Below are 55694 nucleotides of genomic sequence, written 5' to 3'. Positions count from 1 at the left end.
GCGCCGGGGACGGGGTGCTGGAGCGGGTGGTCTGCCGGTGGGAGGAGGGGCGGGTCGTGGTGCGTTCCGACGGGGACGCGCCTGCGGCGGGCGGGGAGGTGGGGGTGCGGGTGGCCGTCCGGGGGTTTGGGTGAGGTGGCCTCGAGCGCCGGCCGGGCTCAGCTTGGCTGCTCGGCGCCTGGGGGCGTCACTGATGGCCTCACACGCCGGCCGGGCTGTCGTTGGTTGCTCGCTGCTCCCAGAGCACCGGTCAGAGATGGCCTCACACGCCGGCCGGGCTGGGAGTGGCTGAGCCGCGCGTCGCCCCGACGGGCGCGGACGGCCTCCAACGCCGGCCGGGCTCTTATTGGTCCGGGATGGTCCCCGGCTGTGTGAGGAGGTCGGTGTTGTCGGTCCGTTGGTCGATGCTTCCTGTCAGGGGGAGGGAGCGGAGGGCGGGGTCGGTGAGGGTGGCGGTGAGGGCTCGGGTGAAGCGTTCGGCGTGGAGGACCTGGTAGGGGCGGTCGTGGTAGGTGCGGCGGGTGGGGTCGACCCAGGGGGTGAGGCCGGTGGTGTTGTGGCGGGTGGCGACCTGTTCGTAGGCGTCGCAGAGGTGGCGTTCGCGGTCCGGGTACGTGGTGGCCGCGAGGGCCGCCCGCAGGGGCGGGACCAGGGTGTCGGCGCCGGGCAGGCTCGCGAAGGCGGTGCCCAGCCACTTGCCGTACGGGGCGTAGCGGCGCTCCAGGAGGAGGGTGAGGCGCATCAGGTCGCGTACCAGGCGGGCGGCGACCACGGCCGAGCCCAGGTCGTCGCCGACCTCGGCGCAGCGGCCGACGAAGGCCTCCTCCTGGGAGATGCGCTGCCACTGGCAGGCCAGCAGGTAGCGCCAGACCTGGTCCGGGTACCAGGTGAGCCGGCGGCGCGCCGCGGTGAGGGTGCCCGGGCCGTCGTGGAAGACCGCGCCGCCGGTGACCTCGGCCAGCCTCTGCTGGGGCATCGCCAGCCAGTCGGCGGTGGACGGCTCCTCGGCGGCGGCGCCGGGGCCGAGCTGGTCGGCGAGCCAGCGGTCGGCCTCGTGGAGACCGACCCGGTGGTCGACCGGGCCGTCGGTCGGTGTCATGTGGCCGATCCGGCCGTCCCCGCCGCCCGGGCGGAAGTGGGTGGGCCAGCCGCGTACCTGCTTCGGCAGCCGTTCCCTCAGGAGCTGGTGGAGGGCGGCGCCGTGGCGGGCGGCGTCCTCCGGCGTGAGGAAGAGCTCCAGCCGCGGGCCCCACTCGTGGTCCGCCGACCGCGCGGTGTCGAAGCCGAGCACCTCGGAGCCCGAGCCGATCCGGGCGGCCGCGTACCGCAGGCCGGGGAGGGCTTCCGCGAGCAGCGGGCGGACCGCCTCCTCGTAGAGGATCCGGGACAGTTCGAGGCCGCGGAGGAAGGAGGGGGCGGGGCTCGTCATGGGCTCACTCTCGGCGTCGGGAGCGGCGCGGGCAAGCAAGTAACGGCGAGGGCGCGGGACGGCTCATCCGTACAGCCCGGCGAACCAGGCCGCAGCCGCCCGGGTGTGCAGCGGGAAGCCGAGTTCGGCGGGGGCGCGCAGGAGGCGGCACGCGGTGGTCTCGGCGGTGGGGGTGAAGGCGGGGAGGGACGCGGCGGCCCGTTCGGGGAGGAGGCCGAAGAGGAGGAGGTGGCCGTCGTGGGAGCTCATGGCGTCGGCGAGGGTGACCTCGGCGGGGTCCGCGGGTACGCCGGTCTCCTCGCGGAGTTCGCGGACGACGGCCTGGCGCCAGTCCTCGTCGCCGTCGACGAAACCGCCGGGGAGGGCGGCGGTACCGCGCGCCGGTTCGACGGCGCGGACCACGGTGAGCAGCGCCGGGCCCTCCTCGTCTCGGACGGGCAGGAGTGCCACGGCGACGGGGAGCGGGTTGCGGTAGGCGACCGTGCCGCAGGACGGGCAGACCCGGCGGTCGGCGCCGGGGTCCGGGTAGGGCGTCCCGCAGGCCGAGCAGTGCGAGCCCGGGACGGGGGGCTGGGACGTGGGCACGGGTGTGGGCGTGGGGCTGGGTGTGGTCGCAGGCACGCGGGGACTGTAGCGGAGACGGTGGGCGGGGTGGCGGCGGGCGGGCACCGGCCGGCCGGGAGAGCCGAACAGCTGCGCGCACCCGGCGGGTTGCCCTTCCCTCGCGGTGGGGCGACCTGGTAGATGAAGGGCGCATGACAGGAATCGATACTTCCGCCCGTTCGTCCTCGGGATCCGCGCGGTCCTTTGCCCGTACCGCCCGCGCGCTCGGCGCGGGGCTGGCGGCCGCCGCTCTCGCGCTGACCGCGCTCACCACGGCCTCTCCCGCCACCGCCGCGCCCGTCGCGGACTCCCGCTCCGGCGGGCCGAAGGCACCGCGCGGGTTCGTGGCGCTCTCGGACGTGGCGCCGACGATCCTCCAGGAGATCCGCTACACGACCCCGCACAACTTCGTCGGCGAGCCGATCGACGGGTACCGCGCGCCGATGTGCGTGGTGACCAGGCCGACGGCCGAGGCGCTCCAGCGGGCGCAGCGCGGCCTGCTGCGCAAGGGCTACTCGCTGAAGGTCTACGACTGCTACCGGCCGCAGCGCGCCGTCGACCACTTCGTGCGCTGGGCCGAGGACGTGGCGGACGAGCGGATGAAGGCGGAGTTCTACCCCCGGGTGGAGAAGTCGCGGCTCTTCGAGGACGGGTACATCGCGGAGAAGTCCGGGCACAGCCGCGGTTCGACGGTGGACCTGACGCTGGTGAAGCTGCCCGCGAAGCCGACCCGGCCCTACCTGCCCGGTGAGCGGCTGAAGCCCTGCTTCGCCCCGCGCGACCAGCGGTTCCCGGACAACTCGGTGGACATGGGGACCGGGTTCGACTGCTTCGACACGCTCTCGCACACCGATGACCCACGGGTCACCGGCGCCCAGCGGGCCCACCGCGACCTGCTGCGGTCGGCGCTGGCGGCCGAGGGATTCACCAACCTGCCCGAGGAGTGGTGGCACTTCACGCACCAGCCGGAGCTCTTCCCCGAGACCTACTTCGACTTCCCCGTCGAGCGCCGCTCACTGCCCGGCGGCCACCACCACTGAGGCCGGCCGCTGCCGCCGTCCGGCCGGTCACGGGCCTGGTCCGGGCGGCGGAGCGGCGGCTACGGTGCCCGCATGGAGCAACGGAGCTTTGACTCGTACGAGGAATTCTGGCCCTACTACGTGGCCATGCACTCCCGGGCCGCGACGCGGTGGGTGCACCTGACCGGGACGCTGACCGGGCTGGCGATCAGCGCCTACGGGCTGGCGCGGGGGCGCAAGCGGTATCTGGCGGCGCTGCCGCTGATCGGGTACGGGACGGCGTGGCCCGCGCACTTCCTCATCGAGAAGAACAACCCGGCCACCTTCGGGCACCCCGCCTGGTCGCTGCGCGGGGACGCGCAGATGATCCGGACGATGCTGGCGGGGCGGGACCACGAGCTGGCCGAGACCGCGCGGAAGTGGCTCGCGGAGAACGGCTGAGCCGTACGGTCGAAGCCGCCCGGCGGCGTGGCTTGACGGGTCGGCGGGGCGGGAGAACACTTCCCCGGCACGTGGTTCGCAGCCCGGTCGGCGAGGGTGCGGGCCGCGTGCGGCGGGGCCGGGGCGCGCGGCGTCAGTGCGGGGCGGTCTCCCGGGGCGCGGCGGCGCGGGCCATGGCGTGTTCGACGACCCCGATGAGGACCTCCTTGGCGGAGGCGCGCTCGCGGGCGTCGCAGAGGACCACGGGGATGCCCGGGTCCAGGTCGAGGGCGGTGCGGATGTCCTCGGGCGGGTAGTGGTCGGCGTCGTCGAAGCAGTTGACGCCGACGACGAAAGGGATGCCGCGGCGTTCGAAGTAGTCGACGGCGGCGAAGCAGTCCTCCAGGCGGCGGGTGTCGGCGAGGACGACGGCGCCGAGGGCGCCCTGGGCCAGTTCGTCCCAGAGGAACCAGAACCGGTCCTGGCCGGGCGTGCCGAAGAGGTACAGCGTGAGGTCCTCGCGGAGCGTGATCCGGCCGAAGTCCATGGCGACCGTGGTGGTGTGCTTGGCCTCCACGCCGCCGGTGTCGTCCACCGGGCGGCCCGCCTCGCTCAGGGTCTCCTCGGTCCGGAGCGGCTTGATCTCGCTGACCGCCGCCACCAGGGTGGTCTTGCCGACGCCGAAGCCCCCGGCCACGAGGATCTTCAGAGTGACCGGCTCGACGGGGGCCTTCTCACGCGCTGAACGCCCGAACTTCATGGAGTCTCGTCTCCTGCTTCGCTGTCTCTCGGGGGTGGGTGCCGACGGCGCGCCGGCGTTCGGTGGCGGGACGGCGCCCGCCGCGGTCCCGGCCGGCTGCCTGCGGCCGTACGGCCCGGCCGCGCGGCCGGGCCCCGCCGGCGGGTCGTCAGAGGGCCCGCAGCCCGCTGATCACCTCGCGCAGAATGCTTTCGTCGGGCAGCTCCGCCGGGGGGACCGGACGGTTCACGTGGACGAACTCCTCCTCCACGAGATCCCCCACCAGGACCCGGACCACGCCGACCGGCAGGTCGAGTTCGGCGGCGAGCTCCGCCACCGACTGGGGTGCCTCGCGGCACAGCGTGACGATGTCGACGTGCTCCGGCGACAGCGTGCGGTTCTCCTCCGCACCGTCGGCGCGCGGCTCCGCGACGACGACGGCGATGAGGTCCAGGCGGTGCTGACCCGCGCCGGTGGTACGGCCTCGCGTCATCGCGTACGGGCGGACCACCGGCCCCGCGTCGTCGTCGAACCAGCGGTGCGCCCCGTTCCCGTCTTCGCTCATGCCCGGTTCACTACCCGCCCGCGGGCAGATCCGTGCGCGGCGCGCTGCCCAGATGCACGCCGACCCGCTTGACCAGCAGCGTCATCTCGTACGCCACGAGCCCCACGTCCGCGTCGGAGTCGGCGAGGACCGCGAGGCAGCTGCCGTCGCCCGCGGCGGTGACGAAGAGGAACGCCTCGTCCAACTCGACGACGGTCTGCCGGACGCGGCCCGCGTCGAAGTGACGGCCGACGCCCTTGGCCAGGCTGTGGAAGCCGGAGGCCACGGCCGCCAGGTGCTCGCTGTCCTCGCGGGTGAGGTCCTGGGAGACCCCGGTGGGCAGTCCGTCCCCGGACAGGACCAGGACCTTGCGGATGCCGGCGACCCTGTTGACCAGGTCGTCGAGGAGCCAGTTCAGCTCCCCGGATCCGGTGGTGTGCGCGGCGGTCTTCGATGCGGTCATCGACCGTCTCCCTCGGGTGTCGTTCGTGGTGCTGTGGTGCCCGCGTTCTCGTCGCGGCCGCGCTGCCAGCCCCGCTGGAGCGAGGCCATGCGGCTGCGGACCTCGTCGGCGTCGCGGTCGGTGTCGTGCGCGGTGTCCTTCTCGCGGTCGTCCGGGGCGCTCCTGCGGGCGTCCTTCAACTGGGGGGCCAGGTTGGCCTGCCGGACCCGGCGCGGCAGGGCGGCGGGGCCCGGTGCGGCAGGGGCCTCGGGCGCGGGCCCGCCCTCGCGGCCGCGGTCCTCCTGGTCGTGGCCGGACTCGTCGGGCTTGCTGTGGGCGACCGTGCGGCCGTGCGAGCTGACCAGCTTGGGGGTGCGGCGGCGGGGCAGCGGCACGGGGCCGGCGTCGGCGGGTGACGGGCCGCCGGGCCGGGCTTCGGCCGCTCCGTCGTCGTGGGCCTGCTGGTGCTGGTCGCCGGGGCCGGACGCGGGGGTCAGCGGCCGCCGGGGCCGGAAGACACCGGGCTCGCTGTCCTCGTCGGGCAGGGCGCCGGGGAAGTCGTCGTCGGCGAGGCCGGGGGTGCCCACCGGGGCCTCCAGTTCGACCGGGCCGTCCGGGAGGGGCGGGCCGGTACGCGGGCGGGAGGTCGGGATCCGGGTCAGGGCCGGGCGGCCGGGGCCGCGGGCGCCGCTACCGATGCCGTCGAGGGCGAGGCCGCGGCCGTCGGTGGACCCGGTCGACTCGCCGTCGGTCTCGATGAGCAGGGCGTCGGGGATGAAGACGACCGCCGTGGTGCCCCCGTACGGCGACTTCTGGAGGGAGACGCGGATGTTCTGGCGCTGCGCGAGGCGGCTCACCACGAACAGGCCGAGACGGTCGGTGTCGGAGAGTTCGAAGTCGGGGGTCTCGGCGAGGCGGAGGTTGGCGTCGAGGAGGACGTCGGCAGCCATGCCCAGGCCCCGGTCGTGGATCTCCAGGGTGAAACCGTTGGCGACGGCCTCGCCGTGCACCTGGACGGCGGTGTGCGGGGGCGAGAAGACCGTGGCGTTCTCCAGGAGTTCCGCCGTGAGGTGGGTGAGGTCGGCGACGGCGGGGCCGGTCACCGCGATCCTCGGCAGGCGGCGGACCTCGATCCGCTCGTAGTCCTCGACCTCGGCGACGGAGGCCCGGACGACGTCCATCAGCTGCACCGGGCGGCGCCACTGCCGGGAGGGGGCGGCGCCGGAGAGGATCACCAGGCCCTCGGCGTGGCGGCGCATGCGGGTGGTGAGGTGGTCCAGGCGGAAGAGGTCGGCCAGTTCCTCGGAGTCCTCGGTGCGCCGCTCCATGGTGTCCAGGAGGGTGAGCTGCTTGTGCAGGAGGACCTGGCTGCGGCGGGCGAGGTTGACGAAGACCTCCGAGACCCCGCGCCGCATCTGGGCCTGTTTGACGGCGCCTTCGACGGCGGCCCGCTGCAGGGTGTTGAGGGCCTGGCCGACCTGGCCGATCTCGTTCCTGCCGTACTCCAGCCGGGGCGCCTCGGTGTCGACGTCGACCTGTTCGCCGGCGGCCAGGCGGCGCTGGACGGACGGCAGGCGGACGCCGGACGCCTCGTGGGCCTGGTGGCGCAGCCGGGAGAGGTCGCGGATGAGGCCCCGTCCGATGCGGACCGAGAGGTAGAGCGAGAGCAGGAGCGCGGCGAAGCCGAGGACACCGGTGGCCCCGGCGCGGGCGAGGACGCCGACGGCGACCGGCCGGACGCGTTCCTCGTACCGGTCGGCGGCGGCGTCGCCGCGGTCGGCGAGGCCGTCGAGGACCTTGACCGCGGCGGTGTTCCAGCTCTTGGCGGTGACGCCGTGCGGCGGGCCCGGCGGGGCGGCGGCGACGGAGCTCTCCAGGTCGCGCAGCGGGGCGGTCTCGGGGCCCTGCCAGTACCGCTCGTACCGGGCGCGTTCGTCGTCGGGGAGGAGGGCGAGGTTGGTGTCGTAGAGCAGGGTGCGCTGGGCCAGGAGGTCGGAGACCTGGCGGAGGTCGCCCTTGTCGAGGCGTTCGCCGACGAGCGCTGAGGCGATCAGGGCGTCCTCGCGGGAGAGCAGGTCGCGGGCGCGGGCGATGCCGACCAGGGCGCGGTTCTGCTTGTCGAGTTCGACGTCCTTGAGTGCGTGGAGGTGGGTGAGGAAGACGAAGCAGGGGTCGACCAGGCGGTTGTAGAGGTCGAGGGCGGCGGTGCGGGTGACGGTGTTGTCCTCGACGGAACGGCGCAGGGTGGCGATTCCCTCGAAGGACTCCAGGAGCGCGGTGAGCCGCCGCCGGGAGTCGTCACTGAGCCCTTCGGTGGCGTCGGTGTCCGCGGCGCCGGCCCGGACGCGGGCCAGGGCCCGGTCGGTGACGGTGCGGGAGCGGCGCAGCTCGCCGAGGGCGGCCGAGGCGCGCGGGTCGGCGAGGTGGACGAGGGTTCTGCGCCGTTCGTCCTGGAGGACCCGCGCGGCTTCCTCGACCGGGCGGCCGACGCGGTCGTTGGCCTGCCCGATCTCCAGGAGTTCGGCCGCCTCACGCCCTGTCAGGACAGTGGCGAATCCCCAGATCGCGGTGAGGGAGACCAGCGGCACGAGCAGCAACGCCACGATCTTCCGCCGGATCGTCCTGCCGCGAAAGCGCATGGCCTCCCCCAGTCCGTCCCCCGAAGGTGTCCGGGGTGCACATCCGTGCGTCAATAAACGGCGCGAGCCTACTACCGACACAGGGGTGATCGAAGAGACGTCCGGGAGGTTTTCGGCCCGGAGCGCGCCGCCGACGGCCGGTTCCCGCTGTTCGGCGTCGATCCCGTGCCCGCCTGGCCGGTCTTCGAGAGGACCCCGGACCGTCGGAGCACCGCCCGGACCGGCCGATTCCGGGCATCTCCCCGGCCAGTTCCGACATCTCGCCCGCCCGGGCGGGAATCATCAGGGGGTGTCGCGCGTCCTTCTGTACAAGTCGTGTGCGAGATGTGCGGAGTTGGTACGGGAGGGGTGCGCCGGCGCGAGCCGGTGGCCGCCGGATCTCGGCGGCGACAGCGTGAAGCGGACGAAGGCGGGCAGCCACACAGAAGACGGTGCCGGTTCCACCCGGCCCCGGACGGCTGGCGGCAAGGCGGTGGGGAGTGACGGACTGATGGCGACGGCGGAGCGGCAGAGGACCTCGGCGGACCGGGACGAGCCGGGCGGGCGGGTGCCCGGCCCGCGCCGGGCCGAGCGGAACGGGGAGCCGGGCCGGGAACCACTGTGGGTGGAGGAGCCCGCGATACGCCCCCGGCTGCCCGATCCGGTGCGTACGGCGGCCGTGCGGGCGGTGATGATCGTGGCGCTGACGCTGATACAGGCGATGGTCGCCTTCCTGGCGACGCTGGCGGAGTCCTGGCTGGCTTTCCCGATGGTGCTCAGCAGCGTGGCGAGCACCATCGCGGCGACCTGGGCGGTGCTGGACGTGTGGGTCACCCGTCAGGTGTGGAACCAGCGGCACGGCGTCGTCTCCACCCCCGGCAGCACGGCCCGGGAACGCCGCCGCGAACGCCGCCGCGCGCGGCGCGCCGCCCGGCAGGCGGCCAGGGCCGGGGTCCGGATACCCGACCCGTCGGGCGGCGCGCGGTCCGCGGCCCCCGACGGGGAACGCGAGGCACGGCCGGCCGGTCCCGCACGGGACGGCAAGGGTGCGCCGGTGGCCGGGCCTGGGCGCGGCGGCAAGCCCGGGGGCGGTGCCGCCAGGACCGGGGGCGGCTCCGGCGTGCGAGCCGCAGGACGCGAGGAAGCCGACGCCGGCCCCATTGCGGCGAAGTCCCCGGAGCGGGCACGGCAGTTGACCCACTCGTCCTGACCGCGCGCGGTACGGCGGCTCCGTCAGGTGCGCTGCACCGCGGTCGGCACGACGCGTCTGGACGCGTACGAAGCTGGGGCCTCAGCCCGGAACAACGGCTGTGGACGCCGCTGTTGTGGAATCCCTGGTTCCTGGCCAATGGTCTCGTCCTCGGTCTGGCCGCACGCGGAGCGGGAAGGGCGAGCGGCCGGACCGGCGCCGTCTGACCGGCTCCCGGTGACACGGCGGACGGGCCTTCGAGGATGTCGCCGCCAGGTCGCCGGGCACCTTCCCGCCCTGGGATCTGTCGCGCGAGTGGCGTCGTCAGTCGCCGTCGAAGACGAGGTACCGGTGGGCCATGCGCTCGGCCCCCCGGCAGCGTGCTGGTGGACCCGGCTGCCGACCCGTCCGTACCTGCGGTCGGCCTGGCTTGTCGCCCCGCGGCAGCAGCGGCCCAAGCCGCTCCCCCTCGCCGTTCGTCAGGTCTCCAGGCCGTACGAGACGCGATGGCGAACGAGCAAGGCACGCCCCGGCTGGGCCTGTTCCTGCCCATCGCCATGCCCCGGAGCCCGCAGGCCCTTCCGGCTCACTCCTCGTCCTCCCGTGGCTTGACGTACATCCGGGTGGCCGTGATCTCGCCGTGCACCGTCTCCTCCTGCGGGTCCTGCTGGGGCAGGCCGGGGCGGAGGTGTTCCTCGACGCTGATGTACTTCAGCCCGGCCCGGAGGTCGGCGTCGTTGCGGAGCCGGATGACGAGGGGGAACTCGGCGAGCGCGGTGGTGTCGAAGAGGCCGGTGGTGTAGAGGAGCTGGACGCCGAGGGCGTCCGCGACAGCGCGCTGGAGCTCCAGCAGGTAGGTGGCGTTGGCGCGGCCGATGGGGTTGTCGAGGAAGAGGGTGCCCGCGTGGCGGTGCTTGTCGCGGCCCCGGTCGTTGCTGCGGAGGGCGGCCATCGTGCAGTACAGCGCGATGGCGGCGGTGAGCAGCTGGCCGCCGGAGAAGACGTCGCCCATCTGCCCGACGGGGACGCGTTCGGCGCGCAGCACCGCGTCCGGCTTGAGGATCTCCACCGAGACGCCGCGCGGCTGGAGGGCGGCGTGGACGCCGCGCAGCAGCAGCGACATGCCGTCCCGGCGCAGGTCGGCGTTCTTGCGTACGGCGGTGCTGGTGGCCTCGTCGATGACCTCGCCGAGCCGCTCCACGAGGGTGGTCTGGTCGGGTTCCTCGAAGCGGATGCGCAGGAACTCCTGGCCCGACCACTCCCCCAGTCCTTCGGGCAGCCGGGAGAGCCGCTGGGCCGAGCGGAGGGTGGCGAGGGAGGACTCGACCAGGCCGCGCAGCCGGTCCACGATCGAGTCCCGGTTGCGTTCGAGCTGGTCGAGTTCGTCGGTGAGGACGCGCAGCCTCGGTGCGAACGCCTCCGCCCACTTGGCGGCGTGTTCGGGGAGCGCGGCGGCGGGCAGTTCGCGGATCTGGGCCCGGGCGGGGGTGCGGACCTGCTCGTACCGGCTGGAGTTGGCGTGCCGGACGAGGATGTCGCTGGTCTCGCGGAGCGCGGACTCGGCGGCGGAGAGGTCGGCGGCGCACCCCCGCAGGGAGCGGCGGGCCTCGGCGGCGGCGCGCCGGGCCTCGTCCAGGCCGCCCCGGTACTGCTCGGAGGTCTGGGCGGCTTCGTCCTCGGCGTCGCGGGCGTCCTGCGAGTCGCGGAGCAGGTCGCGCAGGAGGGAGGCGGTCTCCTCGAAACCGGCGGTCGCCTCCTCGGCCGCGCGGTGGGCGTGCAGCAGCTCGCCGTGGGCCTCGCGAGCGGCGGCCAATTCGTCGGTGCGCTCGGCGAGTTCGGCGGTGGCGGCGCGCAGCAGCCGCTGGGCGGCCTCGACGTCGGCCGGCACCTGCTCGGGCGGCAGCTCCGTGTGAGCCTCGCCCTCCTCGGGGGCGTGCCGCTCGGCCTCGCCGCGCAGCCGGCCGAGCTGTTCGCTGGCGGCGGCCGAGCGGGTCTCCAGCATCTGGACGAGGGCCTCGGCGCGGGCGGCGGCGGCCTGCCGGGAGGGGCCGTCGGCGCCGTCGGGGTCCTCCAGGAGCTGAGCGGCGCGGTTGCGGACCTTGTTGCTGAGCCGGTCGAGTTCGGCGCGGGCCGCCGACTCGTCGCTCTCCGCGCGGGCCTGCTCGGCGCGGAGGTCTGCGCCGACGCCGACCTTCTCGTACAGCTGCGAGGCGGCGCGGTACGCCTCGCGCAGGGCGGGCAGCGAGACGCGCGGGGTGTCGGGGGCGGCGGGCAGTTCGGCGTCGTCGGGGACTCCGGCGATCTCGGCGCGCTCGGCGCGCAGGGCTCGGGCGGTGCGGCGGGCGTCGTCGGCGGCGCGCTGGGCGGCGCGGCGGTCCTCGTCGGCGGCCCGGGCCCGGTCCAGGCAGGTCTGGGCGCGTTCCTCGCTGGTGGCGGCGGTCTCGGCCAGTTCGCGCAGGGCGGCCTGCCAGCGGGGGCGCTCGCGCAGGCGGTGGGCGAGACCGGCGAGGGCGTCGGCGGCGCGCCGGGCGCGCTGGGCGCGTTCCTGGCTGTCGTCGCGGACCCGGGCCGCCTCGGCGGCGGTCTCGTCGGCCTCGGCGCGGGCGGTGCGGGCCTGCTGGAGGGTGTGGGCGGCGGTGTCGGCGTGCTGCTGGGCCTGGTCGGCGGTGGTGCGGAGCTGGGCGAGGTGGCCTGCCGGGCAGGCGGAGCGCCAGGAGGTGAGCCGGGCGGCGAGCTCACGGTCCTTGGCGAGGCGGGCGGCGAGCGCGCGGATCTCCTCGTCGCGGGCGGCGGCGCGGGCGCGCAGGGTCTGGCGCTCCTCGTCGGCGGCGTACTCGTCGTGCATGGCCGGGTTGGGCGGGACGAGGAAGACGCCCTGCTCCTCGGCGCCGGAGCCGGCGGTGCGTGGCGCCGGGGCGAGGAGGGCGGCGGAGGTGCCGACGGCGACGGCGGAGCGGGGCAGCAGCGCGGCGTCGGCGAGGACGGCGCGGGCCCGGCTGTGGGTGTCGGGGTCGGTGATGACGACGCCGTCGACCAGTTCGGGCCGGGCGGCGAGGACGGCGGCGTGCTCGGCCGGGTCGACGGCCTGGGCGAGGTAGCGCCAGCCGGGCAGTGCGGGGATGCCCTGCTCACCGAGGTGCTCGACGGTGGCGAGGACGTCGGGGCCGGGCGGCAGGAGCCCGCCGTCGCCGAGGGCGCCGAGGATGCGGGTGTCGTCGGCGGCGGCGGTCCGCAGGTCGAAGAGGTGGCGTTCGGCGGCGGTGACGCCCTCCTCCAGGAGGGCGGTGAGGCGGTCGGCGGAGCGGTCGAGCTCGTCGGCGGTGAGCGGGCCTTCGTCGCTGTCGGGGGCGGGCAGACCGAGGAGTTCGGCGAACCGGGGTTCGGCGGCGAGGGCGGCGGCGGTGCGGTGCTCGGCGTCGTGGGCGCGGACGGCCGCGTCGGCGGCGTCGTGGGCGCGGGCGGCGGCGAGGTCGGCGCGGGCCTCGTCGGCGGCGCACTCCTTGGCGTGGTCGGCGACGCGGTGGGCGCGCTCGCGGGCGCTCTCCCAGGCGGCGACGGCCTCCTGCTCGGCGTCGGTGGCGGCGAGGGCGGCCCGGGCGGGGTCGGCGTCGGCGGCGCTCGCCTCCAACCAGCCGGCCCGGACGGCATCCTCGGTCTCCTGCTCGACCTCGGTGAGGCGCTGGCGCAGGTGGCCGGTCTCGCTGCGGGCGCGCTGGGCCTCGGTGGCGGCGGTGGTGGCGTCGCGGTGGGCGGCCTCGCCCTCGTCCTGGAGGTGGGCGGCGCGCTCCTCCAGTTCGGTGGCGACCCGCTCGCCGTCGCGGGCGGCGGCGTCGAGGGCGCGGACGAGGGCGGTGGCGGCCTGGGAGCGGGCGGCGAGGGCGGGCGCCGCGTCGCGTTCGGCCTCGCGGATGGCGTCGGCGACGCGGGTGGAGCGGTCGGCGGCGACGCGGTGGCGCAGCACCGCCTCGGCCGCCTGCCAGGCGGAGTGGAGGGTGCGGGCGTCGGCGAGTTCGCGGCGCTGGGCCGCGGCGGCCTTCTCGGCGACGGTGAGGGCGAGCGAGGCGTGCCGGTAGGCGAGTTCGGCGGCGATCAGGGCCCGGTGGGAGCGGGCGCCGTCGGCCTCGGTGACGCGGTGGGCGGCGGTGGTGACCTGCTGGGCGAGGTCGCCGGTGCGGGCGCGTTCGTGGCGGGCGCGCAGGGAGAGGCTGCGGGCGAGGGTGCGGGTGCGGCGTTCGGCGGCGGCGTGGATGTCGCGGCTGCGGTCGCGTTCGGCGGTGGTCTCGACGATGCGGCCGAGCAGGTCGACGGAGCCGGCGGTGAAGTCGCGTTCGGCGATGAGTTCGGCGCGGCGGCCGAGTTTGTGGCCGAAGCCGTGGACGAGGTCGGCGAGGCCGTCGGTGTCGCGGGTGTCGGTGACGGCGCGCAGCAGCAGGTCGGTGAAGTCGGAGTCCTTCTTGACCGCGAAGAGGCCGGCGGCCTCGCCCTCGTCGGCGTTCATCTCCCGCTGGTAGCGGAAGAGTTCGGGGTCCAGGCCGAGTTCGCCGAGGTGCTCGGTCCAGCGTTCGTGGGTCTCCTCCCAGTGCACGTCGAGATGGAGGTAGAACTTCCCGGCGTCGGTGAGGGCGTCGCGGAAACCCTTCATGGTGCGGCGCCTGCCGCGCGCCCCGGAGGCCCCTTCGACGGGCGCGGGGACGGTGGTGGACTCGGCGACGGGCAGCGAGTCGAGGCTGAGGCCGGGTCCGGGGCGGAAGGAGTACCAGGCCTCGGCGAACCTGCGGGGGTCGTTGGAGACCTGGCGGCCGCGCCACTCGCTGACCTTGCCCACGACGACGGTCTCGCCGGTGAGGGTGTGCTGCCACTCCAGGGCGACGTGGCCGCAGTCGTCGGCGAGCAGGAACTTGCGGAGCACGCCGGAGCTGGCGCCGCCGAGGGTGTTGCGGTGGCCGGGCAGCATCACCGAGAAGATCAGCTTGAGCAGGACGGACTTGCCGCCGCCGTTCTCCAGGAAGAGGACGCCGGCGGGGGCGGGCCTGCGGGGCGGGCCGACCGGCTCCTCCTCGAAGAACTCCGCCTGGGCGGGAGCCGGCTTGGGCACGGCCTTGCCGACTCCGCGCAGGTCCAGGACGGTGTCGGCGTACCGGGCGCCGGCGGGTCCGATGGAGTAGAGGCGGACCCGGGACAGCTCGTACATGGCGGCGGACTCTCGTTGCGATCGGTACGGTCCGGCGGCGGCCGGAGGCGGGGAATGCGGTGGGGCGGTGGGGTGGCCGGTCAGGAGAAGGGCAGTCCGGCGTCGGCGACCAGGTCGAGGTCGTCGCCGTCGTCGGGCGGCAGCAGGGTGGCGCTGCCGTCGCTGACGGGGACGATGCCGAGGTCGAGGAGTTCGCTCATGGCGGCGCCGCCGGCGAGGTCGCGGACCTGGAGCTGGTAGCGGGCGGTGGTGCGGTACGTCCCGCCCGCCTCGTCGCCGGTGCGCTGGAGGAAGCCGGACTCGGTGAGGAAGGCGGCGGCCTTGCCGACGATGCCGGTGGTGGAACCGGCGAGCCGGCGGGCGTCCTTGGTGGCGCCGGTGGAGCTGCGCCGGGACCAGACGCGCCAGGCGGCCTCCAGGCCGGGGGCGTCGGAGACGGGGTCGGTGTTGTCGCCCTGCTCCTCGGCGCGCTCCTCCAGCTTGCGGCAGGCCTGGCGGACGAAGGCGTCCACGCCGTTGACGCTGACGCGGCCGATGTAGCCGTCGTCGGCGAGGTCCTCGGGGCGGGGGAACGCCATCGCGGCCAGCGCGAGATGGGCCAGTCCGTGCAGGAAGCGGTCGGCGGAGTCGGTGGAGGCGCGCCGGGCGTAGTCGCCCATGCGGACGGCGAAGACGGAGTCCTCGGCGGCGGTCACGGCCATCCCGGCCCGGTCGGAGACCTCCAGGACGATCAGCCCGAGGCCGGTGGCGACGGCGTCGGCGAGGCGGGCGAAGGGCGGGTCCTCGCGGTACCGGCGCAGGAGTTCGCCGTACTCGGCGTCCCGGGCGGGCTGGAGCCGGGGCTGCAGGCCGAAGGAGACGAGCCGGGCGGCGTCGGCCGCGTCGGCGGGGGTGACGGCCGGGGTGCCGACGGGAGCCTGCGGGACCGGGACGCCGGTGTTCTCCCGGACGGGCTCGGTGCTCTGCTCGGTCACGGGTGGTGCTCCTGGTGGTGGGACGTGCCCGGGCGGCGCTGATGGTCCGTGGCCGGGGTGCGGGGAGGTGGGGTGCGGCGGCCGCCGGTCACGCGGACTCCGTACGGTCGGCGGCCATGCCCTCGGCGTCGAGCAGGGCGCTGCCGACGATGAGGTCGGCGCCGCCGAACTCGGGGTCGGCGAGTTCGGTGCCGTCGTCCACGGCGAACAGCAGCCGCCGCTCGCCCTGCCGGTAGGCGGTGCCGACCGGCGGGGAGGCTGCGTGGACGGCGATGAGGGCCACCAGGTACGGGAGTTCGGAGCCTGGGTCGCGGCGGCGGGCCTCGGCCAGCAGGCCGGAGAGGCGACGGGGCGCGTCCCACTCCAGGTCGAGGAGGTCGCGGGCGGCGGCGAGCTGCTCCTCGCTGAACCGGCTGTCGTCGGGGGTGGCGATCAGGTCGGGCTCGGGCATCTCGGCGCCGAGGTGGGCGCGTTCGACGGGCGGGGTGAGCAGCAGGTCGACCAGGTCGCCGACCCGGACCGAGGCGGGGGTGCGCAGGCCGGTGCCGTGGGTGAACCAGGCGTCGGTGGCCCGCAGCGCCTGCTCGACGGGGAGCGGCAGCAGGGGGGCGAGGAGCTGGCCGTAGAGGTCGACGCCGGTGCGGGCGGCGGGGGCGGCGAAGGCCTGGCGGTCCTGTTCGGCGCGGAAGAGCGGGCCCGCTTCGAGGAGTCTGGCCTGGAGCTGGGTGTGGCGGCGGATGCAGTCCTTGACGATGTCGACCAGTTCGGCGGCGCGCCGCTTCTGTTCGGGGTCCTCGGACTCGTCGCGGGCCTTGCGGATGTTGGTGAGGATGGCGTTCTCGTGGCGGTAGCGGTCGGCCACGTGGTCGAGCGCCTCGGCGATCATGTCGGGGACGGCACCGAGCCAGTCGACGGCCCGGACGTTGCGCCGGGTGGCGTCGAGGGCGCGGCGGAGCGTCTCGGAGTACTGGACGGTGCGGTACCGGGCCTGTTCGGCGGCGAGCTGCGCGTCGGCGAGGCGGCCGCGGTTGATGAGCACCTCCAGCTTGACCTCGGCGGCGATCTGGGCGCTGGTGACGTCCGTGTCGAGGGCTCCGACCAGGACGTTGACCGCCTCGTCGGTGGTGCGGAGGTAGACGCTGCCGCCGCGGCCCGGGACCTCCTCGACCAGTTTGAAGTCGTAGTCCCGGCGGACGTAGCTCCCGTCGGGGGCGAAGGTGCCGTAGACGGCGCGGAAGCCCCGGTCGACGCTGCCGACGTTGATGAGGTTCTCCAGGACCCAGCGGGCGACGCGCTCGTGCTCGGCGGCGGGGCGGGCCGGGGCCTGGGCGGCGATGCGGGGCAGCAGCCTGGCCACTATCTGCTCGTGGTCGGCGCCGGTGTCGAAGTCCATGTGGAGCGTGACCAGGTCGATGGCGGCCAGGGCCACCTCGGCCATCGCGTACCGCGCGTACTCGCCCGCCAGGTTGGCCTTGCGGGTGTCCAGGTCGTGCAGCGGGGCGGTGCAGGCGAGGGCGCGCAGCCGCCGCGCCAGGCCCTCGTCGGCGGCCGGGCCCGGCGCCGGGCGCGGCCCCGCGCTGAGCTGGGACGGAGCGGGTTCCGTGGAGGCGGGCGAAGTCACGGGGGACAGCCTAGATCCTTGCTCCGACATCGGGCGAAACGCACCGATGAAGGGGTGGCCGGGGGCGCCGCGCCGACGGGCGGGGGCCGGGTCACGGGCTCGCCGTAAAGGCGGTGTGCCCTGCGGCGGCGAGAGGGAGCGGCAAGGAGACCCGGGGGCTTCTCCGGCCCGTAGCCCCGGCGCGGGCGTAGGCGCCGAGTGGGCCGGACCGCCGGTCCGGAGCGCCCGGCCGTGGGCCGCTTCGGGCCCGCGCGTCCCGGCCGGCCACGTCGAGCGGCCGGCCGGTTCGGCAGGCGGGAGGGGCAAGCACCCGTGCTGTCCGCCTGCTTCCGCGGCTCCCCCGGTGAACGCGCCGCGGCGGGCCCGGAACTGACGACCGGCGGGGCCTCCCCAGCCCGTACGGCTTCCCCAGCCCCGGTGCACGAAGGGGCGGAGCCTGACCGTCCGCCGCGCCCGCACGGTCCCGGTCGGCACTCGCGAGCCATCACCAGGAGCACGGCCGGGCCGCACGCGGCGCCCGCAGGACTCGCGCCCGAGGCCACCGGGTCCCCCGGCCCCGGCGGCCCGGTCAGATCGCCGCCGCGTCCGGGCCTATCCGGCTGCGGACCGCTGTCTGGACCTCGGCCTCCTCGGCCGGGTCGGCGGCGAGGCGGCGGAGGCGGCCGACGACGCGCTGGTCGACGGTGGCGGCGTGGCGGGCACCGACCTCGCGGGTGGTCTCCTCGCAGTCCCACAGGCACTCGACGGCGAAGCCGCTGGCGAACGAGGCGTCGGTGGCGGCGAGCGCCAGGGCGGTGCGGCCGCGCAGATGCGAGGAGGCCGTCTCGCGGTAGAGGTGGCGCAGGACCGGCGCGGCCTGCGCGATGCCCAGGCGCCCGGCGCCGTCGACCAGGCTCCACAGTGCGGGCCCGTCGGGTCCGTCGCCGCGTACGGCCTCGCGGAGGGCGGCGAGGACCAGTGGACCGTCCTCGGCCCCGCCGCGGCAGGCGAGGAGCTGCCCGGCGGCGGAGCCGAGCGGGTCGGGACGGGGTGCCCAGCGGCGGGCGCGGGCGAGGACGGTGGCGCCCTCCATCCGCCCCAGCGACTCGGTGGCGGCCTCGCGGACCACGGGCGAACCGTCGGCGACGGCGGCCTCGATGAGGTCGAGGGCGTCCGGGTCACCGGTGCGGGCGAGGTGGCTCAGGGCGGCGGCGCGGGCCCCGTCGAGTCCGCCGCGGGCGGCGGCGAGCAGCGCCGGCCGGTCGGCGGCGGTGGCGACGGTGGCCAGGCACCGGGCGGCGGGCACATGGCGGTCATTGCCACGGTCGTGGCCCTCCTGGGCCCAGGTCAGGACGCCGTCCACGCTCCACTGGGGACGGTCGGGGGTGGTGAGCTGGCGTTGCCACAGGCCGAAGGAGGCCCGCTCCAGGGCCGCCTTGACGCGCGGGCCGACCGCCGGGTCCGGGTTCTCGGCCCAGAGGTGCCAGGGCCGCGGTTCGTAGCTGTCGGCGGCCGCGGCGGCCAGTTCGGTCTCCCCCTCGGCGGTGGCGGGGAACCGGGCGAGGACGGGGGCGGCCAGCGCGGCGAGCGCGGCTTCGTCGTCGCGTACGGCCAGTTCGTCCAAAGCCCAGGGCCAGTTGGCGCCGTGGGCGGCGTACCGGCGCAACAGGGCGAGGGCGTCGCCGCGCCCGTAGGAGGCGAGGTGGCCGAGGACGCTGACGGCCAGGCCGGTGCGCTCCTCGCCGGGGGCGGCGTGGTCCTCGGGCGCGAAGAGGTGCGCCTCGACGGCGTCGAGCGAGCCGTCCAGGTCGAGGTAGAGCCGGGCGTAGTAGAGGGAGCGGTTCTCCACCTGCCAGTCGTGGCGGGGGTCGCGCAGCACGCACTGGTCGAGGGCGGCGAGCGCCTCGGAACGGGGGGCGGTCAGGGCGTGCAGGGTCCCGTCTCCCCTGCCCCGCTGGAGCAGGCCGAGGAGGGTACCGCTGGGCGCTATGACCGGATCGACGGAATCACACATGGATGAGCCTCACATCAAGCTGTCGACGCAACCGGGGATGGTGCACTACCTGGCCGCGCCGCAACAGGTCTTGACGCTCGTCCGCTGTCGGGTGCTGATGTCCATCGTCTTCTGCCTCTCGTCCGTGGCCCCAAGGGTGTCCCCGGGCCACGGGGCCCGGGGAGGGCCGGTTCACGGTGCGCGCGATGATGCGGCTTCTGCCCAGCTCGCGCTCTCGTGAATCACGACGTCATGATGGCTCAGCGGCTCGCGGCGCCGCGACCAGATTTAACGGGCGTCCCCGGTCGGCGCGGTTCAGACCGCGCCGGGACGGTCCTGGGCCGCGGTGAACCGGGCGAGCAGCTCGTCCTTGCCGAACATGCGGGCCGTGTCCAGCGCGGAGGGGGTCCCGGCGGCCGGGTCGGCGCCGCCGTCGAGGAGGGCGGTGACGACCTCGTCCTCGCCCTTGAAGACGGCTCCGGCGAGCGGGGTCTGACCCCGGTCGTTGGCCCGGTCCGGGTCGGCGCCGCGCTCCAGCAGGGTGCGGACGGCGTCGGCGTGGCCGTGGTAGGCGGCGAGCATGACGAGGGTGTGGCCCTGGTCGTTGGTGAGGTTCACCGGGACTCCGGCGTCGACGTAGGCGGCCAGCCGGGAGCCCTGCCCCTCGCGCGCCAGGTCGAAGATCTTGGTGGCCAGCTCGACGACCTCGGGGTCGGGTGCCTCACTCATCGGCGGTACGCCCTTTGCGTTCTCGTAGGGGGTGTGTGGCTGCGCGGACCGGGCGGGCGCCCGGCCGGCGGGACGGCAGTGGGGCCGTCCGGGTGAATCGCCAGCGTACTGCCCCCGCCGGGGCAGGAGGACGCGCCCCGGGGGCGAGGACCGGGGCGCCCCGGCGCGGGCCGGGCGTACAGGGCCGAGGCTGCCACCGACCTGCGGCGCGGGCCTCCCAGGGCGTACCAGCCGGGTGAAAACACCGCCGCCTACCCCGTTTGCACCTTTTGTCGTACAGATACATGCTGTGAGCCTGGAACAACTGATGGTGACTGTCCCCACCCCCAGGAGAACTCTCATGATCCTGTCCATCTCCGGCGTCGTCCTCCTCGGCATCATCGTCTTCCTGTTCTTCCGCAAGGACGGCCTCAAGGCCTCCCACGCCGTGGTCTGCGCGCTCTTCGGCTTCTACCTGGCGGGCACCGCCATCGCCCCCAGCATCACGGCGGGCGGCGCGAGCCTCGCCGGGCTGCTCGGCGGGATCCAGTTCTGACCGTCCGCTCCCCCGCACCCTGCACCTTCAGGAGAACGACGTGGCCCGGCGACCACTCCCCAGCATTCTGCGCAACGGCACCGTCCCGATCGCCCGGAGCCGGGAGCTGGCCCGGTCAGCGGCGGACAGTGCCACGGACGTCCTCCATCCGCTGATCACGATCACCCGCGGCCTGCGCCGCCTGGCAGCCGCCGGACGGCGCAAGTGGGCCGACACCCCCAAGGACCGGCGCGGCCCCCTGCTCTTCCTGATCGCCGCGGTCCTGCTGGTCCTCTCCCTGGTCCAGTACGGGCTGCCGCTCGCGCTGGCCGTCCTCCTCACGGCGGCCGCCTGGACCGGCCGGGACCGCAAACCGTCCGCGCCCACGGGCACCGACGAGGCGCGGACGCAGCGGCTCACCTCCCTCTACGAGTCGCTCGTCCCCTACTTCTCCGCCCCGGACGACCCGGCCCCCCTCTACACCTACGGCGGTGAGTGGGAGAAGGCCGTCGCCGCGCACAGCTTCGACGACGACGGCCACCCGGACCGCCTCGTGCTGCGCTACCCCGGCTACTTCACCGACGCCGAGCCCGAGCCCCGGCTCCGCGTCGAACAGGTCCTCGCCGCCAAGCTGGGGCGCGGCCGCGAGTACCGCTTCGACTGGAACGAGCAGGGCAACGAGCTGACCGTCACCGCCGTCGACCCGCTCCCCTGCGACCTCACCGCGCAGCCCTTCGTCACCACCCCCGGCGAGCACCTGCTCGGCTTCACCGACGCCGCCGACACCGCCCGCACCCTGCCGGTCACCGGTCCCGACGGCGAGCCGCGCGACGAGCCCCCGGTGCTGTGGCGCACCGGTGCCCGCGCCACCGAGCCGCACCTGCTCGCCGTCGGCCACCCCGGCAGCGGCACCACCTCACTCCTGCGCTCCCTCGCCCTCCAGGCGCTGCGCCACGGCGACGTCCTGGTGGTCGACGGCGGCGGGACCGGCGAGTACGCCTGCCTGACCGGCCGGGAGGGCGTCCTCGCCGTCGAGTGCGACCTGGACGGCGCGCTCACCGGTCTCGAGTGGGCCGCCCACGAGACCGAGCGCCGCCTCATCGCCGCCAACCGGGCCCGGCAGGAGGGCCATCCGCCCCCGCCGGACACCCGGCGCCCGCTGTGGATCCTCCTCGACCGCCCGGCCGCCCTCGCCCACCTCGCCGAGGCCGAGGGCAGGCCCGACCCGCAGAGCCTGCTCCAGGTCCCGCTGCGGCACGGGCGGGCCGCCCAGGTGACCGTGGTGGTGGCCGAGCAGTTCGACTCCACCGAGACACTGACCGACCCGGTACGCCGCCACACCCGGGCCCGCGTCGTCCTGGGCCGCGCCTCCACCGCCCAGGTCGCGCTGGTGCTGGGCGCGCCGCCGCACACCTCGCAGCCGGCCGCGGCCCCGCCCGGCCGGGGCTGGGTGCGGCTCGGCGACGGCCCCGTCCAGCGCATCCAGGTGCCCGCCGCGCCCGACCCGTACGACGAGGGGACGGCCGAGGCCGATCGGCGGGCCGTGCTGGAGCTGCTGCCCCCGCGCCCGCACTCCCTCACGGTCCCCCCGGCGCCGACCGCTCCCCCGGCCGTCCCGGCGGGTGCCGAGAACTGACCGGTCCGGCCCGTGCCCCGCTGAGCCCCGGCCGGGCCCGCGGGGCACGGGCACGTCTCAGGCCACGATGCTCCGCGGCGACTCGGCCCCGCCGCGCACCCCGTCGCGGACCAGCCGGGCGGCGGCCGCCAGCCGTACCGCCGCCTCGTCGGCCACCGCTCCCCCGACGGTGAACGGCAGCCGGACGTACCCCTCGAAGGCGCCGTCGACGCCGAAGCGCGGGCCCGAGGGGACGCGGATGCCGACCTGTTCGCCGAGGGCGGCGATCCGCGAGCCGGAGAGGCCGCCGGTGCGGACCCAGAGGGTGAGGCCGCCGCGCGGCACCTCGAAGCTCCAGTCGGGCAGTTCCCGGCGGACGGCGGCGACCAGGGTGTCGCGGTTCTCGCGTGCCTGGTCGCGGCGGAGCCGTACCGCCTCCTCCCAGCCGCCGCCGGAGAGCAGCCAGTGCACGGCGAGCTGTTCCAGGACCGGGGTCCCGAGGTCGGCGTAGGCGCGGGCGGAGACCAGGCGGCGGATGACGTCGGGGGCGGCGCGGACCCAGCCGATCCGCATCCCGGCCCAGAAGGCCTTGCTGGCGGAGCCGACGGTGATCACGGTGGAGCCCGCCGGATCGAAGGCGCAGACCCGGCGCGGCAGGGCGGAGGTGCCGTCGGGGGCCGGGGCCGGTTCCGGGTCGAGGGCGAGTTCGGTCATGGTCTCGTCGACGACCAGGACGGTCCCCGCCGACCGGGCCGCCTCCACCAGCGCGCGGCGCTGCTCCTCGTCGGCGAGGGCGCCGGTGGGATTGTGGAAGTCGGCGACGACGTAGGCGAGCCGGGGCGCGGCGTCCCGCAGCACCTGCCGCCAGCGGTCCATGTCCCAGCCGCGCAGCTCGTCGGCCATGGCGACGGGAACCAGCCGGGCGCCGGCCTCCCGCATGAGCTGGAGGATGTTGGCGTAGCTGGGCGACTCGACGGCGATGCGCTCGCCCTGCGGGGCGAAGAGGTGGCAGATGGCGTCGATGGCGCCCATGGCGCCGGTGGTGACCATGATCTGCTCGGGCATGGTCGGGATGCCCAGCCGCGTGTACCGCTCGGCGAGCGTGGCCCGCAGGTCGGGCAGTCCGGCGGGGTAGTCGCCGTGCGTCATGGCGTACGGCGGCAGCGACTCCAGGGCGCCGGTGACCGCGCGGGTCAGCCACGGTTCGGGGGCGGGCAGTGAGGCGCAGCCGAGGTCGATGAGGGCGCCCAGCGCCTCCGGCGGCAGCGGTTCGAGGCCGCGCGCGGGCAGCGGGTTGCCCGCCGGGACGGCGGTCCAGCTGCCCGCGCCGCGCCGGGAGGCGAGGAACCCCTCCCCGCGCAGCGCCTCGTAGGCGGCGGCGACGGTGGTGCGGCTGACGGCGAGGGCGAGGGCCAGTTCGCGTTCGGCGGGGAGCCGTGCGGCGACCGGGACGCGCCCCTCCAGGATGAGCAGCCGGACGCCGTCGGCGAGAGCCCGGTAGGCGGGCGGGCGGCGGCCGCCGGGACCGGTACGGGTCTGCCAGGACTGCGAGGCGAGCAGGCGGGCGAGTTGGGCCGCGCCGGTCACCGAGGTCCACTGGGTCATGAAGTCAGTCCACCTTCCCCGAATTGGCCCTGTCCGGCCGTTGTACGCACGCCACAGAGTGACATGCGTCAGTCCACCGTCACCACCCTGGAGGTTGTGGTGTTCCTCGCGCCGCGTCCGCACGACCGCCGGCTCACCCGCCGCCTCTGCCAGTTGTTCACCGGCCTCGTGCTGTACGGGGTGAGCGTCGCCCTGCTCGTGCGGGCCGGGCTGGGGCTGGAGCCGTGGGGGGTGTTCCAGCAGGGGCTGGCGGAGCTGACAGGGCTCTCCATGGGCGCGGTGTCGGTCGTGGTCGGCGCGGCGGTGCTGCTGTTGTGGATCCCGCTGCGGCAGCGGCCGGGCTTCGGCACGGTCTGCAACGTCTTCGTGGTCGGCCTGGCGCTCGACGCGACCCTCGCCCTGCTCCCCGCCACCGGTCACCTGGCGGCCCGGGTGGCGCTCATGGCCGGCGGCGTCGTCCTGAACGGCGCCGCGACCGGTCTGTACATCGCGGCCCGGTTCGGCCCCGGCCCGCGCGACGGCCTGATGACCGGCCTGCACCGGGTCACCGGCCGCTCGCTGCGGCTGGTCCGCACCGGGACAGAGGTGCTGGTGGTGGCGGCCGGCTTCGTCCTCGGCGGCACCGTCGGCATCGGCACGGTGGCGTACGCCCTGTCCATAGGCCCGCTGGCCCAGTGGTTCCTGCGGCTCTTCGCGGTCCCGGCCGCGGCCGACCCGAGCCCGCCGGTCCCGGCCTAGGGCGCCATACTGCGTCCGTGACCGCTTCGACGCCCCCGATACGCCACCCGTACCTGGACCATCCCGGACCGCTCGCCTTCGCCCACCGCGGCGGAGCCGCCGGGGGCCGCGAGAACACGGCGGCCGCCTTCGCCGACGCCCTCGCCGCGGGATACCGGTACCTGGAGACCGATGTCCACCTCACCGCCGACGGGGTGCTGGCCGCCTTCCACGATCCGACGCTGGACCGGGTGACCGACCGCGCGGGCCGCATCGCCGATCTGCCCTGGAGTGAGGTGGCCCGGGCCAGGGTGGCGGGCAGCGAACCGGTGCCGCGCTTCGACGAACTGCTGGAGCGCTTCCCCGAGGCCCGCTGGAACATCGACGTGAAGGCGGAGCCCGCGCTCGGCCCGCTGCTGGAGCTGATCGCCCGCACCGGCACCTGGGACCGGGTCTGCGTCGGCTCCTTCTCGGAGAGCCGCGTCATCCGCGCCCAACGCCTCGGCGGCCCGCGCCTGGCCACCTCGTACGGCGTGCGGGGCGTGCTCGCTCTGCGGCTGCGCTCCTGGGGGCTGCCCGCGCCGGTGCGCGGCTCGGCGGCGTGCGTGCAGGTCCCCGAGGCGCAGTACGGCATCCCGGTGGTGGACCGCCGCTTCGTCCGCGCCGTCCACGCGCGGGGGCTGAAGGTGCACGTCTGGACCGTCAACGACCCCCGGCGGATGGCGGCTCTCCTGGACCTCGGGGTCGATGGCATCATGACCGATCACATCGGCACACTGCGCGATGTGCTGCGCGACCGGGGGCAGTGGGTCTGACCCCGCCGGGGCCCGCGCGAGCGGGCCGGACCGAGGGGGAGACCATGAGCAGCGGCACCGTACCCGCGGAGGAGTCCGGCCGGGCCGAGGCCCGGCGCCGGGAGCAGCGCGGCTGGTACGTCTACGACTGGGCGTGCTCGGTCTACTCCACCAGCGTCCTCACCGTCTTCCTCGGCCCCTACCTCACCCAGGTCGCCAAGGCCGCAGCCGACGCGGAGGGGTACGTCCACCCGCTCGGCATCCCCGTCCGGGCCGGCTCCTTCTTCGCGTACGCGGTCTCCCTGTCGGTGATCGTGGCGATCGTGGTGATGCCGGTCGCGGGCGCCGCCGCCGACCGCACCGGGCGCAAGAAGCCGCTGCTGGCGCTCTCCGCCTACCTGGGGGCGGCGGCCACGGCGGGCATGTTCTTCCTCGACGGCGACCGGTACCTCCTCGGCGGCCTGCTCCTGGTGATCGCCAACGCCTCGCTCGCCGTCTCGATGGTCCTCTACAACTCCTACCTGCCGCAGATCGCCGGGCCCGAGGAGCGCGACGCCGTCTCCTCGCGGGGCTGGGCCTTCGGCTACGCCGCCGGGGCCCTGGTCCTCGTGGGCAACCTGGTGCTGTACACGGCGCACGACTCCTTCGGGCTGAGCGAGGCGATGGCGGTACGGATCTGCCTCGCCTCGGCGGGCGTCTGGTGGGGCGCGTTCACGCTGATCCCGCTGCGCCGGCTGCACGACCGGCGGGTGGCTCCGCAGGCGGTGGCGGCCCGGCGCGGCGGGTGGGGTCAGCTGGTGGCGACCGTGAAGGACATGCGCCGCCATCCGCTGACCCTCGGGTTCCTGCTGGCGTACCTGATGTACAACGACGGCGTGCAGACGGTGATCAGCCAGGCCTCGGTCTTCGGCTCGGAGGAGCTGGGGCTCGGCCAGTCGACACTGATCGTGGCGGTGCTGCTGGTGCAGGTCCTCGCGGTGGCGGGGGCGCTCGGCATGGGACGGCTGGCGGGCCGGTACGGCGCGCAGCACACGATCCTGGGCTCGCTGGTGGTGTGGGCGCTGATCCTGACCGCCGGGTACTTCCTGCCCGCCGGGTCGCCGGTCTGGTTCTTCGTGCTGGCGGCCTTCATCGGCACGGTGCTGGGCGGCACCCAGGCCCTGTCGCGCTCGCTCTTCTCCCACCTGGTGCCCGAGGGGAAGGAGGCCGAGTACTTCTCGGCGTTCGAGATGAGCGACCGGGGCATGAGCTGGCTGGGCCCGCTGCTCTTCGGCCTGACCTACCAGCTCACCGGCAGCTACCGGGACGCGATCATCTCGCTGGTCGCTTTCTTCGTGATCGGTTTCGTGCTGCTGGCCCGGGTACCCGTACGCAGAGCCGTCCTGGACGCGGGCAATCCCGTGCCGGGTCGGATTTAGCGCGGACGGCAAAACGGCGGTAGTGTACGCGTTTGGCTCGCCAGGCGTACCGTTACTGCGCGTGAAAGACGTGCGGTGAGGTCGCGCATCCCCTGTCAGATGTGACAAACCGGGCGATGGTGGGTACAACAAGGGGCGGCTACGACGGCGACGCATGACCCTGAACGGGAATCTTTACCGCCGACCGGACGTTGACCGGATGACGACGACAGCGACACCTGTCCTGTGGGCGACAAGCCCGGGAGGCACGATTCATGAGTGAGCGAGCTCTTCGCGGCACGCGCCTCGTGGTGACGAGCTACGAGACCGACCGCGGCATCGACCTGGCCCCGCGCCAGGCCGTGGAGTACGCATGCCAGAACGGACATCGATTCGAGATGCCGTTCTCGGTTGAGGCCGAGATTCCGCCGGAGTGGGAGTGCAAGGTCTGCGGCGCCCAGGCACTTCTGGTGGACGGCGACGGACCCGAGGAGAAGAAGGGCAAGCCCGCGCGTACGCACTGGGACATGCTGATGGAGCGGCGCACGCGGGAGGAGCTGGAGGAGGTGCTGGCCGAGCGGCTGGCAGTCCTTCGCTCCGGCGCCATGAACATCGCGGTGCACCCGCGGGACAGCCGGAAGTCCGCCTGAGGCGCTTCCGGTGCGCCTGACGCACCCGTCCCCGGCCCGTGGGCCGTGCCACCCCTCACCGGGTGGCACGGCCCACGGGCTTTTCCGTGCCCGGACGGCACCGCGGGCGGAAAGGCGTCCGCCGCCCCTGCCCCCGGCGGACCGGGGCGGGGCGGCGAGCCAAGTCTCAGGGGGTCAGCGGCGGCCGGGGGTCGTCGTCGCGGCCGGGGGGTCGCGGCGGGTCGTCGTCGCGGACCACCTCGCCCTGGACCACCTTGCCGTCGGGGGCGCGCGTCCGGGCCTGCTGGAAGGCGCCGCCGAAGGGGCCGGGACCGGCCGCGGCCATCCGCCGTTCCAGTGAACGTTCGGCGCGGCGGGCCAGCGCGGTGCGGACCGGGGGGAGCAGCAGGACCAGGCCGAAGAGGTCGGAGACGAGCCCGGGCAGGATGAAGAGCAGCCCGCCGACGAGCAGGAAGGCGTTACCGCCGCTGCGTTCGGTCTCGGGGGTGATGCCCTGCTGCTGCTGGGCGACGGTCTCCTGGAACTTCCGCAGGGCGCGGCGGCCGGCCCGCTTGATCAGCAGGGTGCCGGCCACGACGCCGGCCAGGAGCAGCAGGAACACGATGAACCCGCTCGTCGCCGAGGCGACGAGGGTCAGCAGCCAGACCTCCAGGATCAGCCACGCCACCAGGGCGAGCGGCAGGAAGGTTCTCAGGCGGGAGCGCGGAGCGTTTCGGGAGGGAGGCGGTGCGCCAGTCGTCATGGTCCCAGTGTGCCTGCCCGCTGCCCGGGACGGGGAGGCGGGATGATCAAGGCCGCGCGGACCGGCCGCGGCGCACGACCGGGGCGCGGCCCCGCCCGGATCAGTCGGGCGTACGCCCCAGGGCCTTGTTGACGCGCCCGCCGACGCCCCAGGCGGTGACGCGCCAGAGGGCCTCCACGACGATGTCGCGGCTCATCTTGCTGTCGCCGTGTTCGCGCTCGACGAAGGTGATCGGGACCTCCACCACGGAGCATCCGGCCTGGACGGCGCGGCGGGCGAGGTCGACCTGGAAGCAGTACCCCTGGGAGGCGACCTCGGTCAGGCCCAGCTTCTCCAGCGTCTCGCGGCGGAAGGCGCGGTAGCCACCGGTGATGTCGCGCAGCGGCACGTCCAGCAGGAACCGCGAGTAGGTGCTGCCGCCGCGGGAGAGGAGCTGGCGGCTGCGCGGCCAGTTGACGACCCGGCCGCCGGGCACCCAGCGGGAGCCGAGGACGAGGTCGGCGCCCTTGAGGGCGGTGAGCAGGCGGGGCAGTTCCTCGGGCTGGTGGGAGCCGTCGGCGTCCATCTCGACCAGGACGCCGAAGTCACGCTCCAGTCCCCAGCGGAATCCGGCGAGGTAGGCGGCGCCGAGCCCTTCCTTGCCGGCCCGGTGCAGGACGTGCACCTGCTCGTCGTCGGCGGCGAGTTCGTCCGCGATCTTCCCGGTGCCGTCGGGGCTGTTGTCGTCCGCGACGAGTACGTGGGCCTCCGGGACGGCTTCGCGTACCCGGGCGACGATGGGCGCGATGTTGTCGGCCTCGTTGTACGTCGGAATGATCACCAGCGTGGTTCCGAGCGGGCCGTACTCCTCGCGCGGGGCCTCAGAAGCCCTGTCGCCGCCGTCGTTCACCTTTGCCCCTTACCTGTCCGTGCACAGGGGACCACCATAATGCTCGTGGTCCCGGGGACGGAGGCGGATCGGCCGCCGGGAGTGCCGCGCGTGCGGCGGGGGGCTCGCCCCGGTGCCGGGAGCGGCACGGAATGGGGGCCCGGCGTCCTTCGGGCCGGCCCGGGATCCGCTGGCTGCGGGTCGACCGAGAACCGTTGTCTACTGAACCTCCGGGCCCCACCCGGGTCGCACCCGCCGGCCGGCCGGAACCTTCCCTCGTCCCGGTGCGCGGGCGCTGGGCCTGGCTCCCAGTGGCGGTGCGCCTGCTGTGGCGTACCGCCCCTGACCCAGTGGCGTACGGCGACGGTTCGGGGGTCCCCCGGTCGGGCGTCCAGTGGTGGACCCGGCCGAACCTACCCGCCCGCCTCGCGGTTCTGTCAACACCCGTGCGACCTGGGGCGTCTTCGGGAACGGCCAGGTCAGGGGCGGGACGCCCGGAGAGGGACCGGGCGGGGCGGCGGCCCGGCGGGAAGCGCGCCGCGCCGCCAGATCACTCGTGTGGGCGCACGTACACCGTCTCGCCGCCGACCACGGTCCGCAGACAGACCGGCAGGTCGGCGCCGGGGGTGAGGTCGGGCAGGCCGGGGGTGCCCGAGCGGGGGTCGGTCGACCAGCGGGCGACGCGGTCGTCCGGGGCCTGGACCAGGAGTTCCTCGGTACGCCACAGCGCGTAGTCGGCGGGGGCGCCGGGGACCAGGACGCCCGCGTCGTCGCGGCCGATCGCCCGCCAGCCGCCCCGGGTGTGGGCGGTGAAGGCGGCGCGGACGGAGACGCGGTGCTCGGGGGTGTGGTGGAAGGCGGCGGCGCGGACGGCCTCCCAGGGGGCGACCGGGGTGACGGGGCTGTCGGAGCCGAAGGCGAGCGGGATGCCGCTCCGGAGCATCGCGGCGAAGGGATTGAGGGTGCGGGCGCGTCCGGCGCCGAGCCGCTGGGCGTACATGCCGTCCTCGCCGCCCCACAGGGCGTCGAAGGCGGGCTGCACGGAGGCGGTCATGCCGAGCTCGGCGAGGGCGGTGAGGGTGTCCTCGGTGAGCATCTCGGCGTGCTCGACGCGGTGGCGGGCGGCCCGCACCCGGGCGAGGCCGGTCTTCTCGGCGGCGGCCCGCACCCCTTCGACCACGGTGGCGAGCGCGGCGTCCCCGATGGCGTGGAACCCGGCCTGGAACCCTGCCTCGGTGCAGGCGACGACGTGCGCGGTGACGGCGGCGGCGTCGAGGTGGGCGGTGCCGGTGTGGTCGGCGTCCGCGTAGGGGGCGTGCAGGCAGGCGGTGTGGGAGCCGAGGGCGCCGTCGACGAAGAGGTCGCCCGCGGCTCCGTGGGCGCCGAGGTCGCGGATGCGCTCGACGCCCGAGGCGCCGGTGACCAGCTCGCCCCAGTAGCCGGTGACGCGCGGCCCCGGCTCCTCGGCGGCGAGCCGCAGCAGGCCGGTGAGGTCGTCCTCGTCGCTGATCTCGGGCCCGGCGCACTCGTGGAGGGAGCCGACCCCCAGGGAGGCGGCCTCCCGCAGGGCGGCACGCTGCGCCTCGGCCCGCTGGACGGGGGTGACGGCGCCGAGCGCGGCGGCGCGTACGGCGTGGTGGGCGTCGCCGGTGAGCGGGGCGTCGGGGCGGTACCCGGCGCGGTCGCTGATGCCGGGGACCAGGTCGAGGAGGGCGGTGCTGACGACCGCCGAGTGGACGTCGATCCGGGAGAGGTAGAGGGGGCGGCCGCCCGCCGCCTCGTCCAGCTGGGCGCGACCGGGCGGGAACTGGCCGGGCCAGCGGGCGGCGTCCCAGCCGTGGCCGAGCAGCACCCGGTCGTGCGGGCGGGCCTCGGCGTGGGCGCGGACCAGGTCGAGGGCCTGCTCGACGGTGCGGGTGCCGGAGAGGTCGAGGCCGGTGCGGGCCAGGCCGGTGCTGGTGAGGTGGACGTGGGCGTCGGTGAAGGCCGGGGTGACCAGGGCGCCGTCCAGGTGCACGACCTCGTCCACGCCGTCGGCGAACGCGTCGGCGGCCCCCTCCGAGCCGACCCAGGCGACCTGGCCGCGCTCGACCACCATCGCGGTGGCGAACGGGTCGGCGGGGCTGTGCACCTCGCCGCCGCGCAGCAGCACGGTGCGGGTGGCGGCGGGTTCGGTGCGGGGCGCGGCGGTGCTGTCACTCATGGGGAACAGTCTCGCCCCTCGGGACGCGGCCCCGGCGCGCGGGGCACCTTCCCGCGCGCCGGGGGGCGCGGTCAGAGCTGCGGCGGACGCGCCTCGTACGGGGTGGAGAGGACGACGGTGGTGCGGGTGGAGACGCCGGCCAGGGAGCGGACCCGGGAGAGGAGGTCCTCCAGGGCGACGGGGGCGGTGACGCGGACCTTGAGGATGTAGTTCTCGTCGCCGGCGACGCTGTGGCAGGCCTCGATCTCCGGGACGCCCGCGAGGCGTTCGGCGATGTCGTCGGGGGCGCTGGGGTCGAAGGGTTTGACCGAGATGAAGGCGGTCAGCGGCAGCCCCACCGCCTCGGGGTCGACCACGGCGGCGTAGCCGCGGATCACCCCGCGCTGCTCCAGCCTGCGCACCCGCTGGTGCACGGCGGAGGTGGACAGGCCGGTGGCCTTGCCCAGGTCGGTGTAGCTCATCCGCCCGTCAGCGACGAGCAACTGCACGATCTGACGGTCCAGGTCCTCCATGGCGCAAGAACCTACAGGGCGCTCGCGGCGGTGCGCAGCCGAGGACCAGTGGGCGGACGAGGGGGTTCGACGGGTGGCCTACGGCGCGTCACCCGAGTGCGCGCGGGGGCTCGCGCGCCGACGGGGGCGCGAACCGTACGCCGTTCACGCCAGAGCGCGCCGGGCATGTGACCAACGCCACAGTCGCCTGGCCGTGTCCTCGGCGGCGAAGTGATTACCCGTCGATCTCTCAGGGAAGTGCTTGCTGTGGCCGAGGCCTCAGTCGCCTTGTCGGCCCACCCGAGGGGGAGAATCCCATGCAGAGTGCCAAGCGTTCCCATCGCGCTGCCCGCAGCAGGCAGCAGCCCGCCGTCGAGCTGGTGCCCGACCCGGTCGAGGAGTCCGAGGAGGAGCTCGACGCGTACGAGACCTTCGGGATGTTCCGCGTCGTGTGCCCCGACTGCGCGCAGCCCATCGCCCTCCTCGCCGACGAGGAGACGCTCCCCCAGCACGCCCTGTGCGCGACGCCGTGGGACCCGTTCGGGCTCACCGTCTGCTCCGGCACAGGCCGCCCTGCCGAGGAGGCGCTGCCCGCGGGCGAGGAGACGGCCCGTCACACCCAGGACGCCGCCGTGCTGCTGACGCTGGACTGGCGGACCCAGCCGTTCTCCCACGTGGGCGGCCCCGGCTCGCGGCCGATGGGCCTGCCCGGGATGCGCGGCCAGGCCGCCTGAGCCGCCGGAGTCCTCGCGGGCGGCGTCCGGCGCCGCCCGGCGCTCCCGCCCGCCGCCCCGGCCCCGCGGGAGAGGGCGGGCCGTCCCGAACGGCCGCTCACCCGTGACTCCTTGGCAGGGCGCGGCGTTCGCCTGGCATGACCTCTTCGCCCTCCGCGAGCGGACGGCGTCGGCATGCGCTCTCCGTGCCCGCGCCCCCTCCGGAAGAATCGGTTCCTCCTGCGGCCGACCCGCCCATCTACCGGGCGATGGTCCAGCAGTGGGCCCGCCACGGACGGACCCTGCCGGGCCGCCGCGACCCGGAGTGGTCCCGGCTGGCGGCGGCCCCGGTCCTCCGGTTCAGCGGCTCTCCGGCCCGGCCAGGTGACGGGCGATGACCATGCGCTGAATCTGGTTGGTGCCCTCGACGATCTGGAGCACCTTCGCCTCCCGCATCAGCCGCTCGACGGGGAAGTCGGCCGTGTAGCCGTAGCCGCCGAGCACCTGGACGGCGTCGGTGGTGACCTTCATGGCCGCGTCCGTGCAGAACAGCTTGGCCATGGCGGCCTGCCGGGAGAAGGGCAGCCCGGCGTCGCGCAGCCGCGCCGCCGAGAGGTAGAGCGCCCGTCCGGCCTCGACCTGGGTGGCCATGTCGGCGAGGAGGAACCGCAGCCCCTGGAAGTCGGCGATCGGGCGGCCGAACTGCCGCCTGCCGGAGGCGTACTCCAGCGCGGCGTCCAGCGCGGCCTGGGCCACGCCGGTGGCGCAGGCGGCGATGCCGAGGCGGCCGGAGTCGAGCGCGGCCAGCGCGACGGCGAAGCCCTGCCCCTCCTCGCCGAGGCGGCGGTCGTCGCCGATGCGGACCCCGTCCAGGTGTATCTGGGCGGTGGGTGAGCCCTTCATGCCCATCTTGCGCTCGGGGGCGGCCGCGCTCAGCCCGGCGGCGTCGCCCGGGACGAGGAAGGCGGTGATGCCGCGCGGGCCATTCTCGCCGGTTCGGGCCATCACCGTGTAGAAGTCGGCGATCCCGCCGTGGGTGATCCACGCCTTGGTTCCGTCGATCACCCACGCGTCGCCGTCCCGGCGGGCCCGGGTCCTCAGTGAGGCGGCGTCGGAGCCGGCGGCCGGCTCGGAGAGGCCGTAGGCGCCGAGGAGGCCACCTCCGGTCATCGCGGGCAGGTGGGCGGCGCGCTGCTGGTCGGTGCCGAAGGCGGCGAGGGCGTGGCAGGCGAGGGTGTGCACGCTGACCCCGAGGCCGACGGTGAGCCGGGCGGCGGCCAGCTCCTCCAGCACCTGGAGGTAGACCTCGTAGGGCTGGTCCCCCCCGCCGTACTCGACGGAGTAGGGCAGTCCGAGCAGTCCGGCCTCGGAGAGGCGGGTGAAGGTCTCGCGGGGGAAGCGGCCTGCCTCCTCCTCGTCGGCCACGGCCGGTGCGATGTCGCGGCGGACCATCTCGCGGACGAGCGAGATCAGGTCCCGGGCCTCGTCGGTGGGCAGTTGACGGTCCACCGCCTGCGGGGCGCGGTCGTTCATGGCGGGCGCTCTCCTCCGTGTCAGGGCGTGCCGGCGTCCGCGCGCGGGGTGTGGCGCCATCGCCGGTCTCGCTGCCCCAGCCGGCCAGCGGTCCGGGTCGCGGACCGTCGGCCCCTGTGCCGCTCCCCCAAGGGGCGCGCACCGGGCCTGACCAGCGGCTGTGGCGCGTTGAGTATGCCCGATCGGGGGCCTGGCGTCACGGGTCGGCGATCAGGACCATCCGTGGGGGCCATCACCCCGCATTGGCCTGGCGGGGACGTTCTTCTGGGAACTGAGCGGGGACACCGCCGGCGGTGAACTGATCAACGCGATCGACTGACAGCGACGCCCTGGGGGCGCGGCCCGGCGGCCCGCGCCCCCTTCGGTGTGCGGACCGGCGTCAGCGGATGCCGACGGAGGCGAGCGCGGCGCGCTGGGCGGCGCTCGGCTCGGCCGGGAAGTAGAGGTAGCAGACGCCGCCGGTGCCGGAGAGGACCCGGCCGTCGGCCGCGTACCGCTTGGTCCTCAGCCAGATGTTCGACCACTCCGTGCGGTCGTAGACCCGGCGGACCGCCTCGTTGCTCGGGGAGGCGGGGTCGTTGGCGACGATGTCGCCGGAGTCGGTGAAGCCGACGACGGCCATCAGGTGGCCGGAGGTGCCGTACCCCGCGCCCGTCAGCTCCTCGGCGAGGAAGGACTGCGAGGTGATGACCGGGATCCCGGCGGCGACCAGCCGGTGCAGGTCGGCCAGGGAGCCGAGCCGGGTGACGACGGCGCGCAGGTCGTCGTAGGTGGCGGCGTAGGCGGCGTTGAAGGGCCAGTTGCCGCAGCCCTCGTACTGGTAGTCGTAGGTGAAGCGGGCCGCGTGGCAGACCTGGGGGTCGTCGTAGTCGGGGTTGACCCAGGCGAGCTCCTCGGCGGTGGGGCGGCGGCCCCAGTACTCGATGATCATCTGCGAGGAGGTGGGGCTGCACCAGGCCTCGCCGCCGTTGTCGTACTCCGGGTACTGGCCGACGTGGGTGTTCTGCGAGTAGCGCGGCACGTCCAGTTCGTGGCCGCGGCCGGGGCTGGTCGCGGGGACGGTGAAGCGGTCGGGGACGTCGGAGGCCATGGCTCCGGCCCGCCAGACGGTGGGCGTGGCGCCGCTGCCCGGGGTGCGGTAGAGCGTCAGGCGCAGGCGGTACGCGACGATCCGGGTGCCGGAGGCGGCGTCGTCGACCGAGACGGTGTCGGTCCAGACGCTGCTGCGGTCGTCGCCCTGGTCGTCCACCGAGGTCCGCCGGATGTCCTGGTCGCCCGAGGCCCAGCGGCCGAGGACGTACCAGGGGGTGCGGGCGCCGTCCGCGTAGACGCCTTCCGCCTCGACCTGGAGCCAGGTCCCGGCGGGGGTGCGGGCGTTCCAGGAGGCGATCAGCTCGGTGGCGGGGACCATGCTGCGGTGCAGCGGGGAGGTCCAGGTGGCGTACTCCCAGGGGGCCGTGGTCCCGGTGTGCGGGTCGGCGTACTCGGCGACGCCCGCCGGGGCGGCGATGCGGATGCCGGGTCGGGACCCGTCGACGACGCGGATTCCGGAGGCGCGGCCCTGGCGCCACTGAGCGGCGGTGCTCCAGAACTGGTTGTCGACGGTGGCGGGCTCCCGCCGTCCGGCGGCCGAGGGGCGCGGCAGCGGGCCGGAGGCGGCGGCGGGACCGGCGGCCGCGGTGGCGGCCACGGCGGCGGCGGCCGTCAGCAGGGCCCTGCGGGGGAGTTCGGATCGGGTCATGGGAAGGTCCCCCAGTCGACGTCGGATCAGCACGAGAGGCACGGCAGGTGCACGACAAGTGCCCACTATGGCCGGTGCCCCAACCCTTCTGCCAGTGTTCCCGGCTGCCAGGGGTGGACCAATATTGGCCTGAACCACTGGCGCCACGGCCACGCCGCGCGGGCCCGCGACCGCGGCCCACCCGGGCGGCGGGGCGGGGCGGGCTCCGTCCATGGGGCCCGCGCAGGGGCGGGGGCCCCGGGGCCACCGCACCGGGCCGGACCGTCCACCACACCGCACGGGACGCCGGTCCGGGACCGGTGCCGCCCACCGGGCTGCCGCGCGGCAGCCGGACGCCCCGACCACCCGCGACCGGACCAGGACGAAGCCCCGGTCGCCGCCGCGCCGGGTCCGGCCGCGCCTCCCCACCCGGGCCGCCGCCCGGAACCCCGCCCCCGTACCCTGGCGCGGTGCGACAGGATCCCGCCGATCAGCCCGGCCCGACCGGCCCACTCCCCCGTCTCGCCGCGGAAGTACGGGCCGCCCCGCCCTCGCTCGGCCCGGTCCGGCTCGTCGCCGTGGACGGGTACGCCGGGTCGGGCAAGACCACCTTCGCCGGGCGGCTGGCCGAGGCGCTCGACGGGGCGCCCGTCCTGCACCTGGACGACCTCGCCACCCACGAGGAGCCGTTCGCCTGGACGGTCCGGCTGCGCGAGCAGGTCCTCGCACCGCTCGCCAAGGGCGAGGACGCCCACTACCGGCCCTACGACTGGCCCCGCCGCGCCTTCGGCGCACCCCGGCCGCTGCCCGCGGCCCCGGTCGTACTGGTCGAGGGGGTGGGCGCGGGACGGCGCGCGGTGCGGCCGGTGCTGGCCCGGCTGCTGTGGATGGACGTCCCCGCCCGGACCGCCCGCCTGCGCGGCGAGGAGCGGGACGGGCCGGAGCTCGCCGCCTTCTGGCGCGGATGGGTCCGGGCCGAGCGGCTCCACTTCACCTCGGACCCCTCACGGCCCTTCGCCGACACGCTGGTGCGGCACGGCACGACTGAGCCGGCACTTCTTTCCGGACCTGGTCGCGACGGCGCCAACGCCGCTTTGGGTGACGGTAGGTGACGGGCCGTCGGCGCTGTGCCGATCTTGACTGAGGGCCCGTCAGCCCGGCCCCGCAGCCGCTTGACCGGGGCCCCGTACAGGTCATACGTTCTGCGGGAGCGGTCCGAGCGGGACCGCTCCCCTGACACGAAGCCCCCGGTTGTTCCCCCGTGACCGGGGGCTTCGTTCTGCCCGCCCCGCCGGTTCGTGCCGCTTTGCGCACCCGACCGCTCACCCACGGTCACCAGGCGCCCCGCGCATTCCCTCCCGGCACACGTCCGCGGGGCGGCCCTGTCCCCTTCGGCCACCCCCCTCCCACAGGTACGATGCCCCTCGGTGCGACCTCGGACGGCTCGCCGTCCAGCGGGCAACGACCGTGCAAGGCAAGGCGGTTGACTGGAGGAGCGGTCGTCCGCCGGAGGCCCGGCGGGACACCAGGGGGCAGTTTGTGGGGGACGTGATGGACTTCGGCACGCAGGGCTCTCGGGCCCCGGCCGACCTCGCCTGGCTGCGGGGGGTCGACGCCTACACGATGGGCGCGTATCCGCAGGCCGAGGAGGAGTTCCGGGAAGCGGTCCGGCTGGACCCCCGGATGGCCGACGGGTGGCTGGGGCTGCATGCCCTGCGCGTCGACACCACCACCGCGCTGCTGCACATGTACGAGCACCGCGACCGCTTCGGCGAACAGCGCGCGCGGCACCGGCGCACCCTCAACTCCTGGTACTGGCTCGGCTGGTGGGTCCAGCCCGTGCTGGAGAGCAGCCGGGACCTGCTGCTCGCGCACGCCTCGCACTGGCTGGACGGGCGCCACGTGCCGGAGCTGGACCGGGCGCTGGCGGGGCTGCCGCCGGTCGAGACCGACCCCCAGGTGCGCTTCCTGCACGCCTGCCGCGCCTACCTGGTCAAGGACTGGGAGCAGCTGGTCCGGCACACCGACCCGCTGCGCGACGATCCGCTGCTGGGCATCGAGTCGGGCCTCTTCGGCGGCATGGCCCGGGTGCGGCTGGAGATGTTCGGGCACGCCGAACCGCTGCTCTCGGCGGCGCTGATGCGCTGTCGCAGCGAGCAGCCGCAGCGCAAGGAGCTGCGGTACTGGCTGGCCCGCGCCCACGAGGGCACCGGCCGGTCGGCGGCGGCGCTGCCGCTCTACCGGGCGGTGCACCGGGTGGACCCTGCCTTCATGGACACCGCGGCCCGGCTGGCGGCCATCACCGAGGGGGACGGGTTCGCCGACCTGGCCGACGCGGTCGACCTCTCCACGGTGGCCGTGGCGCAGGGCGCGGAGGCGCCCGAGCAGGCGGAGCCGGGGTTCGGCACCGACCCGGGCGGCCGCGAGCTGCGGACGGAGACGGCCCCGGACCAGGTGGCCGTGCCCGTCCCGCCGGACGCCGCGCGCGAGAAGGCGGCCTCCTCCCGGCGGGCGGGCGGTACATGGCTGCCGACCGGCTCGGCCGACCCGGTGGCGCTGGAGCAGGCGCTCGCCGAGCTGGAGCGGATGGTGGGGCTGGAGCCGGTGAAACGCCAGGTCAAGGCCTTGTCGGCGCAGCTCAACATGGCGCGGCTGCGGGCCGGCCAGGGGCTGCCCGTACGGCCGCCCAAGCGCCATTTCGTCTTCTCCGGGCCCTCCGGCACCGGCAAGACCACGGTGGCCCGCATCCTGGGCCGGGTCTTCTACGCGCTGGGGCTGCTCGGCGGCGACCACCTGGTGGAGGCCCAGCGTTCCGACCTGGTCGGCGAGTACCTGGGCCAGACCGCCGTGAAGGCCAACGAGCTGATCGACTCGGCGCTCGGCGGGGTCCTCTTCGTGGACGAGGCGTACAGCCTCTCCAACGGCGCCTACGGCCGCGGCGACGCCTACGGGGACGAGGCGCTCCAGGTGCTGCTGAAGCGGGCCGAGGACAACCGGGACCGCCTCGTGGTGATCCTGGCCGGATACCCGGAGGGCATGGACCAACTACTGACCGCCAACCCGGGGCTGGGGTCGCGCTTCACCACCCGGGTCGACTTCCCCTCGTACCGGCCCGCCGAACTGACCGCGATCGGCGGGGTGCTGGCGGCGGAGAACGGCGACGGCTGGGACGAGGAGGCGCTGGAGGAGCTGCGCTCCATCAGCGGGCACGTGGTCGAGCAGGGCTGGATCGACGAGCTGGGCAACGGCCGCTTCCTGCGCACCCTGTACGAGAAGAGCTGCGCCTACCGGGATCTGCGGCTGACCGCCTTCCCGCACGCGCCCGGCCGTGAGGACCTGGCCACCCTGCGGCTGCCCGACCTGATGCAGGCGTACGGCGAGGTGCTGTCGGGGCGGGGACCGCAGAACCCGCCGCCGCTCTGAGGCGACGGCGGGCTGCGGGGCTGGGGGCGGGCTCAGCCGCCGGGGGGCGGCTCGCCGGCGTGCCGGTCCACCAGGGCCCGCAGGACGCGGGCGTCGCGGACGGCGGCGGCGCGGCCGTTGCCCGGCTGGATGCCGAGGACGGGCAGGCTGGTGCCGTCGCTCAGGTCGAGGAAGACCCAGGCGTCACCGGTGCGGAGGTTGACCCGGACGATCTCCGCCCAGGCCAGCCGCCGGACCCGGGTGATGTTGACGACGGTCAGCCCCTCCTCGTCGGCCCGCACGCGGGGCCTGGCCAGCAGGACGAGGATGCCCGCGAGCAGGACGGCGGTGAAGACGAAGCTGGTCTTCTCGGCGGGGCTGAGGCTGTCCAGGAGCAGCGCGACGGCGCTGACCACGACGAACAGCGCGACGGCGGCGGCGACCAGCACCGCCCGGGTCCGGGCCGGCCGGAAGGCGACCGGCAGGGCGGGGAGTTCTGGGATGCCGTTCTCGGTGCTCATGGGCTGGCTCCGGGGATCCGTGGTGCCGGGGCGCTTCTCAGAGCCGGCAGGCGTGGATGGCGGTGGTGAGGATGGCGCGTGCGCCCAGCTCGTACAGGTCGTCCATGATCCGCTGCGCGTCCTTGGCGGGGACCATGGCGCGGACCGCGACCCAGCCCTCGTTGTGCAGCGGGGAGACGGTGGGCGACTCCAGGCCGGGGGTGAGGGCGACTGCCTGCTCCAGGTGCTCGGCGCGGCAGTCGTAGTCCATCATCACGTAGGCCCGGGCGACCAGGACGCCCTGGAGGCGGCGGAGGAACTGCTGCACCTTGGACTCGGCGGCGTCCTCGGCGCCGGCGCCGGTGCGGCGGATGACGACCGCCTCGGAGTGCATGATCGGCTCGCCGAAGACCTCGAGACCGGCGTTGCGCAGGGAGGTGCCGGTCTCCACCACGTCGGCGATGACCTGGGCCACGCCGAGCTCGATGGCGGTCTCCACGGCGCCGTCGAGGTGGACGACGGAGGCGTCGACCCCGCGCTCCGCCAGGTGGCGCGCGACGATGCCCTCGTAGGAGGTGGCGACGGTGCGCCCCTTGAGGTCGTCGGCGGACTCGGCGGTGCCGGGCCGGGCGGCGAAGCGGAAGGTGGAGCGGGCGAAGCCGAGCGGGAGGATCTCCTCCGCGTCGGCGCCGGAGTCCACCAGCAGGTCGCGGCCGGTGATGCCGATGTCGAGGCGGCCGGCGCTCACGTAGATGGCGATGTCGCGGGGGCGCAGGTAGAAGAACTCGACCTCGTTGACCGGGTCGACCAGGACGAGTTCCTTGGACTCCTTGCGCTGCTGGTAGCCGGCCTCATGGAGGATCGCCGACGCAGGTCCGGAGAGGGAACCCTTGTTGGGGACGGCGATGCGCAGCATGAGGTCGGACCCTTCGTGCAGGAAAGTGCGGTACGGGAGTGGGGGTGGTGCCGGGGGGCGCGGGGTGGGGCGCTCAGAGGTGGGCATACACGTCGTCGAGGGAGATGCCGCGGGCGACCATCATCACCTGTACGTGGTACAGGAGCTGGGAGATCTCCTCGGCGGCGGCTTCCTTGCCCTCGTACTCGGCGGCCATCCACACCTCGGCGGCCTCTTCGACGACCTTCTTGCCGATGGCATGCACGCCCTTGTCCACCAGTTCGGCGGTGCGGGAGGTGCTGGGGTCGCCGTGCGCGGCCTTCTGCTGGAGCTCGGTGAAGAGCTCCTCGAACGTCTTCTTGGACATGGTGTGCCCCACCCTACGCGGTCCCCGGGAGCGGTCAGCGCCAGGGTTCGGCGACGGTCCGCAGCGCGGCGGCGGTGGCCACGGCGGCGGTGACGGCCTCGTGCCCCTTGTCCTCGTGGGAGCCCGCGATGCCCGCCCGGTCCAGCGCCTGCTCCTCGGTGTCGCAGGTGAGCACGCCGAAGCCGACGGGGACGCCGGTGTCGACGGAGACCTGGGTGAGGCCCTGCGTGACCCCCTGGCACACGTACTCGAAGTGGGGCGTGCCGCCGCGGATGACGACACCGAGGGCGACGATCGCGTCGTACCCGCGGGAGGCCAGCACCTTGGCGACGACGGGGAGTTCGAAGCTGCCGGGGACCCTCAGCAGGGTGGGCTCGCTGATGCCCAGCTCGCCCAGGGCGCGCAGGGCGCCGTCGACCAGGCCGTCCATGACCTGCTCGTGCCACTGGGCGGCGATCACCGCGACCCGCAGGTCCTGGCAGTTCTTCACACTCAGTTCAGGGGCGCCCTTGCCGCTCACTCGCTTCTCCTCGCGGTCGCAGTGGATGGATCGTGGTGGGTGTCTGGGGGTACGTGCGCTGGGTGCACGGGGTGCCGTGCGGGCCGCTCCGGGAGGGCCCGCCCGGTCACTGGTTGCCGCAGGAGCCGGTGGGGGCCGGCGGGCGGCCTTCGAGCCACGGCAGGTCGTGGCCCATCCGGTCGCGCTTGGTGCGCAGGTAGCGCAGGTTGTGCTCGCCCGCCTGCACCGGCAGCGGTTCGCGGCCGGTGACCCGCAGGCCGTGCCGGATCAGCGCGGCCGACTTGTCCGGGTTGTTGGTGAGCAGGCGCAGGCTGCGCACGCCGAGGTCGGTGAGGATCTGCGCGCCGGCCGCGTAGTCGCGGGCGTCGGCGGGCAGGCCCAGCTCGGTGTTGGCGTCCAGGGTGTCGCGGCCGAGTTCCTGCAGTTCGTAGGCGCGGAGCTTGGAGAGCAGGCCGATGCCGCGTCCCTCGTGGCCGCGGAGGTAGACGACGACACCCCGGCCGTCCTCGACCACGCGGTCCATGGACTTCTGGAGCTGGGGGCCGCAGTCGCAGCGCAGCGAGTGGAAGATGTCGCCGGTCAGGCACTCGGAGTGGAGCCGGACCAGGATGTCCTCGCCGTCGCCGAGGTCGCCGTGGACGAGGGCGACGTGTTCGACGCCGTCCACCGTCGAGCGGAAACCGTAGGCGGTGAAGTCCCCCGAGGCGGTGGGCAGGCGGACGGTGGCCTCGCGGCGGACGGTCGGCTCGCTGCTGCGCCGGTAGGCGATCAGGTCCTCGATGGAGATGATCGACAGGCCGTGCTTGCGGGCGAAGGGGATCAGCTCGGGCAGGCGCAGCATGGTGCCGTCCTCGCCCGCGATCTCCACGATGGCCCCGGCGGGACGCAGTCCGGCGAGCCGGGCCAGGTCGACGGCGGCCTCGGTGTGGCCGGGCCGGACCAGGACGCCGCCGGGCTTGGCACGCAGCGGGAAGACGTGGCCGGGGCGGACCAGGTCGCCGGGGGCGGTCGCGGTGTGGGCGAGCAGCCGCAAGGTGGTGGCGCGGTCGGCGGCGGAGATGCCGGTGGTGACGCCGTGGGCGGCGCCGCCGTCGACCGAGACGGTGAAGGCGGTCTGCATGGACTCGGTGTTGGCCGCGACCATCTGGGGCAGGTCGAGGCGGTCCAGGTCCGGGCCCTCCAGGGGCGCGCAGATCAGCCCGCGGCACTCGCTCATCATGAAGGCGACGACCTCGGGGGTGGCCTTCTCGGCGGCGATGACCAGGTCGCCCTCGTTCTCGCGATCCTCGTCGTCCACCACGACGACGGGCCGTCCGGCGGCGATGTCGGCGACGGCCTGCTCGACCGGGTCGAGGAGGAGCCGCTTTTCGCCGGTCCCGGCGAGGCCGGCGGGGTTGTGGCTGTCGTGGCCAGCACTCATGCCGGTGCTCCTTCCAGCGCGGCGGCGGTGGCGCGGGAGCGCTGCCACCAGTCGCGCATGCCCCACAGGACGAGGGCGAGGTAGATCACGTAGACCAGGCCGGAGAAGGCCAGGCCGCTGCTGAAGGCGAGGGGGACGCCGACGATGTCGACGAGGAGCCAGGCGAACCAGAACTCGACCAGTCCGCGGGCCTGGGCGACCATCGCGGCGAGGGTGCCGACGAAGATGTACGCGTCCGGCCACGGGTTCCAGGAGAGGGTCGGGACGGCAGTGAAGAGCAGGCCGACCGCGAGGGTCCCGGCGGCCGTCCCGGCGAGCAGCAGGCCGCGCTCGCGCCAGGTGGCGAAGCGGACCGCGATGGAGCCGTCCTGGGCCTGCTGCCTGCCCCGGGTCCACTGCCGCCAGCCCCACAGGGCGACGCCGATGACCAGGAGCTGCTTGCCGACGCCGCCGCTGAGCTGGGCCGAGGCGTAGGCGCCGACGAGGATCAGGCCGGAGAGGAACTGGGCGGGCCAGGTCCATATGGAGCGGCGCCAGCCGAGGGCGAGGGCGGCCAGGCCGACGGTGTTACCGACCATGTCGGACCAGATGACGTGCTGGCCGAAGGCGGTGAACGCCTCGGTGTTGAGCCAGTCGAAGGCGCTCACCGGGCCTCCTCCCCGGACGCGGTGGGGGCGGGGGCGGCGCGGTGGCCGAGCATCCGCTCGACGTACTTGGCGATGACGTCGACCTCCAGGTTGACCGGGTCGCCGGGCTGCTTGTGGCCGAGGGTGGTGAGGGCGAGGGTGGTCGGGATGAGGCTGATGGTGAAGTGCGCCTCGCCCGCCTCGACCACGGTCAGGCTCACGCCGTCCACCGTGATGGAGCCCTTCTCCACGACGTACCGCGCGAGGTGGGCGGGGAGGGAGACGGTGACCAGTTCCCAGTGCTCGGAGGGGTCGCGGGCGGTGAGGGTGCCGACGCCGTCGACGTGGCCCTGGACGAGGTGGCCGCCGAGGCGGCCGCCGACGGCGGTGGGGCGTTCGAGGTTGACGCGGGAGCCGGGGGCCAGCGCGCCGAGGCTGGAGCGGGTGAGGGTCTCGGCCATGACGTCGGCGGTGAAGGAGTCGGTGTCGTGGTCGACCACGGTCAGGCAGACGCCGTTGACGGCGATGGAGTCGCCGTGCCGGGCGCCTTGGGTGACGACCGGACCGCGCAGCCGGAAGCGGGCGGCGTCACCGAGGTGTTCGACGGCGGTGACTTCCCCGAGTTCTTCGACGATTCCGGTGAACACTCAGTGCTCCTTCGTGAGGGGGGTGGCGGGGACGGCGGTGATCCGCAGGTCGGGTCCGATGCGGCGGGCGTCGGTGATGTCGAGTCGCAACGCGTCGGCGATGGTGGTGATTCCGCCGCCGGTCAGCGCCTGCGGCCCGGCGCCGAGGAGCGCGGGCGCCAGGTAGCCGACGACCCGGTCGACGGCCCCGGCGGCGACGAAGGCCCCGGCGAGGCGCGCCCCGCCCTCCAGCAGGACGGAGCGGACGGAGCGGGCGTGCAGGGCGGCGAGGAGCGCGGTGAGGTCGAGCCCGCCGTCGGCGCGCGGCAGGCGCAGGAGTTCGGCGTGGGGATGGCCTTCGAGATGCCGGGTGCCGGCGTCGTCGGCCACCGCGATCAGGGTGGGGGCGGCGCCGTCCAGGACGCGGGCGCCGGGGCGTACGGCGGTGGCGTCGCTGTCCAGGACGATCCGCAGGGGCTGTACGGGGGCGGGGGCGTCCGGTGCCGGGGCGGAGAGCCGGGCGGCGAGATGCGGGTCGTCGGCGCGGGCGGTGCCGGAGCCGACCAGGACCGCGTCGGCCTCGGCGCGCAGCCGGTGGACGTCGGCGCGGGCCTCGGCGGAGGTGATCCAGCGGCTGGTGCCGTCGGCGGCGGCGGTGCGGCCGTCGAGGGTGGCCGCGTACTTCCAGGTGACGTGCGGGCGGCCGCGCCGCACCGAGGTGAGCCAGGCGGCGTTGACCTGCTCGGCCTCCTCGGCGAGGAGCCCCGCGACGGTCTCGACGCCCGCGGCGCGCAGGGTGGCGGCGCCGCCCTCGGCCTGCGGGTCCGGGTCGGCGACGGCGTGGAGGACGCGGCGAACCCCGGCGTCGAGGAGGGCCTGCGCGCAGGGGCCGGTGCGGCCGGTGTGGTTGCAGGGTTCGAGGGTGACGACGGCGGTGCCGCCGCGGGCGCGGTCGCCGGCCTCGCGCAGGGCGTGGATCTCGGCGTGCGGGCCGCCGGCCTGGCGGTGCCAGCCTTCGCCCACCTGCTCGCCGCGGGCGTCGAGGACGACGCAGCCGACGACGGGGTTGGGGCTGGTGGTGCCGAGACCGCGTGCGGCGAGTACGAGGGCACGGCGCATGGCGGCGCGTTCCCGCTCGTTCGCCTGGGGGGTGGCCACCCGGGTCCTCCTGCCTCTTCGGGCACGGACTCCGGGGCCTGTCGATGACGACAGCGACACGGACGACGGCACGCACGACGCCGGAAGGAACCGTCCCGTGGGAGTTCTCCCGCGGAAACGGCCGACGGCGGCACGTCCTCGCCCGCCGCGCACTGCCTCCCATCCGGACTTTCACCGTCGGCCCAGGAATTCCACCTGGTCAACCGCCCACTGGATGCGGACGGGTCGCGGACTGTTACCGCCGGTTCGGAATTACACCGACCCCGGAGTGCGCTGCTTGACTACTCCCATCAGTGTGCCACGCCGGTCAAGGGGCGTCGTCCGCCTGTGGTCCGACTCACAGGAGCGGCGACCGGCGCGCGAGCCGTCCCCGGTGGTGCCAGGCTGGCAACCATGACGACGATTCTGGTCACGGGCGGGACGGGAACCCTGGGGCGCCCCTTGGTGGCGCGGCTGCGCGACCAAGGTCAGGACGTACGGGTGCTGAGCCGGCGCGATCCGCACCATCCGGTCGACCTGCGCAAGGGCGAGGGGCTGGACGCGGCGCTGGCCGGGGTGGGGACCGTGGTGCACTGCGCCTCCTCCCCCATGGGCGGCGACCTGGAGGCGGCCGGGAACCTGCTGGCGGCCGCGCGCCGGGCGGGGGTGGAGCACCTGGTGTACATCTCGATCGTCGGGGTGGACCAGGTCCCGTACCCGTACTACCGCGTGAAGCACCAGGTCGAGCGGTTGGTCGAGGACTCGGGGCTGGGGTGGACGGTGCTGCGGGCCACCCAGTTCCACCACCTGGTGCGGTCGGTGCTGCGGGCGCTGGGGCGGCTGCCGGTGATGCCTCTGCCGAAGGGGCTCCAGGACCAGCCGGTCGCGGTGGAGGAGGTGGCGGGCCGGCTCGCCGAGCTGGCGCTCGGGGCTCCGGCGGGGCGGGTGCCGGACATGGGCGGGCCTGAGGTGCGGGATCTGCCGTCGCTGGCCGAGGCCTGGGCGGCTGCCTCCGGCAAGGGGCGGCGGATGGTGGGGGTGCCCCTGGTCGGGCGGACCTATCGGGCGTTTCGGGGTGGGGGGCATCTGGCTCCCGGTGGGGCTGTGGGGACGGTGACCTTTGAGGAGTTCCTGGCCGAGCAGGGGGCTTGAGGCCGGCGCCTCGGGGTGGGCCTGGCTCGGTGCCGCCCGGGGGTGCGGTCGCTGATTGGCCTCAAGCGCCGGCCGGGCCGTCGTGGGCGTCCTGTCCGTCTTGACCGTGCCGGTCACTGACTGGCCTCAAGCGCCGGCCGGGCTCGGGGTGGGTACGGATCGCCTTGCCGTGGCGGTCGCTGACCGGCAGTGGACGCCGGCCGGGCTCTGGGGTGGGTGCGGTTCGTCTTGAGCGTGCCGGTCCAAGACGGCCTCAAGCGCCGGCCGCGCTTGGGGGTTCGCGGTTCGTCCGCCGGGCGGCGCGGGCCAGGCCGTCACCCAGCATGGTTTCGTTCCATGGGTGTGGCCGGTGGGTGGTCCGTGGCGACAGGGACTGGCGTGGCCTCTATGCCTGGCCTGTCGAGAAGAGGGCGTCTCTTGCGCCTTCCTGGGCGGTGAGCAGGGCTCCGGCGAGGACTGCTCCGCCGCCGAGGTGGCTGGCGCGGACGTCGGTGCGTAGGGGGGAGAGGGCGGCCAGGCGTTTGCCTACACGGGAGGCGAGGGGTTCGCCGCCCGCTTCGCCGGTTTCGCCCGCGAGGACGACGCAACCGGGGTCGAGGACGGCGGCGACGGCGGCGGCGCCCAGGGCGATGCGGTCGGCCAGGGCGTCCAGGAAGGCCTCTCCGGCGGCGCCCGCGTCGAAGGCGGCTCGCACGGCGGTGGCGGAGGCGGGTTCCTCGCGGCCGTCGGCCTCGTCGGCCGGACGGCCGACGGGCAGGCCGTGACGGCGGGCCAGGTCGTGGACGGCGGCGGAGCCGGCCAGGGAGTGGAAGCCGCCGCCGCAGTCGGTGGCGGAGGGGAGTGAGGAGGTCTGCGGGACGGGGAGGAAGCCGAGCTCCCCGGCGCCTCCCCCGGCGCCGCGTCGCAGGACGCCGTCGAGGACCACGGCCGCGCCGACGGCATGGCCGAGCCAGAGCAGCACGAAGGTGTCGTGGTCCTGGGCCGCGCCGTGGCGGCGTTCGGCGACGGCGGCGAGGTTGGTCTCGTTCTCGACCAGAACGCGGGCGGTGCGGTGGCCCTGGAGGGCCCGGACCAGGCGGCGGTGCCAGCCCGGCAGCCCGCTGGAGTCGCGCAGTTCGCCGGTGGCGGGGTCGACCAGGCCGGGCGCGCCGACGCAGAGGCTGTGCAGGTGGTCGACGCCCGCCTCGTCCAGGGTGGCGTCGAGAAGGCTGACGGCGCGTTCCACGGCGGGCACGGTGCCGAGGTCGCCGTCGATGGGCAGCCGTGCCTCGGCGAGCGGGGTGCCGAGCAGGTCGGTGACGACGAGGGCGAGGCCGCTGGTCCGTACGTCGAGGGCGGCGAGGTGGGCCCGCTCGGCGACCAGGCCGTAGAGGCGGGCGTTGGGTCCGCGCCGGTCGGCACCGCTCTCCCCCACGACCCGGATCAGTCCGGCGTCGGTGAGGCGGTCGACCAGGTCCGCGACGGTGGGCCGGGAGAGGCCGGTCAGCTCCTTGAGTCGGGTCGCGGTGAGCGGGCCCTCGCGCAGGAGGTGGTCGAGGGCGAGCCGGTCGTTGATGACCCGGGCGGTGCGCGGTGAGGCGGGCATACCGCGATCCTTCCAGAAAGCAGATATCTATCAGGAAGGGTCCCTGATAGTTTACCGCCCGGCATGGCAACCCGGCCGTCCGGGCGGGCCCGTGCCGCGGTCGGCGCTGCCCGTCTCCCGTACTGCTGCAGGGGGTTGACGGACGGGGCGACGGCCACCGGTATCCAGGGGAGGAACACCGATGACAGCGGACGCGGACGGTCCGGTGAAGGGCGGCGGGGTGCGGCGGGCGCGGTACGCCGTCGCCGCCGTCTTCTGCGCGCACGGCGCGGTGACGGGGAGCTTCGCGACCCGGGTGCCGTGGATCCAGGAGCACGCCGGGATCAGCGCGGGCCAGCTCGGCCTGGCCCTCGCCTTCCCCGCGGTCGGCGCCGCGCTGGCGATGCCGCTGGCCGGGTCGGTGAGCCACCGCTTCGGCTCCCGGGCCGCCCTGCGCGGCCTGGTCGCCCTGTGGACGCTCTCCCTGATCCTGCCCGCCCTCGCCCCCGACCTGCTGACGCTCTGCATGGCGCTCTTCGTCTACGGGGCGAGCGCCGGCATGTCGGACATGACGATGAACGCGCTCGGGGTGGAGGTCGAGAACCGGATGGGCCGGTCGGTGATGTCGGGCCTGCACGGTATGTGGAGCGTGGGCGCGCTGCTCGGCTCGGCGGCCGGGACCGTCGCCGCCCATCTGCACGTCGACGCGCGGCTGCACCACACCGCCGCCGCCCTGGTGCTGACGGTGGTCGCGGTCGCGGTCTGCCAGGGCGCGCCGGACGTGCGCAGCGCGCCCGACGAGACGCCGCCGCCCCGGTTCGCCCTGCCGCCGAGGTCCGCGCTGCTGATCGGCGCGGTGGGCTTCTGCGCGGTCTTCGCGGAGGGCGCGGCGATGGACTGGTCCGGCGTCTACCTGCGCGACGTGCTCGGCGGATCGCCGGGGATCGCGGCTGCCTCCACCACGGCGTTCGCGCTGACCATGGCGGTGGCGCGGCTCAGTGGCGACCGCATCGTGGACCGGTTCGGGGCGGTCGGGACGGTACGCGTGGGCGGCTGCCTGGCCACCGCGGGCGGGCTCCTCGTGGTGGCCTCCACCGGCACGGCGGCGGCGCTGGCCGGTTTCGGGCTGATCGGCCTGGGCGTGGCCGTGGTGGTGCCGCTGGCCTTCGCGGCCGCGGCCCGCAGCGGTCCGCGCCCGGCGCAGGCCATCGCGGGCGTCGCCACCATCACGTACACCTCGGGGCTGATCGCCCCCTCGGCGATCGGCGCGGTGGCCGACGTCTCCTCGCTGGTCATGTCGTTCGGGCTGGTGACGGCGCTCGCCTTCGGCCTGGTGGTGGGCGCGGGGGTGCTGCGGACCCGCGCGCGGGGCCCGGTGCCCGAGGGGGACGCTACGACCGCAGCAGCGGACGCGCCGCGCCCTTGAACTCCTCGCTCCACAGCGCGGGGCGCATCGTGGCCGGGTCCAGCCGGACCAGGACGCGGTGGCCTCGCGCGTGGGTGGCGGTGCCGTCGGCGGAGCAGAGGCGGAAGCCGTAGGTGAGGCCGGTGCGGCCGAGCCGCTCCAGCCAGAGGTGGACGGCGTAGGGCCCGGGGCGGGTGACGGGCGCCTCGTAGGTGATGTGGAACTCCTTCACCGCGTTGCAGGCGTCGCCCGCGGCGTGCCAGTCCCCGGCGTACGTGTGGCCGCGCTCGGCCCAGTGGGCACTCCAGGCCCGTTCGACGAGGAGCGGGTAGCGGGCGTTGTGGAGCAGACCGAGGGCGTCCAGGTCGTCGAAGTGGACCTCGACGGGGACGAGGACACCGGATGCCTCGGGGGCGGTGGGCGCGTCGGCGAGCGGGGCGGCGGTCACAGGCGGTCTCCTGATGAGGGCGGGAGGCGGGGCGGGGAGGCGGGAGAGCCGCGGCGAGTCGGCCGCAGGGCTGGCAAGGCTGCCCGGATGACCGAAAAGTGACTCACTCGCGAGGGTGGCCGATGTCGGACAGTGGTCTTCGCCGAACTCTCCGCCCACCACCCTAAGCAACCGCTCAGCACACGCGTGCGGCCACCCCCGTCCCGGGTGGCACCGTGCTTCCGGCCTGTCCTGGCACGAACCGACCCCCGGGCGGCATTACCATGTGGCTGATATTTTCTCCGGCACCCACGCCGGTGGGCCGGATCGCTGCGACGCAATCCCTCTGTGTTTCAGCCAGGTTTCGGCCACCTCAGCGGACTTCTCGCGCGATCAACAAGGAGCGACCATGGGCCTCGGCGTGCGCTGGACCTTGCACGGCGACGGACGGACACCCGCACCGGGGGCCGTGGTACGCCCCGACGAGCGGCTGAGCTGGCCCCGGACGGCGGGCCTCGGCGCCCAGCACGTCGTGGCCATGTTCGGCGCCTCGTTCGTGGCGCCCGTCCTGATGGGGCTCGACCCCAACCTCGCGATCATGATGTCGGGTGTCGCCACCATGATCTTCCTGCTGGCGACGCGCGGGAAGGTGCCCAGCTATCTGGGCTGCTCCCTGTCCTTCGTCGGCGTGGCGGCGGCGATCCGGGCGAGCGGCGGCGACAGCGCCACCGTCACCGGCGCGGTGCTGGTCGTGGCGGCGGTCCTCTTCCTCTCGGGCCTCGCGGTCCGCAAGTTCGGCGCGCGCGTCATCCACGCGGCGATGCCACCGGTGGTCACCGGTGCGGTCGTCATGCTGATCGGCTTCAACCTCGCCCCGGTGACGGCGACCACCTACTGGCCGCAGGACCAGTGGACGGCGCTGCTGGTGATGCTCTTCACCGGGCTGGCCGTGGTCTGCCTGCGCGGCTTCCTCTCGCGCATCGCGATCTTCCTCGGCCTGGTCTTCGGCTACGTGCTCTCCTGGGTCCTCGACCTCGTCCTCGGCAAGATCCACAGCCCCGACGGCGGCGCCGAGGCGGTCGACCACTGGCGCCTGGACCTGTCGGGCGTCTCCCAGGCCGACTGGATCGGCCTGCCCTCCTTCCACGCGCCGAGCTTCGAGTGGTCGGCGATCCTGGTGGCGCTGCCCGTGGTCATCGCGCTCATCGCGGAGAACGCCGGGCACGTCAAGGCGGTCGGTGAGATGACCGGCGACAACCTCGACGACAAGCTGGGCACCGCCATCTCGGCCGACGGCGCCGCCTCGATGCTCTCCACCGCGGTCGGCGGCCCGCCCAACACCACGTACTCCGAGAACATCGGCGTCATGGCGGCCACCCGCGTCTACTCCACCGCCGCCTACTGGGCCGCCGCCTGCTTCGCCCTGCTCTTCGGCCTCTGCCCGAAGTTCGGCGCGGTCGTCGCCGCGGTCCCCGGCGGCGTCCTCGGCGGCATCACCGTCATCCTGTACGGCATGATCGGCCTGCTCGGCGCGCAGATCTGGACCAACGCCAAGGTCGACCTGCGCAACCCGCTCAACCTGGTCCCGGCCGCCGCGGGCATCATCATCGGCGTCGGCGGCGTCAGCCTGAAGATCACCGACAACTTCGAGCTGGGCGGCATCGCGCTGGGCACCCTGGTGGTCATCACCGGCTACCACGTGCTGCGGGCCTTCGCCCCCGCCCACCTGAAGACCGACGGCCCGCTGCTCGACGCGGGCACCTCGGCGTACGACGAGAAGACCTCCCCCTCCGACGGCCAGGCGGACGGCAAGTAGCGCCCACCCGTACATACGTCCGGGAGCCCGGCGCCCCCCCGTGGGTGCCGGGCTCCGGCGTGTTCCGCGGCGGGCGGCGGCTCGGGGCGCTCCCCCGCCAGGCGGAGCCGGTGAAGCTCTGGGCGATGGCGGTGGCGTTCTGCACCGCCCAGGCGTACGCCTCCCGGGTGCCTCCGTCGGTGCCGTGCGGACGGCCCCGGTCGCGCAGCGGGGCCAGGACGGAGTCGGCCTGGCCGGCGTCGGCCTGCCGCTCGGCCGCGGTTCCGGCGAGGAGTCGGCGCACCATCCAGGGCCCGGCCTCGGCCTCGACGGCGGGCCCGACGCCTCCGAGATCGTCGCGGGCCTGCGCGGCCTCAACGGCGTGATCGCCTAGGACCCTGTCTGGACAAGGGCGTCCGACGCCTTCGGTGGCCGCAGTCGCAGGGGGTCGGTGAGCGGGTGACGGGCGCGTCCCGGCCGGGCCCTGCCCCGGCGACCGCCCGGGAGAGCCGTGAGTGTCAGCCCGTCGTCGCGGCCCGGTCGGAGGCGCTGCGCAGGACGCAGAACTCGTTGCCCTCGGGGTCGGCGAGGACGGCCCAGCCGGAACCGTCGAGGTTGCGGTGATCGCCGACGAAGGTGGCACCGAGGCCGAGCAGCCGCTCCACCTCCGCGTCGCGTGAGGTCTCGGGGCGGAGACAGAGGTGGAGGCGGTTCTTCACCGTCTTGGGCTCGGGGACCTGGTTGAAGTGCAGCACCGGCCCCTCCGTCGGCATCACCCGCACCTCCGGGTCGCCCGGCCCGTCCTCCGGATGGAGCGGACGGCCGGTCACCTCGCTCCAGAACCGCGCCAGTTCGTAGGCGTCCGCACAGTCGATCGCCACGTTCTGCAATACCGAGACCATGCGCCTGAGCTTCCCCGATCTCCGCGCGCACCGCCACCAGGTGGCGCTCGTTCCCTCGCTCGGCCGGGCAGCGCGCCCGGAGGGCCGCGGCTCCTGTGCGCCGCCGTGCCGTGCGGTCCCTCGTTTCGGGGACGCGGCCGGGCGTGCCGCCCGTGGCGCGGGGCGGGGCTGGCACGCTGCCGTCATGGGGCAGACGGGTGGGACGGCGGGAAGCGTGGGCACCGTGGACGCGACGGTGGCGCGGATGCGCGAGGTGGGGGCCGGCTGCCCGCCGACGGACGGGGTCGGGGTCTTCAACACGGTCTACCTGACGGTCACCGAGGAGCTGGCCCGGCGGATCGGCCACGGGCAGTTCCCGGACGTGCGGGCCGCGTCGACCCTCACGACGCTCTTCGCCGGGCGCTATCTGGACGCGGTGGCGGCGGACGCGGCGGGTGAGCGGGTACCGGCGTGCTGGCGGCCGCTCTTCGCCCAGCGGCGCCATCCCGGCGTACGGCCGCTCCAGTTCGCGCTGGCCGGCATCCATGCCCACATCGGGCACGATCTGCCGCTCGCGGTGGTGGACTCCTGCCGTGCGCTCGGCTGCCGTCCGGCGGCGCTGGAGGACGAGTTCGACACGGTGGGCGAGGTGCTGCGGGCGCTGGAGGAGCGGGTCCGGGAGGAGCTGATGCCCGGCCCGGACCTGTTGGAGCTGGCCGACCCGCTGACCCACCTGGTCGGGGCGTGGAGCCTGGACCGGGCCCGGGACGCGGCGTGGGCGGCGGCCCGGACGCTGTGGGCGGTGCGCGGGGTGGAGGAGCTGGGCGAGGAGTTCGTCCGCCGCCTGGACACCTCGGTGGGGCTGGTGGGGCGGATGCTGTTGACGCCGCTGCGGTCCTGACCGCCGGCCCGCGTCCGGGCCCCGACGCCCGGGGCGGGCGGGCCGCACCCCCGCGACGGCCCGCCCGCCCCGGCGGGTCTCAGTCCTCGGGGAGTTCCACCGGGGCGAGTTCGTCGAAGCGGTCGCCGGGGCCGGGGTTGCCCGGGTCGGTGGCGCCGCCGAAGTGGCGCATGACGCCCCAGACGGCGTTGAGGGCGGTCTGCACGGCGCCCTCGGCCCAGCCGGCCGTCCAGGAGATGTCGTCCCCGGCGAGGAAGATGCCGCGCCGGTCGGCGGGCAGCCGGTCCTGCATGAAGTGGGTGAACAGCCGCCGCTGGTAACGGTAGTGGCCCGGCAGGTTGGCCTTGAACGCACCCATGAACCAGGGCTCGTTCTCCCAGGAGACGGTGACGGGGCTGCCGATGATGTGGCGGCGGATGTCGACGTCCGGGTAGATCTCGCCGAGGGAGGTGAGCATCACCTCCATGCGCTCCGCCGGGGAGAGCGGCAGCCACTTCAGGCTGTCGTCGCACCAGGTGTAGGAGAGGCAGATGACGGCGGGCCGGTCCGGGCCGTCGTCCAGCAGGTAGGTTCCCCGGGTCATGCGGTCGGTCAGCGTCATCGACATGCGGTCGCGGCCGGTGGCCGGGTCCTTGTCGAGCCAGAACGGCCGGTCCACGGGGACGAAGAGCTTGCTCGACTCCATGTAGTGGGTGCGCTCCATGGCCGTCCAGTGGTCCATGGGGAAGAGCGTCTCGTCGCAGGCGATCTTGGAGAGCAGCAGCCAGGACTGGCCGGTGAAGACGGCCGCCGGGTACGTGCGGATGGCGCCCGACGCCTCGGTGACGGTGATGCCGCCGCCCGCCGTCCGGTGCAGCCGGGAGACCGCGCCGCGCGGAGCTCCGCCCTGGTGCAGCGAGGCGAGCGAGGTGCCCTGCGCCCAGTGGACGAGCTTGCCCGGGGCGCGCTCCCAGAGCCGCAGCGGAAGCTGCTGGCTGCCGCCGACGATGCCGCGGTGGTGGTCGTCGGCCTCGGTGTAGACGACCCGCAGGATCTCCAGGATCGAGTTGGGGAAGTCGGTGTCCCAGCCGCCGGTGCCGAAGCCGACCTGCCCGAAGATCTCCCGGTGCTTGAACGAGCGGAACGCCTCGGAGCCGCACAGGAAGCCGTAGAAGGTCTGGTCGTCGAGGCGTTCCACCAGCCGGGCCCAGATCTCCCGGATGCGCGGGATGTCGCGGGTGCGCAGCGCCTCGTTCATGTCGCCGAACTCGGCGCCCTCCTCCAGGCACCGCTGCCAGGCGTCGGCCACGTCGCGGTAGACCTGCGGCAGGTCGTCCAGGGTGCGGGCGTAGTGGCTCTCGCCCTTGAGGTCGACCACGGTGGAAGGGGCCGCCGGGGAGAGCGGGTTGGGGAACGGCTCGGTCTGGAGGCCGACCAGGTCGATGTAGTGCTGGAGCGAGGTCGAGGAGGGCGGGAACCGCATCGCGCCCATCTCGGCGCGCAGCCCCGGATCGCAGCCGTCGAAGCCGACGGTGCGCAGCCGTCCGCCGATCTGGTCGGCCTCGTAGACGACGGGCCTCAGCCCCATCTTCATGAGTTCGTACGCGGTGACGATGCCGGAGAGCCCGCCGCCGATGACGGCGACCTCGGTGCCGTGCGCGGTGGCCGGGATCTGGCCGAGCCCTGCGGCGTGGCCGAGGTAGTCGTCGTACGGGAAGGGGAAGTCGGGGCCGACCATGGTGATCGGCGGCAGTCCGGCGGCCGGGCGGCCTGCGGGGGGCACCGTGGACGTCATGGGGTGCGGGCTCCTTGCGGGGACGGGCGGGGCGGTGGGCGCGGGGGTCAGCCGTACAGCTCGGGCCGGCGGTCGCGCAGGTAGGGGCTGTCTGCGCGGGAGGCGGCCAGCAGCGCCGGGTCGGCGTCGGCGAGCAGCAGCTGCCCGCCCTGGCCGCCGCGCACCGGCACGGTGCCGTCGGGGGCGGCGAGGCAGCTGCGTCCGGCGAAGGTGTACGGGCCCTCGGTGCCGACGCGGTTGGCGTACGCGACGTAGAGCTGGCTCTCCACGGCGCGGGCGGGCACGAGGGTGTCGGGGACGACGGTGTAGGGCTCGGCGAGGGCGGTGGGGACGCAGAGCAGGTCGGTGCCGGCCAGGGCGTGGGCCCGGACGGTCTCGGGGAACTCGACGTCGTAGCAGACCAGCAGGCCGAGGGTGAGGCCGCCGAGGCGGGCCTGGACGACGGGGTGCTCGCCCGGGGTGAACCAGCGGTGCTCGTGGTCGCCGTAGAGGTGGGTCTTGCGGTAGTGGGCGAGGCGGGTGCCGTCGGGTCCGGTCAGGGCGGCGGCGTTGTACAGGCGGCCGTCGGCGCCGCGTTCGGCGTAGCCGTGGACGACGGCGAGCCCGTGGCGGGCCGCGAGGGCGGCGACGGCGCGGGCCGACGGGCCGTCGGCGGGCTCGGCGAGGACGTCGAGACCGGCCTCGGGGGTGTAACCGGTGAGGTACAGCTCGGGGGTGACCAGCAGCCGGGCACCGTCGGCCGCGGCGTCGCGGGCGGCTTCGTCGAGGCGGTCCAGGGCGTCGGCGGGGGCCGGGGCGCTCTGGAGCAGGGCGGTGCGCAGCGACGGCATGGCTGACCTCGGGCGGTGGTGCGGCGGGGAACGAGTTGACCGTACGTGGCCCCCCCAGCGGTCACAAGGCGCGTTCCTTGCGCATCGGACGACGATTCGTTGCGTCGGAACGAGGCCTGGCGTCGATCTGTTGCGCAACCGCCTCCGACCGCGCCCGAGGGGGCGTTCTCGCTGGTCAGAAGGTGATCGGGGTCACCCGGTGGTGCTGGTGACGGTGGTGCGGCGCAGCAGCGGGGAGAGGACCAGGACCGACTTGGTGCGCTCCACGTACGGCTCGCCCGCGATGCGTTCGAGGACGTCCTCGAAGTGGCGCATGTCGGCGGCGAAGATCTGCGCGAGGGCGTCGGCCTCGCCGGTGACGGTGGAGGCGGCGGCCACCTCGGGGTAGCGCTCCAGGCCGCGCCGGATGTCCTGTGGGGA

50 protein-coding genes and 1 riboswitch (2 of these 51 cut by a window edge) are annotated in these 55694 nt (G+C 74.8%); of the genes, 18 read left to right on the top strand and 32 right to left on the bottom strand.

What is annotated here, in order from left to right; all coding sequences use genetic code 11:
- Window positions 1–134, top strand: the 3' end of a protein-coding gene (locus ACFWMZ_RS08225) for a TIM-barrel domain-containing protein (protein WP_383200131.1). It extends 1543 nt beyond the left edge of the window; 134 of the gene's 1677 nt are visible here — the last part of the coding sequence; its start codon lies beyond the left edge, outside the window; its stop codon occupies window positions 132–134.
- Window positions 135–343: 209 nt separating this feature from the next.
- On the opposite strand, the gene ACFWMZ_RS08220 is transcribed toward ACFWMZ_RS08225, so the two are convergent.
- Both ACFWMZ_RS08220 and ACFWMZ_RS08215 read right to left on the bottom strand, forming a co-directional pair.
- Entirely contained in the window at window positions 344–1429 is a 1086-nt protein-coding gene (locus ACFWMZ_RS08220; protein ID WP_383183005.1) for a DUF4037 domain-containing protein, read from the bottom strand.
- 63 nt (window positions 1430–1492) lie between these two features.
- Entirely contained in the window at window positions 1493–2050 is a 558-nt protein-coding gene (locus ACFWMZ_RS08215; protein ID WP_383200128.1) for an NUDIX domain-containing protein, read from the bottom strand.
- A gap of 134 nt (window positions 2051–2184) precedes the next feature.
- Between ACFWMZ_RS08215 and ACFWMZ_RS08210 the strand changes: the two genes are divergently transcribed.
- Both ACFWMZ_RS08210 and ACFWMZ_RS08205 read left to right on the top strand, forming a co-directional pair.
- Window positions 2185–3072: a M15 family metallopeptidase gene (locus ACFWMZ_RS08210; protein WP_383183009.1), complete on the top strand. Its 888-nt coding sequence runs from the start codon at window positions 2185–2187 to the stop codon at window positions 3070–3072.
- A 72-nt stretch (window positions 3073–3144) separates the two neighbouring features.
- Complete coding sequence (locus ACFWMZ_RS08205) at window positions 3145–3492, top strand: Mpo1-like protein (protein ID WP_383183011.1); 348 nt, start codon at window positions 3145–3147, stop codon at window positions 3490–3492.
- Between the two features lie 133 nt (window positions 3493–3625).
- Here the strand turns inward: ACFWMZ_RS08205 and ACFWMZ_RS08200 are convergent, their stop codons facing one another.
- The 4 genes from ACFWMZ_RS08200 to ACFWMZ_RS08185 form a co-directional block, all read right to left on the bottom strand.
- The gene (locus ACFWMZ_RS08200) at window positions 3626–4231 is read right to left on the bottom strand and encodes an ATP/GTP-binding protein (RefSeq protein ID WP_383183013.1); all 606 of its coding nucleotides are present in this window, start codon (window positions 4229–4231) and stop codon (window positions 3626–3628) included.
- A gap of 148 nt (window positions 4232–4379) precedes the next feature.
- The gene (locus ACFWMZ_RS08195) at window positions 4380–4775 is read right to left on the bottom strand and encodes a DUF742 domain-containing protein (protein WP_383183015.1); all 396 of its coding nucleotides are present in this window, start codon (window positions 4773–4775) and stop codon (window positions 4380–4382) included.
- 10 nt (window positions 4776–4785) lie between these two features.
- Entirely contained in the window at window positions 4786–5217 is a 432-nt protein-coding gene (locus ACFWMZ_RS08190; protein WP_383183017.1) for a roadblock/LC7 domain-containing protein, read from the bottom strand.
- Window positions 5214–7835 (bottom strand): nitrate- and nitrite sensing domain-containing protein, encoded by a 2622-nt coding sequence (locus tag ACFWMZ_RS08185; RefSeq protein ID WP_383183019.1) that lies wholly within the window; start codon window positions 7833–7835, stop codon window positions 5214–5216. Before ACFWMZ_RS08185 ends, ACFWMZ_RS08190 begins: the two co-directional genes overlap by 4 nt.
- A gap of 490 nt (window positions 7836–8325) precedes the next feature.
- Between ACFWMZ_RS08185 and ACFWMZ_RS08180 the strand changes: the two genes are divergently transcribed.
- Complete coding sequence (locus ACFWMZ_RS08180) at window positions 8326–9024, top strand: hypothetical protein (RefSeq protein ID WP_383200125.1); 699 nt, start codon at window positions 8326–8328, stop codon at window positions 9022–9024.
- A 565-nt stretch (window positions 9025–9589) separates the two neighbouring features.
- Here ACFWMZ_RS08180 and ACFWMZ_RS08175 read toward each other — a convergent pair.
- The 5 genes from ACFWMZ_RS08175 to ACFWMZ_RS08155 all read right to left on the bottom strand — a co-directional run bounded on the left by ACFWMZ_RS08175 (window position 9590) and on the right by ACFWMZ_RS08155 (window position 19490).
- Window positions 9590–14194 carry a hypothetical protein gene (locus tag ACFWMZ_RS08175; protein ID WP_383200122.1) on the bottom strand — a complete coding sequence of 1535 codons (4605 nt, stop codon included), beginning with the start codon at window positions 14192–14194 and terminating at the stop codon, window positions 9590–9592.
- Window positions 14195–14274: 80 nt separating this feature from the next.
- A complete protein-coding gene (locus tag ACFWMZ_RS08170) occupies window positions 14275–15168 on the bottom strand; it encodes a hypothetical protein (RefSeq protein WP_383183025.1) in 894 nt (297 codons plus the stop codon).
- Between the two features lie 88 nt (window positions 15169–15256).
- Window positions 15257–16789, bottom strand: a complete 1533-nt coding sequence (locus ACFWMZ_RS08165; RefSeq protein WP_383183027.1) for a hypothetical protein — start codon at window positions 16787–16789, stop codon at window positions 15257–15259.
- Between the two features lie 568 nt (window positions 16790–17357).
- The gene (locus ACFWMZ_RS08160) at window positions 17358–18782 is read right to left on the bottom strand and encodes a HEAT repeat domain-containing protein (RefSeq protein WP_383183029.1); all 1425 of its coding nucleotides are present in this window, start codon (window positions 18780–18782) and stop codon (window positions 17358–17360) included.
- Window positions 18783–19076: 294 nt separating this feature from the next.
- Window positions 19077–19490, bottom strand: a complete 414-nt coding sequence (locus ACFWMZ_RS08155; RefSeq protein ID WP_383183031.1) for an ankyrin repeat domain-containing protein — start codon at window positions 19488–19490, stop codon at window positions 19077–19079.
- A gap of 340 nt (window positions 19491–19830) precedes the next feature.
- On the opposite strand from ACFWMZ_RS08155, the gene ACFWMZ_RS08150 reads away from it, so the two are divergent.
- Window positions 19831–20025, top strand: a complete 195-nt coding sequence (locus tag ACFWMZ_RS08150) for a hypothetical protein (protein WP_383183033.1) — start codon at window positions 19831–19833, stop codon at window positions 20023–20025.
- 40 nt (window positions 20026–20065) lie between these two features.
- Window positions 20066–21640 carry a hypothetical protein gene (locus ACFWMZ_RS08145; protein ID WP_383183035.1) on the top strand — a complete coding sequence of 525 codons (1575 nt, stop codon included), beginning with the start codon at window positions 20066–20068 and terminating at the stop codon, window positions 21638–21640.
- 57 nt (window positions 21641–21697) lie between these two features.
- Here the strand turns inward: ACFWMZ_RS08145 and ACFWMZ_RS08140 are convergent, their stop codons facing one another.
- Complete coding sequence (locus tag ACFWMZ_RS08140; protein ID WP_383183037.1) at window positions 21698–23224, bottom strand: PLP-dependent aminotransferase family protein; 1527 nt, start codon at window positions 23222–23224, stop codon at window positions 21698–21700.
- Window positions 23225–23287: 63 nt separating this feature from the next.
- On the opposite strand from ACFWMZ_RS08140, the gene ACFWMZ_RS08135 reads away from it, so the two are divergent.
- The 4 genes from ACFWMZ_RS08135 to ACFWMZ_RS08120 all read left to right on the top strand — a co-directional run bounded on the left by ACFWMZ_RS08135 (window position 23288) and on the right by ACFWMZ_RS08120 (window position 26782).
- Window positions 23288–23962 (top strand): YitT family protein, encoded by a 675-nt coding sequence (locus ACFWMZ_RS08135; RefSeq protein ID WP_383183039.1) that lies wholly within the window; start codon window positions 23288–23290, stop codon window positions 23960–23962.
- A gap of 17 nt (window positions 23963–23979) precedes the next feature.
- A complete protein-coding gene (locus ACFWMZ_RS08130) occupies window positions 23980–24756 on the top strand; it encodes a glycerophosphodiester phosphodiesterase (protein WP_383183041.1) in 777 nt (258 codons plus the stop codon).
- A gap of 44 nt (window positions 24757–24800) precedes the next feature.
- Window positions 24801–26153, top strand: a complete 1353-nt coding sequence (locus ACFWMZ_RS08125) for an MFS transporter (protein ID WP_383200119.1) — start codon at window positions 24801–24803, stop codon at window positions 26151–26153.
- A 254-nt stretch (window positions 26154–26407) separates the two neighbouring features.
- Entirely contained in the window at window positions 26408–26782 is a 375-nt protein-coding gene (locus tag ACFWMZ_RS08120; protein WP_003946969.1) for an RNA polymerase-binding protein RbpA, read from the top strand.
- Between the two features lie 166 nt (window positions 26783–26948).
- Here ACFWMZ_RS08120 and fxsA read toward each other — a convergent pair whose 3' ends face one another.
- From fxsA to ACFWMZ_RS08100, 4 genes are all read right to left on the bottom strand, one after another.
- The gene (gene fxsA / locus ACFWMZ_RS08115; RefSeq protein WP_383175251.1) at window positions 26949–27524 is read right to left on the bottom strand and encodes an FxsA family membrane protein; all 576 of its coding nucleotides are present in this window, start codon (window positions 27522–27524) and stop codon (window positions 26949–26951) included.
- A 100-nt stretch (window positions 27525–27624) separates the two neighbouring features.
- Entirely contained in the window at window positions 27625–28413 is a 789-nt protein-coding gene (locus tag ACFWMZ_RS08110; RefSeq protein WP_383200116.1) for a polyprenol monophosphomannose synthase, read from the bottom strand.
- Window positions 28414–28942: 529 nt separating this feature from the next.
- A complete protein-coding gene (locus ACFWMZ_RS08105; protein ID WP_383175245.1) occupies window positions 28943–30595 on the bottom strand; it encodes an amidohydrolase in 1653 nt (550 codons plus the stop codon).
- Between the two features lie 71 nt (window positions 30596–30666).
- Entirely contained in the window at window positions 30667–31107 is a 441-nt protein-coding gene (locus ACFWMZ_RS08100) for an Lrp/AsnC family transcriptional regulator (RefSeq protein ID WP_008407389.1), read from the bottom strand.
- A gap of 296 nt (window positions 31108–31403) precedes the next feature.
- Between ACFWMZ_RS08100 and ACFWMZ_RS08095 the strand changes: the two genes are divergently transcribed.
- Complete coding sequence (locus ACFWMZ_RS08095; RefSeq protein WP_383200112.1) at window positions 31404–31820, top strand: hypothetical protein; 417 nt, start codon at window positions 31404–31406, stop codon at window positions 31818–31820.
- 339 nt (window positions 31821–32159) lie between these two features.
- On the opposite strand, the gene ACFWMZ_RS08090 is transcribed toward ACFWMZ_RS08095, so the two are convergent.
- Both ACFWMZ_RS08090 and ACFWMZ_RS08085 read right to left on the bottom strand, forming a co-directional pair.
- Entirely contained in the window at window positions 32160–33332 is a 1173-nt protein-coding gene (locus ACFWMZ_RS08090; protein ID WP_383175238.1) for an acyl-CoA dehydrogenase family protein, read from the bottom strand.
- Between the two features lie 379 nt (window positions 33333–33711).
- Window positions 33712–35073 (bottom strand): peptidase C39 family protein, encoded by a 1362-nt coding sequence (locus tag ACFWMZ_RS08085; protein ID WP_383200109.1) that lies wholly within the window; start codon window positions 35071–35073, stop codon window positions 33712–33714.
- Window positions 35074–35522: 449 nt separating this feature from the next.
- On the opposite strand from ACFWMZ_RS08085, the gene ACFWMZ_RS08080 reads away from it, so the two are divergent.
- Window positions 35523–36164, top strand: a complete 642-nt coding sequence (locus ACFWMZ_RS08080; RefSeq protein WP_383200107.1) for a uridine kinase — start codon at window positions 35523–35525, stop codon at window positions 36162–36164.
- A 439-nt stretch (window positions 36165–36603) separates the two neighbouring features.
- Complete coding sequence (locus tag ACFWMZ_RS08075; RefSeq protein ID WP_383175229.1) at window positions 36604–38475, top strand: AAA family ATPase; 1872 nt, start codon at window positions 36604–36606, stop codon at window positions 38473–38475.
- 32 nt (window positions 38476–38507) lie between these two features.
- Here ACFWMZ_RS08075 and ACFWMZ_RS08070 read toward each other — a convergent pair whose 3' ends face one another.
- From ACFWMZ_RS08070 to ribD, 8 genes are all read right to left on the bottom strand, one after another.
- Complete coding sequence (locus tag ACFWMZ_RS08070) at window positions 38508–38975, bottom strand: PH domain-containing protein (protein WP_383175227.1); 468 nt, start codon at window positions 38973–38975, stop codon at window positions 38508–38510.
- A 37-nt stretch (window positions 38976–39012) separates the two neighbouring features.
- Window positions 39013–39870, bottom strand: coding sequence for an ATP phosphoribosyltransferase (gene hisG, locus ACFWMZ_RS08065; protein ID WP_383175224.1), 858 nt, complete (start codon window positions 39868–39870; stop codon window positions 39013–39015).
- Window positions 39871–39943: 73 nt separating this feature from the next.
- A complete protein-coding gene (locus ACFWMZ_RS08060; protein ID WP_383175221.1) occupies window positions 39944–40216 on the bottom strand; it encodes a phosphoribosyl-ATP diphosphatase in 273 nt (90 codons plus the stop codon).
- A gap of 34 nt (window positions 40217–40250) precedes the next feature.
- Window positions 40251–40736 carry a 6,7-dimethyl-8-ribityllumazine synthase gene (ribH, locus tag ACFWMZ_RS08055; protein WP_383175218.1) on the bottom strand — a complete coding sequence of 162 codons (486 nt, stop codon included), beginning with the start codon at window positions 40734–40736 and terminating at the stop codon, window positions 40251–40253.
- A gap of 106 nt (window positions 40737–40842) precedes the next feature.
- Window positions 40843–42156: a bifunctional 3,4-dihydroxy-2-butanone-4-phosphate synthase/GTP cyclohydrolase II gene (locus tag ACFWMZ_RS08050; protein ID WP_383200104.1), complete on the bottom strand. Its 1314-nt coding sequence runs from the start codon at window positions 42154–42156 to the stop codon at window positions 40843–40845.
- Window positions 42153–42803, bottom strand: a complete 651-nt coding sequence (locus tag ACFWMZ_RS08045; RefSeq protein ID WP_383175212.1) for a nicotinamide riboside transporter PnuC — start codon at window positions 42801–42803, stop codon at window positions 42153–42155. The genes ACFWMZ_RS08050 and ACFWMZ_RS08045 overlap by 4 nt, the downstream gene beginning before the upstream one ends.
- Window positions 42800–43429 (bottom strand): riboflavin synthase, encoded by a 630-nt coding sequence (locus tag ACFWMZ_RS08040; RefSeq protein ID WP_383200101.1) that lies wholly within the window; start codon window positions 43427–43429, stop codon window positions 42800–42802. The genes ACFWMZ_RS08045 and ACFWMZ_RS08040 overlap by 4 nt, the downstream gene beginning before the upstream one ends.
- Window positions 43430–44566, bottom strand: a complete 1137-nt coding sequence (ribD, locus tag ACFWMZ_RS08035; RefSeq protein WP_383175206.1) for a bifunctional diaminohydroxyphosphoribosylaminopyrimidine deaminase/5-amino-6-(5-phosphoribosylamino)uracil reductase RibD — start codon at window positions 44564–44566, stop codon at window positions 43430–43432. It lies immediately after the preceding gene.
- 145 nt (window positions 44567–44711) lie between these two features.
- Window positions 44712–44842, bottom strand: a riboswitch (FMN riboswitch).
- A gap of 117 nt (window positions 44843–44959) precedes the next feature.
- Between ribD and ACFWMZ_RS08030 the strand changes: the two genes are divergently transcribed.
- Window positions 44960–45697 (top strand): SDR family oxidoreductase, encoded by a 738-nt coding sequence (locus tag ACFWMZ_RS08030; RefSeq protein WP_383175203.1) that lies wholly within the window; start codon window positions 44960–44962, stop codon window positions 45695–45697.
- A 385-nt stretch (window positions 45698–46082) separates the two neighbouring features.
- Here the strand turns inward: ACFWMZ_RS08030 and ACFWMZ_RS08025 are convergent, their stop codons facing one another.
- A complete protein-coding gene (locus ACFWMZ_RS08025; protein WP_383200097.1) occupies window positions 46083–47282 on the bottom strand; it encodes an ROK family transcriptional regulator in 1200 nt (399 codons plus the stop codon).
- 181 nt (window positions 47283–47463) lie between these two features.
- Between ACFWMZ_RS08025 and ACFWMZ_RS08020 the strand changes: the two genes are divergently transcribed.
- Window positions 47464–48687 carry an MFS transporter gene (locus tag ACFWMZ_RS08020; RefSeq protein WP_383200095.1) on the top strand — a complete coding sequence of 408 codons (1224 nt, stop codon included), beginning with the start codon at window positions 47464–47466 and terminating at the stop codon, window positions 48685–48687.
- Here ACFWMZ_RS08020 and ACFWMZ_RS08015 read toward each other — a convergent pair.
- Window positions 48653–49114 carry an acyl-CoA thioesterase gene (locus ACFWMZ_RS08015; protein WP_383200092.1) on the bottom strand — a complete coding sequence of 154 codons (462 nt, stop codon included), beginning with the start codon at window positions 49112–49114 and terminating at the stop codon, window positions 48653–48655. The two genes, ACFWMZ_RS08020 and ACFWMZ_RS08015, sit on opposite strands and share 35 nt — an antisense overlap.
- Window positions 49115–49502: 388 nt before the next feature.
- Between ACFWMZ_RS08015 and ACFWMZ_RS08010 the strand changes: the two genes are divergently transcribed.
- Window positions 49503–50909, top strand: coding sequence for a uracil-xanthine permease family protein (locus ACFWMZ_RS08010; RefSeq protein ID WP_383175191.1), 1407 nt, complete (start codon window positions 49503–49505; stop codon window positions 50907–50909).
- Between the two features lie 184 nt (window positions 50910–51093).
- Window positions 51094–51282 carry a hypothetical protein gene (locus ACFWMZ_RS08005; RefSeq protein WP_383175188.1) on the top strand — a complete coding sequence of 63 codons (189 nt, stop codon included), beginning with the start codon at window positions 51094–51096 and terminating at the stop codon, window positions 51280–51282.
- A gap of 124 nt (window positions 51283–51406) precedes the next feature.
- Here the strand turns inward: ACFWMZ_RS08005 and ACFWMZ_RS08000 are convergent, their stop codons facing one another.
- Window positions 51407–51790, bottom strand: a complete 384-nt coding sequence (locus tag ACFWMZ_RS08000) for a VOC family protein (RefSeq protein WP_383200089.1) — start codon at window positions 51788–51790, stop codon at window positions 51407–51409.
- 184 nt (window positions 51791–51974) lie between these two features.
- Here ACFWMZ_RS08000 and ACFWMZ_RS07995 point away from each other — a divergent pair, with 184 nt between their 5' ends.
- Window positions 51975–52670, top strand: coding sequence for a DUF5995 family protein (locus ACFWMZ_RS07995; protein WP_383175182.1), 696 nt, complete (start codon window positions 51975–51977; stop codon window positions 52668–52670).
- Window positions 52671–52749: 79 nt separating this feature from the next.
- Here ACFWMZ_RS07995 and ACFWMZ_RS07990 read toward each other — a convergent pair whose 3' ends face one another.
- From ACFWMZ_RS07990 to ACFWMZ_RS07980, 3 genes are all read right to left on the bottom strand, one after another.
- A complete protein-coding gene (locus tag ACFWMZ_RS07990; protein WP_383200087.1) occupies window positions 52750–54444 on the bottom strand; it encodes a flavin monoamine oxidase family protein in 1695 nt (564 codons plus the stop codon).
- A 47-nt stretch (window positions 54445–54491) separates the two neighbouring features.
- A complete protein-coding gene (locus ACFWMZ_RS07985; RefSeq protein WP_383175176.1) occupies window positions 54492–55274 on the bottom strand; it encodes a nitrilase-related carbon-nitrogen hydrolase in 783 nt (260 codons plus the stop codon).
- A gap of 192 nt (window positions 55275–55466) precedes the next feature.
- On the bottom strand, window positions 55467–55694 hold the end of the coding sequence (locus ACFWMZ_RS07980; RefSeq protein ID WP_383175173.1) for an Lrp/AsnC family transcriptional regulator. It continues 231 nt past the right edge of the window; only the last 228 of its 459 coding nucleotides appear in the window; the start codon falls outside the window, past its right edge — the gene reads right to left on this strand; the stop codon is at window positions 55467–55469.

Source organism: Streptomyces sp. NPDC058373, assembly GCF_042723275.1.
In the GTDB taxonomy this organism is placed as follows: Bacteria; Actinomycetota; Actinomycetes; order Streptomycetales; family Streptomycetaceae; genus Streptomyces.
This window is presented reverse-complemented; position numbering and strand designations above follow the sequence as displayed.

Bases quoted from the DNA above. Each gene is read 5' to 3' on its own strand.
- fxsA (WP_383175251.1), bottom strand. From the start codon at position 27,524: ATGACGACTGGCGCACCGCCTCCCTCCCGAAACGCTCCGCGCTCCCGC.
- ACFWMZ_RS07985 (WP_383175176.1), bottom strand. From the start codon at position 55,274: ATGCCGTCGCTGCGCACCGCCCTGCTCCAGAGCGCCCCGGCCCCCGCC.
- ACFWMZ_RS08190 (WP_383183017.1), bottom strand. From the start codon at position 5,217: ATGACCGCATCGAAGACCGCCGCGCACACCACCGGATCCGGGGAGCTG.
- ACFWMZ_RS08000 (WP_383200089.1), bottom strand. From the start codon at position 51,790: ATGGTCTCGGTATTGCAGAACGTGGCGATCGACTGTGCGGACGCCTAC.
- ACFWMZ_RS08105 (WP_383175245.1), bottom strand. From the start codon at position 30,595: ATGAGTGACAGCACCGCCGCGCCCCGCACCGAACCCGCCGCCACCCGC.
- ACFWMZ_RS07995 (WP_383175182.1), top strand. From the start codon at position 51,975: ATGGGGCAGACGGGTGGGACGGCGGGAAGCGTGGGCACCGTGGACGCG.
- ACFWMZ_RS08090 (WP_383175238.1), bottom strand. From the start codon at position 33,332: ATGAACGACCGCGCCCCGCAGGCGGTGGACCGTCAACTGCCCACCGAC.
- ACFWMZ_RS08200 (WP_383183013.1), bottom strand. From the start codon at position 4,231: ATGAAGTTCGGGCGTTCAGCGCGTGAGAAGGCCCCCGTCGAGCCGGTC.
- ACFWMZ_RS08220 (WP_383183005.1), bottom strand. From the start codon at position 1,429: ATGACGAGCCCCGCCCCCTCCTTCCTCCGCGGCCTCGAACTGTCCCGG.
- ACFWMZ_RS08075 (WP_383175229.1), top strand. From the start codon at position 36,604: ATGGACTTCGGCACGCAGGGCTCTCGGGCCCCGGCCGACCTCGCCTGG.
- ACFWMZ_RS08205 (WP_383183011.1), top strand. From the start codon at position 3,145: ATGGAGCAACGGAGCTTTGACTCGTACGAGGAATTCTGGCCCTACTAC.
- ACFWMZ_RS08180 (WP_383200125.1), top strand. From the start codon at position 8,326: ATGGCGACGGCGGAGCGGCAGAGGACCTCGGCGGACCGGGACGAGCCG.
- ACFWMZ_RS08050 (WP_383200104.1), bottom strand. From the start codon at position 42,156: ATGAGTGCTGGCCACGACAGCCACAACCCCGCCGGCCTCGCCGGGACC.
- ACFWMZ_RS08140 (WP_383183037.1), bottom strand. From the start codon at position 23,224: ATGACCCAGTGGACCTCGGTGACCGGCGCGGCCCAACTCGCCCGCCTG.
- ACFWMZ_RS08010 (WP_383175191.1), top strand. From the start codon at position 49,503: ATGGGCCTCGGCGTGCGCTGGACCTTGCACGGCGACGGACGGACACCC.
- ACFWMZ_RS08095 (WP_383200112.1), top strand. From the start codon at position 31,404: ATGCAGAGTGCCAAGCGTTCCCATCGCGCTGCCCGCAGCAGGCAGCAG.
- ACFWMZ_RS08155 (WP_383183031.1), bottom strand. From the start codon at position 19,490: ATGAGTGAGGCACCCGACCCCGAGGTCGTCGAGCTGGCCACCAAGATC.
- ACFWMZ_RS08150 (WP_383183033.1), top strand. From the start codon at position 19,831: ATGATCCTGTCCATCTCCGGCGTCGTCCTCCTCGGCATCATCGTCTTC.
- ACFWMZ_RS08195 (WP_383183015.1), bottom strand. From the start codon at position 4,775: ATGAGCGAAGACGGGAACGGGGCGCACCGCTGGTTCGACGACGACGCG.
- ACFWMZ_RS08120 (WP_003946969.1), top strand. From the start codon at position 26,408: ATGAGTGAGCGAGCTCTTCGCGGCACGCGCCTCGTGGTGACGAGCTAC.
- ACFWMZ_RS08030 (WP_383175203.1), top strand. From the start codon at position 44,960: ATGACGACGATTCTGGTCACGGGCGGGACGGGAACCCTGGGGCGCCCC.
- ACFWMZ_RS08125 (WP_383200119.1), top strand. From the start codon at position 24,801: ATGAGCAGCGGCACCGTACCCGCGGAGGAGTCCGGCCGGGCCGAGGCC.
- ACFWMZ_RS08160 (WP_383183029.1), bottom strand. From the start codon at position 18,782: ATGTGTGATTCCGTCGATCCGGTCATAGCGCCCAGCGGTACCCTCCTC.
- ACFWMZ_RS08100 (WP_008407389.1), bottom strand. From the start codon at position 31,107: ATGGAGGACCTGGACCGTCAGATCGTGCAGTTGCTCGTCGCTGACGGG.
- ACFWMZ_RS08070 (WP_383175227.1), bottom strand. From the start codon at position 38,975: ATGAGCACCGAGAACGGCATCCCAGAACTCCCCGCCCTGCCGGTCGCC.
- ACFWMZ_RS08210 (WP_383183009.1), top strand. From the start codon at position 2,185: ATGACAGGAATCGATACTTCCGCCCGTTCGTCCTCGGGATCCGCGCGG.
- ACFWMZ_RS08020 (WP_383200095.1), top strand. From the start codon at position 47,464: ATGACAGCGGACGCGGACGGTCCGGTGAAGGGCGGCGGGGTGCGGCGG.
- ACFWMZ_RS08175 (WP_383200122.1), bottom strand. From the start codon at position 14,194: ATGTACGAGCTGTCCCGGGTCCGCCTCTACTCCATCGGACCCGCCGGC.
- hisG (WP_383175224.1), bottom strand. From the start codon at position 39,870: ATGCTGCGCATCGCCGTCCCCAACAAGGGTTCCCTCTCCGGACCTGCG.
- ACFWMZ_RS08060 (WP_383175221.1), bottom strand. From the start codon at position 40,216: ATGTCCAAGAAGACGTTCGAGGAGCTCTTCACCGAGCTCCAGCAGAAG.
- ACFWMZ_RS08185 (WP_383183019.1), bottom strand. From the start codon at position 7,835: ATGCGCTTTCGCGGCAGGACGATCCGGCGGAAGATCGTGGCGTTGCTG.
- ACFWMZ_RS08025 (WP_383200097.1), bottom strand. From the start codon at position 47,282: ATGCCCGCCTCACCGCGCACCGCCCGGGTCATCAACGACCGGCTCGCC.
- ACFWMZ_RS07990 (WP_383200087.1), bottom strand. From the start codon at position 54,444: ATGACGTCCACGGTGCCCCCCGCAGGCCGCCCGGCCGCCGGACTGCCG.
- ACFWMZ_RS08085 (WP_383200109.1), bottom strand. From the start codon at position 35,073: ATGACCCGATCCGAACTCCCCCGCAGGGCCCTGCTGACGGCCGCCGCC.
- ACFWMZ_RS08135 (WP_383183039.1), top strand. From the start codon at position 23,288: ATGCGTCAGTCCACCGTCACCACCCTGGAGGTTGTGGTGTTCCTCGCG.